Here is a 41,239-nt window from a genome sequence, read left to right as displayed (position 1 = left end):
GCATCGTTGACGTTGGTCACTGTGATACTGAAGCTTTGCTCGGCTGTTAAGCCGTCCGTGTCGGTGACTTTCAGTGTCACCGCATGACTGCCCACATCGGCATTGCTTGGCGTACCACTTAACACGCCCGTAGCCGCATTGAAGCTCAACCAGCTTGGTTTAGTCACCGCGCTCAATGTCAGTACATCGCCCACATCGGTATCCGCAGCCGCAAAGGTGTAGCTGTACGCCGCATCTTGAGTGGCGGCAATGATAGCTGTTGAACTAATCGTCGGCGCATCGTTGACGTTAGTGACCGTGATGCTGAAGCTTTGCTCTGCCGTTAAGCCGTCCGTGTCGGTGACTTTCAGTGTCACCGCATGACTGCCCACATCGGCATTGCCTGGCGTGCCACTTAACAATCCAGTAGCCGCATTGAAGCTCAACCAGCTTGGTTTAGCCACCGCGCTCAATGTCAGTACATCGCCCACATCGGTATCACTCGCCGCAAAGCTATAGCTGTACGCCGCATCTTGAGTGGCAGCAGTGATGGCCGTTGAACTAATCGTCGGCGCATCGTTGACGTTGGTCACGGTAATGCTGAAGCTTTGCTCTGCCGTTAAGCCGTCCGTATCCGTCACCCGCAGTGTTACTGGGTGTGCACCCACATCGGCATTGCTTGGCGTGCCACTTAACAATCCAGTGGCCGCATTGAAGCTCAACCAACTCGGTTTAGTCACCGCGCTCAATGTCAGTACATCGCCCACATCGGTATCACTCGCCGCAAAGTTGTAGCTGTACGCCGCATCTTGAGTGGCAGCAGTGATGGCCGTTGAACTAATCGTCGGCGCATCGTTGACGTTGGTGACCGTGAGATTGAAAGCGGGCAGGCTCGCACTGAGCACTCCATCACTCACACTGATCACTATTGCCGTCGTCACACCGACATCCGCATTCGTTGGCGTACCGCTTAATTCCCCTGTTGCCGTATTAAAGCTCGCCCATGCAGGTCGATTCGTAATGTCAAAGAGCAGGCTATTACCATCCGCATCTGCACCTGTTGGCACAAAGCTATAAGGTGCACCTTGAGCCACATTCGTCGCGGGTATTCCCAAAATAGTCGGAGCACTATTCACCACAACCTCGAAGGTTTGAGTACTAGTATTACCCGCACCATCTTCGAGCGTAAGGGTGATGGTACTGGTACCCGAGCCAAGCGCAGTCACAGTCACACTTCTGTCGGCATTGCTTCCTGCTAATACAACATCCGCCAGTGGGACCACTGTGGTATCCGAACTCGCTGGCGTCACAAGAATATCCGTCACAGCGGTTACATCATCGGCAATAGTAAACGCGAGCGTAGATGAACTCTCGCCAGGTTGAATGTGTTGATTATCAATTACTGAGGAAGTGGGCGCACTCGTATCAATAGTCACAGATAGAGCGCTCGATGCGACACTGCTATTTCCTGCAATATCAGTAGCAACCGCTGTGATGCTATGGGTGCCCGCACTCACGTTGGTCGCACTAACGCTCCAATCACCACTGCCATCCGCATTGACAGTGCCAAGCTCACCATCAAGTTGGCTGCTAAGGACGACACTGGCACCAGCCTCTGCAGTCCCCGTCAACACGAGTGTTGTATTCTTGGTGATGTTATCCGCGGAACTCGTCCCCGAATCGCTTGCTGCATCCAGATCTGGCGTAGATGGAGCAGCTGGCGCCGTTGAGTCTTGAGTAATAGTGGGGACATTCTGGGGTGCGGAAACATTGCTCGCTGCATCGCTGGCAATCACAACGAAATTATTGTCGCTGTCCGTCGATAATGAGGCACTCAGAGTCCAAGTGCCCGCGACCACTATAGTGTCATCCAACACAGTCGCGTTATCGGCAACACCGTCATTATCCACATCGGCATAGAGGCTGATTGTCACCCCATCGTCAGGGTGCGTTCCGCTGATCAATGTCGTTGCCAGATTGGTACTTATAGTGCCAGCAGGCGCAGTAACAATAGGATCGACGGGAGCCGTCGTATCGACAATCACATCGACACTGCTCCACTGGCTGTAGCTTAAGTCGGCATCATTGCTACCCGCATCCCGCATAGTGTCGCCATTAAGTGCTATGCCATTGGTATCGACAATTAAACCACTCGCCCCCGTGTTATCACCCGCTTGGACTGTATATCTATAGGTCAGCACACCGCCGGTAGCAGACACGAATACCGCTTGACGAGCCACACCATCGATATCGAGCGACAGTGTAGAGAGTGTGCCAGAAACAGTCACATCCTCGGTCAAGGTGACAGTGATATCGATAGTGCTGCCGACACCATAATGCCCATCGCTAACGGCGACGACATCCACTGTAGGCACTGTGGCATCTTTCGATATGGTATCGGTCACGGCGGGGCTAGAAACATTACCCGCCGCATCTGTCAGGGTCAGGCTCACTGTCAAAGTGCCATCCCCTAAGCCACTCACATCTATATTGATGAGCTGTTGTGACGCACTCACGACGGCAATAGTGCCAGTGACAGGCGTGCCTGAACTGCCGGTAATAGTGTAATTTGCGCTGGTTCCCACCTCCGCACTCGCTAAGGTCAGGCTAATCGCATTTTGATTTGCCTGAGTCACCGACGTCTGGTCAAAACTGACGCTCGAAATAGTTGGTGCATCCGTATCGACCGAGTGTGCGGTGCCGGCACTATAGGCACCGAGTGCATTACCCGCATCATCGACAATATCACTCGCTGTGTGGCCGACCTTCAGACTACCCGTACCCGATATGCCATTAACAGTGACGGCAATACCGGTTCCAGAGCTAGCGGAAACGCTCGAAATAGTACCAGATACGGTGCCTGTGCTCACCAGGGCAAAATCATCCGTCGTCAGGCTATTCACCGATTCGCTAAAGGCGAGGTTGAATATCACACTGGCATCCGCCGCGGCACCTCCTGCAGGGGCCGAGCTGGTTATCGAGGGAATTTGTGTATCGAGCGTAAGCGCAAGTGCCGTCGACACCGCGCCAGTATTGCCCGCAACATCGGTCGCAGTGGCCGTAATATTATGCGCTGAATTACTGGTTAATAGCGGCGTGGTAAACGACCAATTTCCAGAACCATCTGCCGTTGTTGTACCCAATACACCATCGATGCTGCTCGTGAGCGTCACAGTACTATTCGCCTCGGCGCTGCCTGTGACTGTCGGGGTGGTATCGCTGGTTAAATTATCTGTACTGATGATCCCGGAATCGGAAGCCGTGGCAAGATCCAGCCCCGAAGGTGCTAAAGGCGCATCGCGATCGACAGTATGACTTGCACCACCGGTATAAGCGGCGGTATAGCCGTTGGTTCCATTACCGTTACCGGAAGCATCTTGGATATTGGAATTCGCCTTGACATCGAGTCTCAGGCTACCCGTGCCGCTCACAGTATTCACAGTCACATCAACACTGTTTCCAGATGCCGCAGAAACGCTGGCAATACTGCCACTGGCCGAGCCTGTTGCCGTGAGCACAAAATCATCGGTAGATAGATTGCTCGCTATCTCATCAAAACTCACAGTGAACACTAGACTAGCCGCATTCGCTGCGGGCGATCCCGTCACGACAATCCCAGTCACCACCGGTGGTGTAACATCGGCAACGGTAAAGTTCCAATCGGTTTTATTGCTAATCCCAGCGTAAAGGTTACCCACCAAGTCGGTAATAGCCCCATTAGCGATTTGAATGTAATAACTGGTGTTTTCAACTAGATTCGCGGTTGGGTTAATAGTCAACATGCCACCAGCTGTACTTAACTGTCCCGCATGTGCAGTCACATCAATGGTCGCTACGGCCAGATCATCGGCGTCGTAGATCACTATATTGCCGGTACCGAGTTGAATATCTTCATTCATAGTCAGCACAAAATTGGCACTAACTGCCACCCCAATATCGCCATCTAGTGGGTTAACACTCTGTACTGTTGGCGTGGCTGTATCTATCGCATAGTTATTGGAATCCGTTGTGCCTGTGCCTGCATTACCAGCCGCATCGGCCACCCCAGTGTTATCCAATGTAATGATGTTGGTTGCATCCGTCACACTGGCGGTTGGCGTCAAAGTCGCCGTCCAGGTAATGCCCCCGTCACCGCTGCTGACCACAGTTAAAGTGCCGTTGGCAATAGTCAGATCCGCATTGGTAAAACCAGTCACTGCCTCATTAAAAGTGAAGGTCACCAGGGACGTTTCACCAACCGCTAATGCAGTGTCCGCGACGACTATTGTGGCCGTTGGGCGTGTTGTATCTATGGCATAGTTGTTGGAATCCGCTGTGCCTGTGCCTGCATTACCAGCCGCATCGGCCACCCCAGTGTTATCCAATGTAATGATGTTGGTTGCATCCGTCACACTGGCGGTTGGCGTCAAAGTCGCCGTCCAGGTAATGCCACCGTCACCGCTGCTGACCGCAGTTAAAGTGCCGTTGGCAATAGTCAGATCCGCATTGGTAAAACCAGTCACAGCTTCACTAAAAGTGAAGGTCACCAGGGACGTTTCACCAACCGCTAATGCAGTGTCCGCGACGACTATTGTGGCCGTTGGGCGTGTTGTATCTATGGCATAGTTGTTGGAATCCGTTGTGCCTGTGCCCGCATTACCAACCGCATCGGCCACTCCAGTGTTATCCAATGTAATGATGTTGGTTGCATCCGTCACACTGGCGGTTGGCGTCAAAGTCGCCGTCCAGGTAATGCCACCATCCGATGAACTCACCGCACTTAATGTTCCATTCGCGATGGTAAGGTCCGCATTGGTAAAGCCAGTCACTGCCTCACTGAAAGTAATGGTGACCAATGACGTTTCACCAGCACCCAAAGCTGTATCAGCAACAACCAGTGACGCGGTTGGCCTTGTACTGTCAATTGCATAATTGTTGGAATCAGTTGTGCCTGTTCCCGCGTTACCTGCTGCATCTGTGATGCCAGTATTATCCAATGTGATGACATTAGTAGCATCGGTAATACTGGCCGTCGGTGTTAAAGTTGCAGTCCAAGTAATACCACCATCACCAGAACTCACCGCGCTCAGTGTTCCATTGGCAATCGTTAAATCTGCGTTAGTAAATCCTGTCACCGCTTCACTGAAAGTAATAGTGACCAACGAGGTTTCACCAATCGCCAGTGCAGTACCGGCAACCACTATTGAGGCTGTGGGGCGAGCAGTATCAATTGCATAGTTATTGGAATCAGTCGTTCCGCTTCCTGTATTACCAGCAGCGTTTTGTACACCGGTATTAGCTAGAGTGATGACATTGCTGGTATCCGTAATACTGGCTGTGGGTGTGAAGGTGGCCGTCCAAGTAATGCCGCCATCACCAGAACTCACCGCACTTAAGCTTCCATTAGCAATGGTTAAATCAGCATTGCTAAATCCAGTCACCGCTTCGCTGAAGGTGATTGTGACTAACGAAGTTTCACCTGCTGCAAGAGCTGTATCAGCAACGACAATTGATGCCGTAGGGCGCACAGTGGATATGGCGTAATTGTTGGAATCAGTAGTACCCGTTCCTGCGTTGCCTGCAGTATCGGTCACACCAGTGTTATCAAGTCTGACCAGGTTAGTGGCATCCGCAATACTGGCTGTCGGCGTCAATGTCGCCGTCCAAGTGATGCCTCCATCGCCAGAACTCACCGCACTCAAAGTACCATTCGCAATCGTTAAATCGGCGTTAGTAAAACCTGTCACCGCTTCACTGAAGGTGATTGTCACCAGAGAGGTTTCACCGGCTAACAAACTTGTATCCGCCACAACCAGCGAAGCCGTTGGACGCAGGCTGTCAATTGCATAATTATTGGAATCAGTAGTTCCGCTTCCTGCGTTACCTGCTGCATCTGTTACACCGGTATTATCCAAAGTGATCAGGTTGGTGGCATCGGTAATACTGGCGGTAGGAGTCAATGTTGCCGTCCAGGTAATGCCGCCATCACCAGAGCTCACCGCACTCAAAGTACCATTGGCAATGGTTAAATCGGCGTTGGTAAAACCAGTCACCGCTTCACTGAATGTGACGGTGACCAATGAAGTTTCATCTACAGCCAGTGCGGTATCAGCAACCACTATTGAAGCAATGGGACGAACCGTATCGATTGCATAATTGTTGGAATTAGTAGTACCTGTTCCTGTATTGCCTGATGCATCGCTTACACCCGTGTTAGCAAGCGTGATGACATTGGTGGCATCAGTAGTACTGACCGTAGGTGTAAAGGTGGCTGTCCAGGTGACACCACCATCACCGGAACTCACCGTACTGAGTGTGCCGTTGGCGATGGTTAAATCTGCGTTAGTAAATCCTGTCACCGCTTCACTGAACGTAATGGTGACCAGCGGGGTTTCACCAATCGACAGCGCTGTATCAGCCACCACAATTGATGCTGTGGGGCGGGCGGTATCTACGGCGTAATTGTTGGAGTCTGTTGTACCCGTTCCAGCATTGCCTGCCGCATCGGTCATGCCAGTGTTGTCCAGTGTGATCAGGTTACTGGCATCAGTAGTACTGGCTGTGGGAGTCAATGTAGCCGTCCAGGTAATGCCTCCATCACCAGAACTCACTGCACTCAAAGTACCATTCGCAATCGTTAAATCCGCATTGGCAAATCCCGTCACCGCTTCACTGAAAGTGATGGTAACCAGCGAGGTTTCCCCAACCATCAAGGCGTTATCGGCAACTACAATTGTTGCTGTTGGTCGCGATGTATCAATAGTGAAATTACCGGAATTGGTGGTGCCGCTTCCTGGTGTTGATGTAGCAACGCTGCTGACGCCAGTCATGTTAACCGTAAATACGTTTGTTGCATCGGTAATACTAGCTGTTGGTGTGAAAGTTGCCGTCCAGGTAGTGCCACCATCACCAGAGCTTACAGCGCTCAGTGAACCATTTGGAATAGTGATATCAGCATTGGTAAAACCGGTAACCGCCGTTGAAAATGTAAAAGTGACTGTGGAGGTTTCGCCTGCTCTCAGTGCTGAATCCGATAAGTTAACGCTGCTGAGTGTTGGGGTAACAGCAGGCGGTGTATTAACAGCGCCTTGGATGGTAAAACTTCTGAACTCAAACTTGGCGACGTCAGCCGCTTGGGTACAGTTTGTACTGCAATCAAAATAGAGCTTAAAACCTGTCAGCTTAACCCCGGAAAATGCGGTTAGTTGCCCCGATTCGAAAGTAAAGGATTCACCGAAAGTACTAGTGCCATTTATTGTAGAAGAGTTGACCGTGCCCCCCCCCCGAACCATACCCACAATCCGCACATTGGTGAAGTTATGGGTATACTCTCCACTACTTAAGCCTGTGAGCTCAAACGCAGTAGTATTGGTTCCGTCTGCCTTTAAATAGAAATAGTGATTACTATTAATATTGGGAGTACCGGTCAAGATATAAGCAATGTCTCCATAAATTCCAACATCCCGTACACTATCATTTCCATCCGTTGCCGTTAATCTGAAATCGGTAGTACTAAGTTCTGTAGTGAGATTTCCTGACCAACCAGAAAATGTTTTTGTACCATTCGAAGCCGCTAATACACCCGAAAAATCCCTTAACGCCTTCTCAGAAAACGCCAACGTAGATTCAACATTTCCGCTTGTAACTTCTAAATCCCAGTCGCCCTGTAATTCGGCATTACCGGTTAAATTATTGGAGGCGGCAACATCCAAACCGGTGTTATTGCTGATGATATCCAACAGCGCTTCACCGGCTTCATTCGCGGCCAGATCGCAACCGTAAAATAATAAATCGCCACCTTCACGCACCGCGCCTTTTAGCGCGGCAAATGCGTGCACTTCATGCTGGATTGTCTCCGGGGTAATACGTGAATTACCGAGCAAAATAGCACCCGCTTGTGCGTGGGAGACCACATGAATAGCGGCGAGATTTTTGTGACCTTCAAGGGCATTAATTAATTGCGGTAATCCAGCGATAGAAGAATCTAACTCCACCAATTGCATGCCCGGTTTAAGGGCGCGACGCAATACCAATTTATCAGCCTCAGTCACTGCGCCATCAACAATCACCAGCTCACGCACCGGATGTGCACTCTGGATATCCAGTTGATCGCCAGATAAATCAATTAGATCCTGTGGTAGAGAGGTGTCTGAACGCAATGATAGATCGGTCGATGCACTTATCGATGCATTCAAATAGGAGCGTTGATAACTCGGCGCCGCGATTGCACCCGCACCATAGAGTCCAAATGGTAATAACAGCGAGGAAAGCCCACTAAGCAGTGTGTGTCTCATGATAAGTGATTCCCTTCATTTTTTGCATTAGGTGCTACAGGTTTTCTTACTTGCCAGATTTTTACTTGCAATAATATTGGCTGCAGTGCCAGTACTATCCAGCCAGAAGTCCATCTCTTGATATTTCATAAATAAGTCAGGCGGTAAAATACTGCGCCGACTTTTGTATTCCACTTTCTGTTTAACGCTGTGCAAACCTTTGACCCCGAGATTGTGGTCAAACTCATTTTCAGCATAGTCGACATGATTAAAATCGTGCTCAAATTGCGGTTCGCCAATAAAACGATAGATTAATTCCAGCGTGCGTGCCGGATGCTGAGTAAGCAGGTCGTAATCCACTAATAGCAAGCGATCAGAAAACTCGCCGTAATAGGCTTCCTTGAGTGCCGTCCATGCACTCCCTACCGAACCACCAGCGTTGATTAATGACTCACAGCGGCTATACACAGTCTGACGCGAGGCCGCGTTAAACATGCGACTATAGTCAAATGGATTTTTACGGTAAATCACTTCAAAACTATCCATAATCCAAGCCGGATTGCGCACACAACAAATCACTTTAAAATCATCAACCAGCTCTACCAATTGGTGCAAACGGGCAGTCCAGTGACGGTTGGTGTCGAAAATCACCGGATGGCTTTTATCTTGGTAATAAGCATCAATTAATGCCCGACAAATGACCTTACGTTTATGTTCATCGAAAAATGAATAGGACTCACTACCCGCCCCCATTTGTTCGAGGGCGCCATTCACAAGCCCTGCCACAGGGCTACTCATAGCCGCATGAAAGCGTGGATTTTGCCGAAGTATACCTGCGAGCAGCGTCGAGCCTGCACGCGGTAAACCTGAAATAAAATGTAATTTGTTTGGCATCAATGTGACTTACTAATTAAAAATATTTATTAAAAAAACTTCCCGACAAACATGCCGGGAATCATTCATCAATTAATTGCGTGCCGGAAATACACCATAAAGGGCAATGCAATAATTCAATGCCAGAAATGGCTGACGGTTTTCATGGGGTAGACCACCACCACTTATACCTAAAGTCTGTGGTGCCATAGCGGTATTTAATGTACCCGGTGCGGTCTGCATATAGTTGACGATACCACTGCCACCACGAATATCCTTGGCCAGATAGGTATTCGCTGCCGGAGAAGGCAAAGTCCCCTGATTATTCAAACCGGTCAGCGTGTGGTTGTGTGCTGGCATTTCAGTGGAGATCAGCGTCACCCCATTTTCGCCAAACTGTTCACCCCAATCCCATATTCTCAGTCCGGGCCCCTGACCTACGCCCGCAACGACCTGCCCCTGCAAATTAGGCAATTGGAACGTGGTTGTACCATTGCCACCATACGTAATTCCGATAATTGAAAACAATGCGGTATTACTTGCGATTGACAATATTTGGCCATTACACAGCGCCCAATTGTGGGGAGCGAAGCTGAATGGCAACAAACGGATTTCACCAATAAATGGATCCATAATTTCGCTCCTTAATTACGCGATGGGAAAATGCCTTCAATACACATGATGTAATTTATCGCTGTGGTAGGCATGATGTTATTGTGTGGTTGTGTTCCCCCGGTGGCTTGCACACTGAGTGCATTCATAACTTGGGGATCGGCACCGCTAGTTGGCAAAGGAGCATAAATATTATCGGTATTGCTGTGGGCAAACACATTACCCGTGGGACTGGGTGATGTGGAGGGACTTGCTGTACTCGCCGAAAAACTGTGGCTGTGTGAAGGTATTTGCGGTGTTAACAAGGTCACGGATTCAACACCAAATTGCTGGCCGATAACACGGGGAGTAAGACCCGCGCCGTTGCCCTGCCCAACCGGAAGCCGGCCGCGCAAATCTGGCAGCTGGAAAGTGGTGACTCCATCGCCGCCGTATGTCGTTCCAATCAGAGCGAAAAGCGTCGTCTGCTCACTAATACTTAATAGCTGACCCGCGCACAACATCCAACCCCTCGGTGCAAAGCTACCCGCAAACAGACGGATATCACCAATATAAGCATCCATAGTGATTCTCCTCTAGTTACGTGAAGGGTAAATGCCTTGAGTGGCAATGCAATAATTCATCACCAGCGAAGGCTGGCAATTCTGATGGGGTTGGTTACCGCCGGTATTGGATACCGTTGCAGGATCCAACGCTTGCAAACTTGCAGCGGGTTCATACAAATTGACAGCGCCTGCGTTGTTCTTGGCAGCGGCAATATTATTGCCTGCAAAAAGCACGGTATCGCCCGCCGTAGAACTGGCCATCACAAGGTGATTGTGGGCTGGCAGGTTGTTGGGTACTAGGGTTACATTTTCTGCACCAGCCTTGCTACCCTGTGGCAAACCCATAGCAGCATTAGGGTGAGCCGGTGCGCGACCACGTAAATCCGGCAATGCAAAGGTATTGACACCGTCTCCACCGTAGGTCGTACCCAATAATGAAAAAAGCGCTTGATTGGAATTGATTGGCAATAATTGCCCGGCACACAAAACCCAATATTTAGGTGCCCATTCGTAGGGGAGAAGCTTAATTTCTCCAAGAAAATTATCAGACATCCATGACTCCTTAATAAAAGCAAACCTGTCCAAACATCATCAGGTTGATTACACACGCTTTCCACTACCCCGAAACAACACTACCTATGGTGATGGCCACGATAGCCACTCTTGGGTAGGTGATATTTCAAAAGGTAAGAAACCCAAGCGGAGATATAACTGTTTCGCACGCATATTTTGTCGATCAACACTCAGACTCACACTCGCCTCTTTTGCTTGGGCATAGGCTTTTACCGAGTCCAAAATGACTGAACCGTAACCATAGCCACGAAATTGCGGCGCGATGACAAAGTCGACGATATGGACACCGTTAGCAGAGGGATTAAGTATGATTTTGCCAATAGAAATTGATTGATATTCAATGATTAGAGTCACAGCTTGAGGGTATTGGGCAGCGTAACCCGCTTGCTGTAAGCGGTATTGTTGTTGCACTAACAGCTCTCGTTGCTGTGGGGAAAGCGGTAATAGAGACAGTTCCGTCCTTGCAGAACAAAATAGTGCAAATACAAAAGCATCGTCATTTTTATACGCGTAACGCAATGAATAGGCTTTAGGTAATACTATGTCTTCTACCATCAAACACATTCCCTGTAATAATTAACTCTGACAGCGCTGTATAGTTCATTAATTCGCCGTGGCAGCTCGGCTCGGGGTTAACGAGCAAAACTCGACAAATCGAATGACAGGTTTAAAGAGTGACTCAGGGGAATGCGTTCGCAGAATAAAACGGCTAACTGCTTGGAGGTACATGATTGCATTTTCCATCCCTAGAATAAAAACGTTAACTTGCTGATATTTTTTAATATAGATAGTTGGCTAAAGCTAGTTCACATCACACAAAAATACAAGATTCATGTTAACTTTTAGTTTCAAAAAGGTGAAGATTAGACCAGTTACAATAACGGTGGATCTGTTCTTTTTGCTTAGCCGAAAAAAAACTTTGTTTAGATTGTGAATCTGCTACAAAGGGCTGCGTGGCTGTTTTAGAGTGTATTAACTGGCATTGTTCGACTTGACTGCACTCTTCTTGAGAGAGATCCAACGAAAACCAGTTTGCGATTTTATTCGCTATCGCGGGTAACAGCTCCTGATAATCCACGACCATCACTTGGCTACACTGACTCATCTCTAAGCCATAATCCAATAACAAGCGCAATACCTTGCATTGATACTCCAGTATCGACTCCTCCTCTGGTACTGATAATTCACGGAATAAAGGTCGAGATGGTTGTCGCACCATATGATATCCAGCAGACTTTTGCTGTGAGGCTAAGATCTCGACGGGGTCTCTAAGTAGCAATAACACAGGAACTTGAGGATAAAGTGATAGGATCAAGGGCCAAAACTGCAAATCCCACGCATTCCATTTAATCAACAAATGCTGTTCAGGATGAAACAACTGACCTTGAGTGTTAATGCAAAATGTTAAAGCCGCACGTCTTTGTGTGTCTGATAGGCTCCCGTCCAGTAACACTTGAGTCAGCAAAGGCGATTCAGATAACACCCTGCATTTAGATAACCCAGCAAAACTGCGCGACACTAAGGTAGAGCCACAGCGGGAGAGGTGAAATATGAATCCGGCAGGCTGCACTTGTTCTACTAGTCCCGAAAGATTTGGCGCAGGTAAGAGAGCGGTTTTAGGTTTGATCAAGACTGACAATAACTGACCCCGCACGGCAGAAATATGCTCCGAGTAGAATGGGTGAATCGGTTTTTCTGCGGCGGACATCCACTCTAATACTCTGCGTTTAGGGTCATAGTCTGCTGGCACCCAAAACTGGCATAAAAGGGAAAAATCTGGAGCTAAGGTTTGCCGATTCCCTGCCCACAAAATCGCCAGCAACGCCTCATCACCATAATCTGGCAAACACCAAAATCGCCGCAAATATTGGCAAAACCCAACCATAGTCGTCGCCTTGCCTAGCTCTCTCAAGGCTGCGGGGTTATGGACTAACGACCAATAGCATTGTTCTGGATTCATAAGGGATACATGTTTATGTACTGCACCATACGCGGTAGTTTAGCCCGATTCGGGCTTGCGCCATGGGGCAAGGCATGGTGCCAAATGATTAAATCACCTGCATTAGCGGCGATTGGTTTAACTGGCCAGCATGACCAATCCTGTTGCTGTAACTCTATACCAGACTTGCTCTGGCTACGCAGCCACTCCTCTATCTTGAGATGAAATCCGGGGACACAACAAAATGCACCTTGCTCGGCACTCGTATCAGTTAAATAAATTAACCCTTGCGTCGCAAACTTAACGGGTAGCTGTAGCGGCATATCCCAATGCATATCGGGCCCAGGAAAACGCCATATCTGTGTTTCAGGAGGATTGAAGCTGACTCTGTCGGTTGTCATGACTAAATCGGTTCGCTGCCATAATTGTTCAAACACTTGACGGATTTTGGGGGCTTGTCGATTCGCGTCCAGTTGCGGATGGCGAAACAGTTGTAGCATTATTTTCTGCATAAACTCATGAGCTTGATACCAAGTGGCGGGATCTTGTTCATTGGCACCTAACTGCTGCCAAATAAAATCTCGAGTTACGGCGCATTGCTCTGCCGTGAGCACATGCGGGATCACTAAGTAGCCTTCACTACGCCAAAAATTGAGTTGTGACTCGCTGAGTACTACAGCCGGATTTGAGTCTTCAACCTCTGCTGAATTGAAGTCTTCGACTTCTGGTACAGTGACCGATGGCGTTAATCCATGGGAAATAGTGCTTAATTGCTGATTAATCGCAGCAATATCCGCAGCTGTCAGCTTGGCTATTTGCTGAATGTAAGCGACAAAAGCTGACAGATGGTCATGTTGATATAAGGCTCTCAAACCCGGCTCTAGCCCTATTCCACAAAGATCCAGCAAGGTTTTATCTAAGTGCCATTCATTAGCCAGTTCAATGAATGACTCCCCCCGTTTGCGTAGCTGTATCTTTTGCCAAAGCCGCTGCAAATGATAAATGCCTAAGCAGCTCAGATCGTCACTCGACACAAGCACAGGTTTTTGCGCTATAACATCAAACACAAAATCGGGATGAGCGCCCTGCTCATACCGAAAACTGAGAGTTGAAAGAGGCTTAAGCCAATGCTCGCGTCGATATCGAGGCAGAGTGAGTTGGGATTGGTTTTCGCTCAGCGTGGAATGACCATAGATTTGAATGGAAGTCGTGAACTTAAGCGTTACCGCACTCGGGCTGAAATCGGGGAGCAGTAAAGTACCAGCCAAGAAGCTACGATCTCCATCTGCAAGTAAGCGCGCAGTTTGCAGGTTGAGTGCAAACAAAGGTCCTAAATAATGCGTCTCCACACAATCCTGCATAGTACGACACTCAAGCCAAGCGTCTAACTCAATATTTTGCGGAATAAGCACGCCATCATCCGCAAGATACGCCTGTAAGTGGCTGAATATCTGGACCTGAGGCTCCTGTTGCAGCAGATGCTTCATGGTTTCAGAGACTATCATATCGAACTTTACTACAGCTTCTGGTTGCCAAACTGTGGCATCGGCGCAGACATACGTTGCCACACGATCTGCTAAATCAAAGTGTTCAATAAGCTTGGTGACTTTATCTAACGAGGCAGGGTGAATGTCGAGCAAGGTGACTTGAATCTGACTTGCAGAAAACAGCGGCAGTAATGGTAATAACAACCAGGCAAAAGGTCCTGTTCCCGCATACAAAATCTGTATTGGCCGTTGCGGATTTAGCGCCAACTTATCCTGTATAGCCTGATAAATGCCCTGAATAAACACTCGCCCACGCTCAGGATCTTCAGCACACTGCGCCGCAGTAGTGAGCGACACAGCCTTACCAAAAGGTGTCATACTCGCCTCGGTATCCAAAAAATACTCGGGGTGAAGCTCAATTTTCGTCATAGCGCATAATTGTGCCAGCATGGGATCGATAAGCCGTTTAGCCTCCCCTGCCGAAGAGGCCTGTAATAGCGCGTTGGCGAAGTGAATTAACGCTTTAATATCTGCACTTTGTCCTGATTCAACCCCTGAACTTTGCGGCATAGACCAACTCCCTTAGCCAAGTATTCACTTCACAATCAATCACTAGGTTGATGCGTGCATCCTGTCCTTTATTCTCGACCCAATGGACTTGATCGGCATTGATATACCAAAGCTCGCCAGCCTGCATGGGTACACGTTTCTCATCCACATAAAAATTTAACGCATCATTCGTTTGCAGTGGTAAATGCAGTCTTGCCTCACCTTGCTCTAGGCAGAGCCCTTGATCTCTATGTGGTTTGATTTCAGCCCCCGCATGTAAGCGCATCAAACGCACAGATTTCACTGGGCAGGTTAGGGATTGCAGAAAACGGCATAATGTAGGGCTCGATTCGAGACGAGGCAGATCATTCCAGTGAGCCTGTGTAGAGATTGAGAAGGCTTGCAAGATAGGATGTGCTGTTTGATACTCGGCGGCGCAGCGCAAAGGCAACACATCCCAACCGCCCTGATCCCCTTGACGATAATCACGCTGATTTACGTGGGGTAGCCAGTCTTGCAGCAGCAAAGCATTCAGCTCTTGCTGTAAACTAAGGGAGTTTGGAACTTGAGCTAATAGGGCAAAAGAACAGATATCCATATCCAACCGCTTAATTTTCAGACTAAAAATAATTAGTCATCCAAGACTAGCACAAAGATATGAGCATACAAGTTGCGTGAATAATCATAATGACAGCCTTTGAAAATCACCCTGCTCACGCGTCAATCGCAGGCGTTGTTCATCATGCAAAGAATAGGAAATACCCAATGTTTAACTGGAAGACTATCGATACGGTTCTGCTCGACATGGACGGCACGCTATTGGATTTGCACTTCGATAATCATTTTTGGCTGAGTTTAGTGCCACTGGAATTAAGCAGGCAACGGGGTTTGAGCACGGACGAAGCGCAGCAGTTAGTTGTAAATGCCTATGAGAAAGTCGTCGGCACACTCGATTGGTACTGCCTCGATTATTGGCAGGAGCAGCTACAACTCGACATTATGGGTTTGCATCGCACTTTGGTCGATCGCATTCAGCTGCGCCAAGACAGTATGCCGTTTTTGGCGGCCTTAGCCGCTGCGGGTAAACAGCGGATTTTGGTGACCAATGCCCACCCTAAGAGTCTCGCCCTAAAGCTTGAACATACCGAACTAGCAACAGGGCTCGATGCCATGATTTCCAGCCACGAGACAGGTTACCCTAAGGAACACCCACAATTTTGGCTCACCATATTTGAAAAGTTTCAACTTGAGCCAAGTCGCTGCCTCTTTATCGACGATAGCGAACCCATACTCAAGGCTGCTAAACTTGCCGGCGTAGGTCATCAGTTGGGGATTGCTAACCCAGACAGTAAAAAGCCAGTCAAAGTCTTTCAAGATTTCCCCGCGATTACCGACTATCACTCGCTACTCAATGATCTAACACGATAAAAAGACAATAAAAAAGGCACCTAAGGTGCCTTCGTTTTCATTCATAATGCAGATCTATCATCGCGCGCTGAAACAGCACTATAGCCCAGGAATACGCCCCTGATATACCACAGGAAAATAACCGTCGCTGCCGCGTTTGCCTAGCATACCCAGTGACTTACGCATATCTTCTGGTTGCTCAGCCGTTTCTTTAATCTTAGCTGCTACTTTGACCATATTGCCTTCGTCTAACTGCAAGGTGCCGACGATACCGAGCTGGTTTTTGGCTTCATCTGTGGCTAATTGCGCTTTGCCATCAACGCAACTCAGGCCGAGTTCGATATTGCCTAGTGGATAATTGCCAAACTGGTTTTTAACATTGGTTTGATTCAAAAACAGCTTACCAGACAATTGCTCGCACCAAGGTTTACCTTGCTCTAACGTCTCAACTAATAGGCTGACTTCACCGGAGATTTCGGTTTTAAAGGGCAGTTTTGCATTGCCGAGTAAAAAGCTATCTGGCGCTTCGAAACGTAAACCCTGCGCACTTAAGCCGCCCATGGACCAAGAGACTAATCCCTTAGCGCTGACAGGTGTGGCGCGGCTGCCCACTTGAAAATCAACTTTCACTTTACCTAACAACAAGGCCCAAGGGCTGAGATCCCAACGCACTTGTTCTAACTGGCGTTGCGGCATACTTAAGGTTTCTATGTTGCCAGACCAAATACTGCCGCTCACACCCGAAACACTAATATTTGCAGGTAATGGCGCTAACGCTATCGCAATCTTAGCGGGAAATAGAACGACTAAAAATACTAAATAAATCAGTACGCCTATGATGACTTTTTTTATCAAACTCACAGCTACACCTTAATTTATTGCGACAGTTGGATACGTCTAACCTTGACATAGCCAGGGGCATCGGCCTCTGCCAAATCAACACTTTCGAGTGATAGTCCTTTTTTCTGCACTAACTCACTCAAATAACCCAACAAGGCATCAAAAGGAACATCGTCCATCCACACTTGGATCTTATCGCCTTGGGGCTGCATACGAGTAATCACTAACCCATAATTGCCCGCAGTTTGGTTAACCACTGAGCTTAAACTACCCGACATAGTCGGCTTAGCGCCGTTTTGCTTCAAACTCGCAATTTTATTCGCCGTTTGTTTTACATAGTTCAACGTCTGTTGCTGTGCAGTGAGGTTACGTAATGCATCGGCTTCGGCAGTGGCGATTGGCGTCCAAACACCCCAATAAAAAATACCAATGACTAAAAATACCGAACAAAAACCGACTAACTGCTGCTCGCGCGATGCGAGCCCTTGCCACCAAGTCCGCAAATTATCCATCTTATTTGCTCCTCAAGGTTAAGGTACTGGTGACTTGATCTTCACCGCTATTCATAGTGCCGCCATCGAGTTGGAAACGACGACCAACGATCTCTTTAAACTTCTCGATTTGCGCGTAGTTTTTCGCACTTACTTGCATGCGGATCTCATTACGCGCGCTTTCGAATCTTAGGCTATTAGGTTTAAGTTCAGGCACTTGCTTAAAAGCATCCTGTAACCCGTCGAGCATAGCAAAAAACTCGGCACCACTGCCCTGTCCCTGCAATGCGCGTAATTGACTTTCCATCTGCGAACGCAGGTTAACAATGCGCGAATTCCCCGGCACCACTTGCTGATAAATGGATTCGCTCTGAGCTTTAAGATCGGCAATCTGACCATTGACTTGATGTATGGTCAGCCCTTTATTCACTAAGGCCAGCACACAAGCGATGGCGATAACGATGGCAGCACTCTTCCACATCATCAACTGCTTGCTGTATTCGCGCTTAGGCGTGTAAACGCCGCCCAGTAAGTTCACTGGCGCATGCAAAATACCGCGGGCTAACACTAACATAGGCAGCTCGAGTGATTGTGGCTTAAGCTCAACACCTTCGAGTTGCATGTCGGTATAACTGGCGACAGACACTTCGCCCTGTGCGGGCCTAAGTTGTTCCAGCGCAATCGGTAACCAAGGCAAAGGTAAACTCTGGCCCGTGGCTAATCCGGTACGCAGTAATAGTTCATTACCAAAATTCATTGCCGCCCATTGGCACTCTTGCAATGGTAAGGCTAAGCAGTCGGGTACGATGCGCTTCACTTTTAAACCCGCCTCGGTCAAACAACTCAGCCAAGTCTGCATTTGCTCATGGGCCACGGCCACCACGCTTAAGGCATCACCATCACGCGGGCCGACGGTAAAATGCATGGCATCGACATCATCAGCTAGAGCTTCTTCGAGCATAAAGGGCAAGGCTTTCAAGGCTTGGCGTTGGCCTTTTTCGGGCAAATGCACGCTAGTGAGTGTCATTGCCGCGGCGGGCACTAACACATCGACGGGACGATTACCCGCACGCTCAGTTAAGGTCGACAAACCTTGGGCATTGGCGAGCTCGCCAGAGGCGATAATTTCCTGTTCTTGCTCAGACCAAACGAGCCAAGAGCATGCTTGCTCTGCTGTTCTGCCTAAGCGAATAAATAGCCGTTCACTCACAGTTTTTCTCCACCAGTCCCAGTCAAGAAAGCGTGACTGAGCTCGTTGCTATTATTTTTGTCCACCAGATTCTGCCGGGTGAGCACTTCCATTATTTTTGGCCACCAAACTGACGGGTGAGCACTTCCATTTTGTTGCCGCCGCCCTTTTTGAGCACGCTTTCCATTCTAAATACGGCGTTATCGACTTTCGCCCCCGAGGCCAACAGAAAATATTGGCTATCGATGACAAAACTCGACTTCATGGCACCTTCCCACTTGATCGAGCCCATAGATGAGCTTTCATAAAAATCTTCGATTTTGTCAAAACCATCGCCGGGACGTTGGTTGATGATACTTTCTGCTTCGCCGACCGAAATCTGATTATCGAGCATGCCTGCTAATAACGCCGCTTGCTCAACTTCTAAGGTATTGACGTTAAGCAATTGCCTGTCATTGCCTGGGATCACACAAACATAGGGCAAGAGTTTCAGATAGATATCTTGGGTGTATCCCATCACAGCGCGTAACTCACTGCGATGATTCATCAGCGTATTGGCCGCACGGTAAGGCACATTACGCGATTCATATTCAGCATCTTCGGCGCCGTAGGGGCTGGCCGTCATGTCTTCGTCGATATAATCCTTTAAGGTCTGAGTCAGGCGATCCGCACTAAAGTCGTCCATCCCTAAACTCACCAATAAAGCCTTATATTGCTTCGCCGCCAAGGGCAGCTTAGGTTGACCGTTTTCCACCTCTTTCGTGGTCGCGGACAAGGCATTTAAGTTGAAACAGGCACGCATATCGGTGATCTTGCCCGCAATTTCACCGTATTCAGCTGGAAACACCACATCGGCCATGGCCCAATATTGTTGCCTGTGGACTCGACCTTCAGAGTCATCTAAATCTTGTTTTAAAATCTTCTTCGCCAGTTCTTCGGCGGAAATTGCATACCAATAAGCTTGATCGTACTGGGCCAAGTTTAAGGTTCGGCGCATAGATAACTGATTACGGCCAGTGATGTTTGTCGCGATGATCACCACCATAGCCACAATCAAGAGCACGACGATCAGTGCAACGCCGCGCTGTTTAGACCGAGATTGGGTTCTCATTCGCGGCCCTCTGCGTCTGGATCGCCGTCTCCGGAATCGCCAGAATCTGGGTCACCGGAACCATTGCCGGTTCCATTGCCGTCGTCATTTTTATCTTTGTTAGCATCGTCCGGATTTTCGTCTTTATTATCATCATCCTTAGACTTTTCAGGTGCTGCAGCACCTAGCGGCAGCAAGAACTTACGTTGGATCTTGCCTAAACCTTCAATCTCAATTTCCATGGCGATCGCTTTAGGCAACTTAGTCGCCTCGACTTTCCGCTCCCACTTGTCATCCATAAAGAAGGAATATTCCACCGACAACACTTTATCTATGACCACTGTCTTAATCGGCTCGGCACCAAATTCAGGCTCAGGATAAGGAAAATACCAACGCTCCAGTCGCCCTTCGTGCACCACATACGCCACAGACTGTAAGCTGCCCCGCGGTAATAAACCGTCGGGATTTAACCAACCTAAACGGTAAAACACTAAGGCTTCTGATTCCGAGTCTAAGATATCATTGCCCGTTTGGAAGACGGTCGAACCTCGACCCCCTTCGAGTAATCTGGGTGTACGCGCCACCATTTGGGCGAGATCCCGCTCAATCGCACCAAAGCCTTGCTGCAGGGCTTTAAGCCGAGTAGAGAAAGTGCGCGTCACTTCATCGTTAGTCAGCACAGTGCTGAGCACGGCATTAGACGCCAAACCTATCATGGCGAAAATCGCGATGGCGATCAGCATTTCTAGCAGGGTAAATCCCCGCTGCGCACTAGTCAGTTTTAAGGACATAACTGCTCACTTGTGCTGCAATACGCTGATAGCGTTCGTCTTCACTCACGCTTATACGGATCATGCGAAAATTATCGTCCGTGGTTTTCACCACTTCTTTACGCCAATACCAATCCTTTCCTGCAAGTTCGACTTGGCCTTCTTTTTTACCGATTTCAGGAAACTGCGGCTCAAGTCTGGCATCGACCATCTGATTATCGGCCACCCACTGTGCCAAAGTACGCGATTCCAAAATTGGCATGTTGGCCATCTGCTCGCCTAAACTTTTAGTGATCGACACGGCCGCAATCGAAAACACGGCAAGGGCCACAATCACTTCGAGTAAGGTCATGCCCTTAACGCGTTTCATCGGGGCGCCCTATGGTTAATCTGCCCAGCGCATCGCCAACCACTAACGCTTCGGCCTGCTGACCTTTGTCAGTTTTCGCGATAAACGTCAGCTCAAAAGCGCTCATTTCACCGCTCGGGAATAGCATGACCTGTGGCTCAGGATGTTTCTTCTTGTCATCGGCAGAAGGCTCAATCAGTGGTTCTTCAAACCAAGAATCGTCTTCTTCATCGTCTTGTACCAAAGGCAACCCATCGAGCACTAAGTTCATCACGACACCCGGCTCCATCTGCTTTTCAGACAAGAGCCTGTCTTTATCCAAAGGTTCCCACTTACCGTCTTTATAAAAAACAAACTGATAACTGGTTTTCTCAATCACAATACCAATAAATTGGCCACTCAAAACGGTCTCATCGAGCACCATTTCAGTGGCAGCGATAAACTGCCGCGCCGTTCTATCTAAGGCCTGTTGTGGGCCTGAATTGCCGATTGACATAGTCACGGCCGCTGCCGTGAGTCCCATCAACAAGATCACTAGCATCACCTCCATTAAGGTGAAACCAGCGTGGCGCAGCTTTAGCATCTTATTGGAAATTCTGTAAATTCCAGTTACCGATGTCATCTTCGGTACCTGGTTGACCATCTGGGCCTGCTGTGAATATATCTAGCTTGCCGTTTTCGCCAGGGCTGAGCAGCAAGTACTTATTGCGCCATGGATCTTCTGGCAGACGTTTTACATAACCATCTTCACGGTAATTACGTGGCTCAGGCGAAATCGTTGGCTTTTGCACTAAGGCTTCTAAGCCTTGTTCGGTCGTTGGGTAGATGCCGTTATCTAACTTGTACATATCTAAGGCATTTTCGAGCGCGACTATGTCAGATACCGCTTTTTGTTGGTCAGCTTTATCTTTGTTACCCATTAAGTTAGGCACCACCATAGAGGCTAAAATCCCTAAAATAACGATAACTACCATCACTTCGAGTAAGGTAAAACCTTGATGTTTCTTGTTCATTTGCATCGACTACTTCTCCTAAAAAATCCTATGCCAATCGACTTGGTCATAATCCATAAATTCAAAAAATTAACCGCTAATCAAGTTATTCAAGGCTAAGATTGGCTGCAGAATCGCCATCACGATAAACAGCACCACACACGCCATACTCACCACCAGCATAGGTTCAAATACCCCTAACGCTATATTGACGTTGCCCTCGAATTCCCTGTCTTGGTTATCGGCGGCGCGTTCTAACATTTGCTCAAGCTGGCCACTCTTTTCGCCCGAGGCAATCATGTATAACATCATTGCCGGAAACAACTTAGTATTAGTCAATGCCGCACCTAAGCTAGTTCCTTCACGCACCCGCGCAGTCGCATCATCCACTGCGGCCCGTACTCGCACATTCTGCAATACTTCACTGGCGATACGCATACCGTCAAGCAAAGGCACAGAGCTTGCGGATAAGATACTTAAGGTCCGTGCAAAACGTGCCGTATTCAAGCCCTTACTCACGCGGCCAACAACTGGCATGCTCAATAAAAAATTGTCGTACTTCATTCGAAACGCAGGCGACTTTAACATGCGCCGAAAGAGCGCGAACAGCATCACTATGGCAATGACCACAAACACACCGTAGTTTTGCACAAAGTCAGAGGCCGAAATCAAGAAGCGGGTCGAAGCGGGTAACTCGGCGCCCATGTGTTCAAACTGCCCAACGACTTTCGGCACCACCGCAGCCAGCAGGATGGAAATCACCCCAATCGCCACTGTGGTCAATACCGCAGGATAAATCATGGCTTGGGTCAGCTTAGATTTAAGCTGTTGGCGTCGCTCGGTATAATCTGCCAGACGATTGAGCACCACTTCTAAGTGACCGGACTTTTCACCCGAGGCCACCATGGCACGGTATAAATCATCGAAAATATGCGGAAATTCGGCCAAGGAATCGGCCAGACTGTAACCTTCAACCACCCGCGAACGTACCGCCATAATCATACTTGCAAGGCGATCTTTTTCGCATTGCTGACCAACGGCCTTGAGGGATTCTTCAATCGGTAAACCCGCGGCCACTAAGGTCGCGATTTGACGGGTGATCAAGGCTAATTCAGCGACCGAGATACCCCGTTTGAAAAACGCAAAGCTGCTGCTTTTGGCTTTGGCTTCTTTTTCAGAAACAGGCAGAATTTCTAAGGGCATCATGCGCTGATCGCGCAACTGGCTGCGGGCGTGTCTGGCGGTATCCGCCTCGATTACGCCCTTAAGCTGCTTTCCCTTGGCATCCAATGCCTTATATTCAAATGCTGGCATAAATTACTCCTCGCGAGTCACACGTAGCACTTCTTCGAGAGTGGTGATGCCCGCGAGCACTTTGCTCATGCCATCGTGACGAATGCTCGGCACAGACTGACGGATATACTTTTCGATAGCTAACTCACCGCGGCCGCCATGGATCAATTCGCGTACATTGTCATCAACCAGCAATAATTCATGAATACCGGTTCGACCACGGTAGCCATTGTTACCACAGGATTTACAACCATTGGCGCGGAAGATACGTCTGTCGTCATCGGCCGCTATGCCCAGTAACTCACGCTCACGTGCATCGGGCACATGCTCAATTTTACATTTTGGACAAAGGGTACGGATCAAACGTTGCGCCAACACACCGAGCAAACTCGATGATACAAGGAATGGCTCAACGCCCATGTCTTGCAAACGCGTAATTGCGCCAGAGGCCGTGTTGGTATGCAGGGTTGAAATCACCATGTGACCAGTCAGTGATGCTTGCACCGCAATTTGCGCGGTTTCGAGGTCACGGATTTCACCTATCATCACCACATCGGGATCTTGACGCAAAATCGCGCGCAGACCTCGAGCGAAAGTCATGTCAGCCTTAATGTTAACTTGAGTCTGGCCTATGCCGTCTAGCTCATATTCGATTGGGTCTTCCACGGTAAGTATGTTGGTGTCTTTAGAGTTAATCTCAGTCAAACCCGCATACAAGGTGGTACTTTTACCCGAGCCCGTTGGGCCAGTCACCAGAATAATACCGTGGGGGCGACGGATAAGATCTTCAAACTTAACCCGAATACTGTCGGTCATCCCCAATTGCTCTAAATCGAGGTTGCCAGTATTTTTATCCAGCAGACGCAGCACGACGCGCTCACCATGGCTCGATGGCATGGTCGATACCCGCACATCCACCGCACGACCAGCAATACGCAGGGAAATACGGCCATCCTGTGGTACACGTTTTTCGGCGATATCGAGGCGCGCCATCACCTTAATCCGCGACACTAACAGCGACGACAGCTTACGGTTTGGCTTAAGCACTTCCTTGAGCACACCATCGATACGGAAACGCACTATGAGCTGTTTCTCGTAGGTTTCGATGTGGATATCCGAGGCTTCTTCTTTAATCGCTTCAGATAACAAGGCATTAATCAGTTTGATGATAGGCGCGTCATCATCACCTTCGAGCAAGTCTTCGGTCTGCGGCAGCTCTTCGGCAAGGGTGAATAAATCCATCTCGTTGCCGATATCTTCCATCAACTGCTGCGCTTCAGACGAGTTAGCCTGATACGCTTGAGTGAGTTTGGCCTCAAACTTAGCGACTTCGAGCTTAACCAAAGGCAAATCAACACCCGAATAACGCCGCGCTTCGAGCATGGCCGTTAACGGTGTTTTGCTGGTATAAAACAAGCTCAACTCGCCCGTTTCACCCGGCGCGAGCACCACATCGTGGCGATGGGCGAAGGCAAAAGGTAAGCGCTCTTTACTGCTCGAACGAAACACCTCATCACCTTCAGCTTCCAGACCTAGCTCATTGGAGACTTGGCTGAGGTCATCGACTTGGGATAATTGTATTTCACTCATTGGTTTTATCTTTATTCTTGTTTTCTTCCAGTGACTTTAAGGTCGGATCCGTTTGGCGCATCTGGGCATCTAAACCTTTGCCTTCTTTATAACGCTCTAAAATGGCGTTAACTTCTGGCGGTAAATACTCTGATTGATTCCATTCTTCCAACACAGGCACTTTCGTATTTGGCATTAAGTTGACGCCACGTTCTTGCTGCTCAAGTTGTAATGCTCTGAAATAGTTATATTTACGCCCAGCAATCCCTTCCATTGTGATGCCATCACGGATAATGGTTGGCTTGATGAAGATCATCAGGTTTTTCTTGGTCTTTTTGCTCGAAGAAGATTTAAATAAGTGGCCAATGATAGGGATATCACCCAAGAACGGTACTTTTTGTATGCTTTCTTGTACTTCTTCGTTGATCAAGCCACCCAGAACCACGATTTGACCTGAGTCAGCCATAACTGTGGTCGTTAAACGGCGAGTAGCAAAGGAAATATCCACACCTGTGTTACCGTTAACCCCTGACACTTCCTGTTCAATCGTCAGCTTAACCGCATTACCTTCGTTGATCTGCGGCACCACTTTCAGCTTAACCCCAACCTCTTTACGTTCAACGGTTTGGAATGGATTACTGTTGCTCGAACTGGCGGTAGAGCCCGTCAGAATAGGCACTTCATCACCGACGATGAAAGACGCTTCTTGGTTATCTAAGGTGGTAATTGACGGTGTCGCCAGTACGTTTGAGTTAGTGTCACTCGACACGGCTTGGATCAGCGCGCCAAAGTCACCCATGGCCACGCCCCAAGCCATACCGTTCACTTTGCCTAATGCTTGGGCGAGTAGCGTCACATCTCCGCGCTTGTCTGGGTTTTTAGTCTCAATTTTCTGACCCGTATTTGGGTCTGTGGTAATGACAGTATTTCCTTTTTCCCCCTGTGCCTGCCATACACCAGCGCCAATCTCACCTATGGTTGGGCCTAAGTTATTAAACTGAGTGCCGCCGCCCGCTTTAGCCGCCCATTGCACCCCGAAGCCAACGTTATCGCCCTCAGCCACTTCCACGATAATCGCTTCAACTAACACTTGAGCACGGCGAATATCGAGCTGATTAATCACGCTCTCGATAGTGCGCATTTGATCGGGCTCAGCGCTGATCACTAAGGCATTGGTTTCAGTATGCGCCATGATATTGATTTCATTACGGCGTTTACCACCAGCAGCCTGAGCGCTTGGGTCTTTATCACCCTCTAATTTTTGGGCAAACCCTGTCAGCACTTCAACTAAATCTTCGGCCTTGGCATAACGTAAGTAACGCACCTTAGTGTTGCCGGTGCTGGCTTGCTCGGCATCGAGACGATGAATAAGCTCGACCACACGTTGGCGACTCTTTTCATCACCGCTAACAACCACAGCGTTGATGCGTTCGTCGGCAACCACTTTTGGCGCTTGGCCTGGCAATTGAGCTTGGTTAGCCGTGGCACGGTAAAGGGTATCGATAATTCGTACCATTTCACCGGCGGAGGCGAACTCTAACGGCACCACTTGTACTGAGGTATCGCCCTGTTTATCTACGCGGCGGACAATTTCAACTAACTTGTTCACCACAGCAGCGCGACCAGACAACATCAAGACGTTGGAGGGATCGTAGTTCACTACGTTACCGCCACCCGCGTTATCATTTAATTGGCGTAACAGCGGAGCTAATTGCTTGGCCTCAGTGTTATACAGCGCCACGATACGCGTGACCATCTCATCGCCTATCCCAGGTTCGGCATCATTAGCCACTCGGATTGCTGCAGTTTTGGCGTCTTTGTCTTTGATGACTTTGATGACGTTATTTTCCATCTCGACGATGGCATAACCGTAGACTTGTAAGACGTTGAGGAAGAACTGGTAATACTGTTCATCGTTCAGCAGATCATAACTGCGAACGTTGATTTTACCGCGGATCGTCGGGTCGACTATGATGGTCTTGTTCAAGTTTTTACCAACTATGTTGATAAACTCTTGAATATCCGTGCCCTTAAAGTTGGCCGCATACTGTTCAGACCAAGCGAATTGGGAGGAGAACATGGCTGCACCCGCAACAATCCCTGCAATCAGCTTGCGTCGAATCCTTTTGTTATTCATTCTTTTTCTTTCCTCTAACGCGTGTTATTGCGGCAAACTAAACATGATTTCAACCAATTGTCCTTCCCGTTCAACCATAATTGATACTTCGGTTAACTCGGATAATTGGCTCATCATTTCTAACGCCTGACTCATTACGGTCAAGTCGTATCCATTAATCGATTTGGCTAAATCATTGGCTTTAAAACCCGCCTGCTTAAACAAATTGGCGTCTTTCCCTGGATTCAAACGATAACCCGCCACAGAATCACCTTGTCTCACGGGTGAAATGGCAATGTAATCGGTGATCTTACTGGGGTCGGCTAACAATTCGGTGCGAGATTCGGCGAGTTCTTGGGAGATTTCGGCATTTTTACGTTGATCGACACGGCTCACTGCCGAGTCCGCCTTATTGCTTTTAGCTTGTTGTAATTGCTGATTAGCAGGGCTTTGGCTGGTATAGACTAAGCCATCGAGCATTAAGGTCTCGTAACGGCCAGCGTTAGTGATGATGATGCGGTCGGCATAAACTTCTTTGAGTGATGCAGAAGTGCCCTTGATCTTATCACCTAAACTGTAGGTTTCTTGGCTGCCACTAGATTCAATAATCGCTAAGCCTTTTTGGTCGGCCGTCGATGCGACAACCCCAGTCAGCTGAATTGAAAGTGTAGTCTTAGGTGCGTCGGTCACAGTCTCAACGACTTCGACTTTAGGTTTATCAGATGTCGCATCCGCCTTACCAAAGAGTCCAAGCTGCTGCAGACCTGCGAGATCAACCTGACCGGCACCTTTGCCATTCACGCTTACGGGCGTTGGGGACCAAGCACTGGCTGATGAGCTAGTAGGCACTAATTTCCATGTAATTTGCGCAGCTAACAACATGATCACAATAAAGCCCAACCAGAAGACAATCCGGCTTAGGAGTTTATGGGGCATGCTAATGGCTTTTGCGATAACTTTATCTAATAAATCCATATTTTATGTGGACCCTCGATACAGGTCTCTGTTCTGATTATAATAATTAGGCAATAACCGCCTCATGCTAACCTAGGCTGCATTTGGCAACAAGCCCATAACAGCATTCAAATTGGCGAAAATAGGCCAATTATGCTAACTTTGCCCGCCACAAAAGGGTGTGAAGCACGCCACCCTTTAACATAATAGAAATGCACTTCACGCATTTTCTTACTCGGCATGTGAACTCATCGATCTTTTAGCTGGAGACACTATGACGCAAAGTCAAAGCGACAAAACAGACATTCGACTCGATAAGTGGCTTTGGGCTGCACGTTTCTATAAAACCCGTGCCATCGCCAAAGAAATGATTAACGGCGGCAAAGTACATTACAACGGCCAGCGCGCCAAATCTAGTAGGAATGCCGAGATAGGCGCCGTCCTTAAGATACGCCAAGGATATGACGATAAAGAGATCGTCATAAAAAAATTATCGCAATTACGCCAAAGTGGTGCGATTGCACAAGAATTGTACGAAGAAACCGCGACAAGTCTGGCTAAACGGGCCATTAATGCTGAGCAACGACGTCTCAACATGCTCAATAACCCGATACCCGATCAGAAACCAGATAAAAAGCAACGACGTCAGCTCATGCGCTTTAAAGACCTTTAACAGTGAGATACACGATGAACCAAGATACTTTACACCGCTACTTGTTCGACAATGCCGATGTGCGTGGTGAACTGGTGCAGTTACAAGACAGCTATCAACAAGTGATCAGCGCCCAAGAATATCCAGCCGTACTGCAAGTGCTGTTGGGTGAATTAATGGCGGCCACCTCGCTATTAACCGCGACATTAAAATTTAGCGGCGATATCAGCGTGCAGTTACAAGGCAACGGCCCTGTTTCTTTAGCAGTGATCAACGGTAACAATCTACAAGAGTTACGCGGTGTGGCTCGCTGGAATGCTGAACTTGCCGATGATGCTAGCCTTACCGATCTGTTCGGTCAGGGCTATATGGTCATCACCTTAACACCCGATGAAGGTGAGCGCTACCAAGGTGTGGTCGCACTGGACAAGCCAACACTTGCGGCCTGTGTTGAAGAATACTTCAATCAATCTGAACAGTTACCAACAGGCATTTGGTTATTTGCCGACGGCAAACAAGCGGCGGGCATGTTCCTACAAATTCTGCCAAGCCAGCAAGATCACAACGCCGACTTCGAACACTTGAGCCAACTAACGTCGACCATCAAGGCCGAAGAGTTATTCACTCTTGATGCAGAAAGCGTATTACATCGCCTCTATCATCAGGAAGAAGTGCGCCTATTCGATCCTATCGATGTGAGCTTTAAATGCACCTGTTCCCATGAACGCAGTGCCGGCGCAATCAAAACCTTAGATCAAGCAGAAATCGAAGCCATTCTCGCCGAAGACGGCAAGATCGAAATGGGCTGCGAATATTGCCACGCAAAATACATTTTTGATGCCATAGACGTAGCGGCATTATTTGCGAACGGTCAGACGTCAACGACCCAGCAATAATCGGTTAACCGGATCATCAAAGTTAAACAATATGGGCGCCCGATTCGGCGCCCATTTTTTATTCATACCCACAATCCCCTCACACATTGCACTCGGCTTAGGCTACAATCGCCTCACTTTGTTACCTAGCAAAGCTTAGGTAATAAATAAAATAAAATCGGCAGACGATCGATAACAAAAAATAACCTTACAAATCAAATGGAGACCTCACTATGGCGGATGGATTAAACCGCGTTCACTTTAACCCCTCAACAGCACAACTTGTCGAATTTGCCCTGCTACGCGGCGAAGGTGAATTGACAGCCAATGGCGCATTAGTCGCTAAAACAGGCGCTCGCAGTGGTCGCTCACCCGGCGATCGTTTTATCGTAAGAGAACCCAGTTCAGAAGCAGACATTGAATGGGGCCCAGTCAATCAAGCTTTCGACCCAGGTGCTTTTGAAGGTTTATGGGCACGGGTTGAAGCTTACCTAGCCGATAAAGAACTGTTTGTATCTGATCTCGAAGTCGGTGCCGATACTGAACATTACCAACCAGTACGTGTCACCACGCAATACGCTTGGCACCAACTGTTCGCCCGCAACCTTTTTATCATCCCAGAAGAATTTAACCGTAAAGACAAACCAGTGTGGCAGATCATCAATGCCCCTGACTTTGTTTGCGATCCAGAACGTGATGGCACTAACTCAGATGCAGCCGTGATTTTAAACTTCGCCGAACGTAAAGTGCTGCTCGCTGGCCTGAAATACGCTGGCGAAATGAAAAAGTCTATGTTTTCTGTACAAAACTTCCTGCTGCCAGCCCAAGGCGTGCTGCCTATGCACTGCTCGGCTAACGTGGGTAAAGATGGCGACACTACGCTATTCTTCGGTCTGTCAGGCACAGGTAAAACCACACTCTCTGCCGATCCAAAACGCTTCCTGATTGGTGACGATGAACACGGCTGGGCACCCGGCGGCGTATTCAATATTGAAGGCGGTTGCTACGCCAAATGTATCGACCTGAGCCAGAAGAATGAGCCTGTTATTTGGGATGCGATTCGTTTCGGTACTGTGCTCGAAAACGTCGTAATGGACGAACACCGCGTACCCAACTACAAAGACAGCAGCCTGACGGAAAACACCCGCGCGGCGTATCCGCTGGAGCACATCGCCCAACGTAAAGAAGACAACTGCGGCGCCGAGCCACATGCGGTTGTGTTCTTAACTTGCGACGTGTCTGGCGTATTACCACCGGTTTCTATCCTGACCAAAGAACAAGCGGCATACCACTTCTTGTCTGGCTACACCGCTAAAGTGGGTTCGACTGAAATCGGCTCAACCTCAGCGATCCAATCGACCTTCTCAACCTGCTTCGGTGCACCTTTCTTCCCACGCCCTGCAGGCGTGTACGCAGAACTGTTAATGAAGCGCATTGAGTCATTCGGTAGCCAAGTGTACTTAGTCAACACCGGCTGGACTGGCGGTCCACACGGTGTGGGTAAACGTTTTGACATCCCCACCACTCGCGCCATCGTCGATGCGATTGTCAGCGGTGAATTGAAAGATGTTGAAACCGTCCACTTAGACACCTTGAACCTCGCCGTTCCTGTGGCAGTCACTGGCGTAGACAGCAACTTACTCAACCCAATCAACACTTGGGGCGATAAAGCGCTATACACCGAGTATGCCCAGAAGCTAGCCGAAGCTTTCACTAAAAACTTCGCTAAATATCAAGTGTCAGACGCTATCCGCAACGCTGGTCCAAAGGCATAAGCGCTTAAGCATTAAGCCATAGCCTTACTTGTAAAAAAGCGCCGACCCAGCAATGAGTCGGCGCTTTTATTTAAATATCAGTAACACTTGCATGAATCTAACGACTACGCATTACAGGCACATAAACGCATCTCGCTCATAATAGAAAATAATGGCTTCAAGTAATTCTTCATCTGTTGGGTTATCTTTTTGCATTTGGTAATTATCGATAACGTCTTCAATTTGATCCATATTGAGCAGATAGCAATAACCATTGTTTATCAGACTATCTTCAAACTCATCGATTTCTTCATTAGACCAATCCCTCATATCATCGACAATTGGAAGTAGCAGTGTGGCCAGTTGGAGAACTTCATTTTCCACAGTATCTTGATAAACAAGCCAATACTGTAAGCCTCGCTGAGCAATACACTTATTGATCCAGTTTTTTAACGGCTCTGATTCGCCAAGGAATGATCCTATATCCACAAATGCCTCCTTCATATTAACGTCAGATTGACATGTTAACTTGCTTAAAAAACATAAGTCTATGGCTTTAGAATGAGAGGGTTAATCCGCCCCTTGCAATAACTTGCAGTCAATTCATCCATAGATAGTGGAAAAAACTTGTTGTATGCCACAAAAAAACTACGCCAAGGTTAAAATTGATACCTTCAACAGTCGTTATACCTACCCAACGCGACTCTGCAACCAAACGAAAAATCACAATTCATCAATCTGGCAGCTAAAATCGCACCATTAAATAAACTTTATTCATTTTTAAGCCGATAAAATTAAGCATTATTCATTTAATGTTGGCGTGATTTAGACTTTGGTTATTTTGAAACCAAGGTTGGTGATGTTTCACAATCCCCTGCTATGCAATTGTGGTACTTTAGCCGGACAAAAAAAGTGTCGGGCATTGGCTTTTAGCCTAGAGTAGGCCTTAATCTCTAAGGTTTACGGCGTCTAGATTCAAATCGCCTACATGACACAAAATGCTGCGGCAACTGGGGAGTTTCGCAAGAATGAAGAGCAAGAGTTTATTAGGCAATATTGGTGTGCAAGTGGTTATTGCCATGATTATCGGCGCGCTAGTCGGTTTTATCATGGGCGAAAGTGCAAGCGTGTTTGCACCACTCGGAACCATTTTTATCCATTTAATCAAAATGCTAGTGATACCACTGGTGTTAGTTTCTATCATCAGCGGCGCGGCAAGCTTAGGCGATAGCCCATCGGCAGGTAAGATCGGCATTGGCACTTTTGGCTTCTTTATCGTGACATCAGGCATCGCCGTAGTACTGGCGTTGGTGATGGGCAATCTGTTCCAACCGGGCGCGGGGATTGATTTCACTGCCCATAGCAGCCCAGATTTGATGGAAGTGACTAAGGAACACGGCGCATTGCCAGGGGTAATGGATACCTTTATCGGCATGATCCCAACCAATGTGTTCGAATCGCTGAACGGCGGTAACATCTTACAAATCTTAGTCTTTAGTATCTTCTTCGGTATCGCGCTGACTAAGGTTAAAGGCGATGGCGCTAAGCCAATCTTAGCCGCACTCAACACTGTTGTTGACGCCTTTGTATGGATGATCAACTGCGTGATGATCATTGCGCCTATCGGTGTATTTGGTTTGATGGCCGATTCTGTCGGCACCTTCGGTTTCGATGCCTTAGAAGTCGTATTTAAGTTATTCGCCGTGTTTGTGGCCGCGATTCTGATTTACGGTTTTATCTTCTTCCCATTGGTGGTGCAGCTCTTCTCGAGAGTCTCGGCACGCCAGTTTATTTCGGCAATGAAGAAACCACAGGTGATGGCGTTATCGACCGCCTCGTCAATGGCGACACTGCCAGTGAATATGGAAACCTGCGAAGAAGATCTTAAAGTCTCTAAGGCAACCACGGCCTTTGTGCTGCCGTTAGGCGCCACCATTAATATGAGCGGCAACGCGATTTACTATGGTTTAGTCGCCATGTTCTTCGCCCAAATGTATAACGTCGATTTGTCGATGACAGCCTATGCAGCCATCATCTTCACCTCAACCTTAGGCGCAATTGGCCAAGCGGGTGTGCCCGGTCCATCTTTCTTAGTGGTGGCTGTGTTGTTAGCGGCTGGCATCCCTATCGATGGCTTACCTTTGCTGTTTGCCTTAGACAGAGTGTTTGACATGGTCCGCACCGCACTTAATATTACTGGCGATGCGGCTTGTGCCTTGATCATGGATAAATACACAGAAGTTGACGTTAAAGCGGATAGCGAGCGCAGCTTAAGCTAGCGAAACAGTCACTCAAGGCTTCAAATACCGGCTTGAATAGGCAACCCTTATTCAAGCCTTTTTTATGCCCGCTGTTAGATATACCGAACTCTATCCTACTGATTTATTATCACTTAATTGAAATTAATGTGATCTTGGCGGCGCCTTGGACTAAGCTCAAACGGCGCAGCCTCGCAATTCGTATTTCTTTATCTGCCAAGCCACACGGGCGCGACGTCTTTCTGCGATAATGGCTTGGCTATCATCAGCCCAAAGGAGTGTTGCATTATGTCCGTATTTGCCCCTGCAAGCCCTTTTGCCGACTTTATCTATCGCCATTTCCGCGCCATTCATGCCCTTAAACTTGGCCTCGCCTTGCTGATTGCCGTCACCATTAATGCCATTTGGTCGCCGCCACATTTTATTTGGAGCATGGTGACGATCGTGATCATTATGATGAGCCTGCCACAGGTGGGTGGTGCGATTGAAAAGTCCCTGCAACGGGCGGTAGGCACTTGTTTAGGTTCTGCTTATGGCGTGATGTTAGTCGCCACTATCGACAGTTATTGGCTGATTATGGGGCTACTGATCTTAGCCGTCAGCTTGATTTGTTTTATCTCGGCGGGACGCTACAGCTACGCCTATCTCGTGGCAGGATTTACCATCATCATAGTGGTCGGCGATGCTAACCATGATACTTCTGAGGCGCTGTGGCGCACAGCCAACATACTCTCAGGCTGCGTGATTGCTATTTTAGTCTCGCTATTTATTTTCCCAATCAAGGCCAAACAAGACTGGCGCAGCCAGCTCGCCAATGCCATCGACAATATGGCAAAGGTGCTCACCCAACATTTACACGCCCCCGCTAACCATGATTTAGATTTTCGCGCCGAACTCGAAGCGGCCATGAAAGCGGTATTAACCCAAAAGAAGCTGTTTTTCTCCCTCGAGTGGGAAAGCCAAACCTTAAAAAAGCATAAAATACTGCTGGCGGAATTGGTCAATAAACAGGTTCGGCTGATCACCCTACTCGAATTGTTGCCTTTGAGTCGCTGGCAGGAAGCCGACAAAGAGGCTTACCACCAAATCAATCGCGTCGCCGCCGAGCTTACTGCCCATCTTCAAAGGCTGAGTGAATTTGTCGCAGGTAAAACCGCATCTTTACCCACGCTGCCCACCGCCCTAGGGCAAGAGTTGCAACTCAGATTACAACTCAGCTTGGCCGCTCAGACGCCGAATTCAGCCCCTTTGACAAATGAAGTCGCGCAGGGATTTGCCCTCACGGGATACGGCTGGCTTATCTATCAACTCGCCATCGCCGTCGAAGCCCTCTACGCCGATATCGAGATTATCGAAATCGCTTATCGCGGACAAACCGTGTTACACAAAACTGCCAAGCGTTCATAAGCCGTTACCACGGGGAATCACAGCTAAAAATCACTCTCGCGAACCAAGATAACCCCTTGACCGCCCTTGCGTTAACGGGGCGTTTAATGAAAAGATACCGTCCTATTAAAAATTCGATATATGGACTCTTTTCATGCGCTTATTTTCCCTCTCCGTTATCGCCATTGCCTGCCTTTCTGCGGGCAGTCTCTACACTGTCGATGCTGTTGCCAACGATGCAAAAACCTTAGATCAAGCATCTACAGATTTGCCAACCTCAACGCCAGTCGCTGCGGCGCAAACCGTCACCGACAAAACGCCAGTTGAAAACCCAGTAGCAACAGCGCCACAGGATGTGAATCCGGCTGCGAATACCCAAGCAACCGAACCCGCTGCGACTGTCGCAACCGATGCCACTGCTGTAGCGCCAGAGGCTCAGCACGCGCCGATCCCTGAGCGAGCCAACACCTTTGTCAACGATGCCATTTTACCGCCGAGCATCACTTGGCATGGCGCCAGCGAATCGCTCATGTTGAGTGTCGATAACGAGTGGGCGACGCCCTTTGAACAAAGTAGTGGTATTGAAAGTCCGAGCTACGATGCCACTATCGCTTGGCTCGACAAGCTTGCGGGCGAGACCGATAAATTACAAAAGGTGAGCCTAGGTAAGAGTCCACAGGGGCGCGATATTTGGATGTATATCGCCAGCAGTGAAGGCATTAATGAGTCGGCACGCCTCAAGCAAAACACTAAACCAACAGTTTTAGTGCAAGCGGGGATTCATGCCGGAGAAATCGACGGTAAAGATGCCGGCATGATGCTGCTACGCGACATCATTAAGGGCAATAAAAGCGCCCTGCTGGATAAAGCCAACCTCTTGTTTGTGCCTATGTTTAGTGTCGATGCCCATGAGCGCAGCGGCGAATTTAATCGCGTGAATCAACGTGGCCCTGTGAATATGGGCTGGCGCACTACAGCAAATAATCTCAACCTTAACCGCGATTATGCCAAGGCCGATACCTTAGAAATGCAGCACATGCTGCGCGCAATCAACGTGTGGCAGCCAGATTTATATATCGACGTGCATGTCACCGACGGCATCGATTACCAATACGATGTCACCTTTGGCTATAACCTCGCCCAAGGGTTAAGCCCAGCCAGTTACCGCTGGCTCGAAAACAGCTACAGACCCGCGGTTGAAGCCGCGTTAACCGAGCAAGGCCATATTCCCGGCCCGCTAATTTTTGCCGTGGATAATGCCGATATCACCAAAGGCATGTCGCTGTGGAATCCAAGTCCGCGCTTCTCTAACGGTTATGGTGATGCGCGCCATTTACCGACTATTTTGATTGAAAACCACAGCTTAAAACCCTTTAAACAAAGAGTGCTCGGCACTTATGTGATGTTAGAGCAAACCCTCAAAACCGTGGGCGAACAGGCGACAAAACTGAAGAGTGCGATTCAAGAAGATAAATATCGCGCCTCACCGCTGATCACCCTCACGTGGAAATCGGCACCACTGGCAAAAGGTTGGGACTTTAAGGGTATAGATTACAAGCTGGAGCAGAGTCCGATTAGCGGCACTGAGGTGGTGCGTTGGAACGGTCAACCTAAGCTGTACCCAAATCTGCCTGTGCTCGCTGAGAATGTGCCAGATATTAAAGTTACTCGTCCGAGTGCTTACTATATTCCGGCGCAATGGACGCAAGTGATTGATCGCCTGAACATACACGGCATTCGCATGACACGCCTGACCAAACCGACAGAGCTTAAATTACAGCAATACAAACTCAGTAACCCCGTGTTTAACACTAAGGATTTTGAGGGCCATCAAACGGTCAAAGCCGAGTCAGAGTTGACGAAAGTCAGCACCACTCTGCCCGCTGGCACCATTAAAATCAGCACAGATCAACCGCTGGGCGATCTGGCGATTTTACTGCTGGAGCCGCAATCACCAGATTCCTTGCTGCAATGGGGTTTCTTTAATCCTATCTTCACCCGCACTGAATACATTGAAGATTATGCGGTTGAGCCGCTGGCGGCCAAGATGCTAAAAGATGATCCTAAGCTGCAGGCTGAGTTCGACAAGGCACTGACCAACGCCGAATTTGCCGCCGATCCCGAGGCGCGCCTACGCTGGTTCTATGAACGCAGCCCTTACTACGATAACCATTACCTTAAGTATCCGGTTTACCGTAGTCGTTAATCCTCGCCATCACAAACGGCTAGCATTACGCGGGCTTACGAGCGCTGATGCTACACACCAAGGGCACATTCTGCCCTTGGTGTGTTAACACATAACGACCATCGGTTTGCGCTTCGAGCCCTTCGAAACAGTTGTACGGGCTGAAATCAAATTCGTGGAAGAACTCCAACACTAAGCCCGCCTGCAGTAACGCATTGATCACTTCCGATAAACTGTGTGACCAACACATTAAGGTTTGCTGATCATCACCGGCATTTTCGGTATAAGTGCCTTCCTGCTCTATATCTGGCTCACCCCGATTAAAATAGCTATAACCATCGAATAACTGCTGCGCCGGATGAAACTCGGCCATGTAAAACTGTCCGCCGGGTTTTAAACAGTCAGCAACCGTCTGCGCCCACAGGGTTAAATCTGGCAGCCACACAATGGCACCATAGGACGTAAACACAATATCTTGCGGCTCAACCTTGCTCGCCACACTGTAAACATCGCTACAAATAAACTCGGCGGACAATTGTGTCTGCTGCGCCAGCTTTTGTGCTTCATCAATCGCCACCTCAGACAAATCAACGCCCAGTACTTTAGCGCCCATGCGCGCCCACGACAGGGTATCTAAGCCAAAATGGCATTGCAGATGCAGCAAGCTTTTCCCTGCCACATCCAGCTCGCTAAGCTCGATTTCCCGTAATGAGCTATTTCCACGCAGAAAGCCCGCCACATCGTAAAAATCCGAAGTTAAATGTACCCGAGTGCGCGCATCCCAAGCCGTCTTGTTCGTCGTTAAATAATCCATCTGCATCCCTTCTTATGTTTTTTGTATTTTTTGTATTTTTTGTATTTTTTGTATTTTTTGTATTTTTTATATTGTCTGTATGTTTGCCCAGCCAGACCTATGAGGCTCAAGCTAACTTAATAAATGAGCAATTTCACTAATCTGTGAGTAAATCCCTCATTCGGCGGACATGTCCACACAGCCAAGCGCGGACACTTTTATTTTAAATCATTGATTATAAATGAGACTTAAAATTGGCATGGGCTGTGCTATGTCTTATCCATCGCCAGACTACTCAGCACTCACCCGAAAAACGAGTGCTAGATAAACAAGGAAGCTAACATGTCACTACGTCCATTTATATTCACCCTCGCTTTTATATTGGTGTTTACCGCAGGGGTAGCGCTCACTGGCTGCATTCTTAATGTGAACGCAGCAGGCATGCCAGACTTAGACCACCAGCAACGCGAACTCACACTCGATAGCCAAGACTTACAAGGCCTAATTGCAGAAACTGGCGCAGGCAGCTTGGAAATTATCGGTGTCGAAGGCCTCAGCCAAATTAAACTCGTCGCCGACATCTATAGCAATAAGGACGGCAACGACGACAGCAAAGTCATTCTCACCCTAGAGAAAAAGGCCAACAAGGCCAAGCTCAAAGCCGATTTTGAACAAAGCGGTTTTAATAATTACTCACCCTATATCGACCTAAAACTGCAAGTGCCTGCGAATTTAGCACTGGATATCGATGACGGCTCAGGCGCCATTTTGATCAACAAGATGACAGCAGATATCAATGTCAAAGACGGTTCAGGTGAACTCATTATCAACGGCGGTAACAATGTCAGCATTGATGATGGCTCAGGGGACATTGAAGTCAGTCAAATCAACGGCAACCTCACGATTGACGATGGCTCTGGCGCAATCAAGATAACTGATATTCGCGGCAATATCGCCATCGATGATGGTTCAGGCAACATCGAAGTCGCCAATGTGCAAAGTGCTGTGACCATCACAGATGGCTCAGGCAACATTAATGTCTTTAATACTAAGGGATTAACGATTCTTGCGGCAGGTTCAGGGGATGTGAGCTTCGATAAAATCGACGGCCCAGTAAGCATGTAATAACGCGCTATTTTGCCACCCTACACCCAAAGGTTTTACCTACTTCCCGGCGTAGAGACTGATGTTGCAAAGGTTCCCAGCCAAGATGTCAGTCTTCTACCCACCCTTTTAAGCGTATGCCCGACTTATGCATTTATGCCACTAACCCCTTGTAGTGGCATTTTTTTATACCGAAATTGAGCTTGAGTTTGCAGAAATGACGTTGATTTTATTCAGACCGTTACGCTTTAACCTAGTGGATTTGCTAAGATTGTCAGCCTTCCCACTTCAATAGTCGAAAAGTCACACTGTATTGCCAGTAAGGTCGAGAATATGGATCAGTTTTCGGAATACCAAAAAGAAATTGAATCGCTTTCCCTATCGGATAACCCTAGACAGATAATGGAAGGACTAGGGGATATTTGTTTTGATGGCGAATCTTTTTATCGCAACGGCAATAAAGCCCTAGCCAAACACATTTTCAAGCATATCTACGCCTTAGATGCGCACTCAGACTATTTCTCACACGCCAGAACTGTCGCAAAAGCCTTTCTTATATCCTTGGGAGAAATTCAACCTATCTCCCTAGAAGAGGTTATTTTACAGATAAAGCATGAGCATGCCTCATTAGCCGCACATCAATTAAATCAGCTGATTGCAAAGCGTATTTTTAGGGAATTTAGTCACCATCAAGACGCTATCCACATCACTATGCAATATCTCACCAAAGCCGAGGCACTTACCCCTCTGAGCAAGAGTGACCTTCGCTTTAAAGCTTTAGTCAGCTCAAATAAGAGTGAGCAAAGGGATAGCGTGACAGAATAAATCATCAGAATTTAGAGCCGCTTCTCAAAAGAAATGCAAAAATATACCGGAAGAGATCAACGTTCTGAATTCGACAACCCAATTTTAATTAAGTGATAATATGGACATTTCATCTTTTAAGAAATATATAAAGTTAGCACCAGAAAATGTTTCAGAATGGCAGAGATGGGAAAATTCATTGCCTACCTTCGATTCTATATTACCAATATTGGATTATGTATATAACGCTGAGTGGCAGCGAGATGATTGGAAAGCCATAATGGCATTCATTCGGAAAGGTTATGTTGAGCAAAATGAATCATCTGAATTGGTTGACGGGATTAAGCATGTAAATATATTCAACTCCAAAGTTATTAATCTAAAAATTGATGTCGCAATTTCATTAAACTGCTCCGTTGTTCGTTCATTAGAGTCAATTAATTTATGCTCAGACTCAGTGGAATCATTAAGTGTGTCCCATGCAAGCAAACTCTCTGAAATTACCGGAAACACCCATAATTTAAGCTACTTATCTTTGAATAAATGTCAAAAGTTAGATTTTGGTTCTATCATTTCAACGCTTGACAGCGTAAAAATTTTAGACCTCAGTGGAAACTCACAGTTGTCCAGTATTGACGAGTTGCGTGGAAATAAAAATATTTTTGCGTTGTATCTTGTTGAAACAAATGTAATCAAGACTAAAGAGACAGTAGAAATCTTGGCTTCGATACCAAACTTGAAAAAACTTTGGATTAAAGCAAACAAAAAGGAGTTGGAACTTTTAAGAGAAGCCCTACCTGGGATTGTAAATTAAGCATAGAAAAAGGCCGGACATGTAGTTCGAGAGCGTGAAAAGATCTGTGTAAGTGGCATTTTTTAATCTGTTGAATGGAGTTCAGAATACCAATAGCAGACAAACTTATCGCTCAGCAGAAGAAAAAATCGACTCACCCCGATGCAGACCAGTCTTTGGTGACGATAAAAATCTTAACCACTTGATTTATTATGGAAATTAATCGTTAAGCTATTAAGCACTGCCATTCTAGTAACTCGCCGCCCTTTCGTTTAACAAGAAGTGTCCCTATAGGCTCAACGGCGACATCTGCTGCATACAGAAGTGCAAATGCCGCGAGCCAAATCGTATTCTGTTAGCCTGAAACTGCGCCCAAGTGTTACGCCAAGGCCGAGCTTACCATCTCAGCAAACATTTCTCTTTAAGCAAGTTCAACAGTAAAGAATTTGCCTATTCTCTTTATTTTCGTAGCAAAATTTAACAATGGGTATCTAAATAAATTTTTATTGGTAGCACTTTTTTGCGCCAGCCATGCCTTGATACTGACTGGCTCTTCCGTTGCTTTAGTCGGCAATTTCCAACGAGCCGATCATCTGGTTCATCTCGCCATAACTCAAATGACTCACGGCGGGCTGCAAATAACCGGTTTGCTGAAATATGTGCATCTGAGCCAACACATGGCTATATGCGGATTCTGCCATAAAGGACCCTGCGCTATAACGCTTGACTCCCGTGGAGAAGATTTCGTTGGCGCTCGGCGCACCCG

Annotated in this window: 34 protein-coding genes (1 of these 34 only partly in view); 10 read left to right on the top strand and 24 right to left on the bottom strand. The window is 47.9% G+C overall.

Annotated elements, in window-relative coordinates:
- The 9 genes from Q4Q49_RS09130 to Q4Q49_RS09090 all read right to left on the bottom strand — a co-directional run.
- Nucleotides 1-8,252 (bottom strand): Ig-like domain-containing protein (locus tag Q4Q49_RS09130; RefSeq protein WP_311999190.1); only part of this gene is annotated, 8,252 nt, incomplete at its 3' end.
- 27 nt (nt 8,253-8,279) lie between these two features.
- Nucleotides 8,280-9,125 (bottom strand): sulfotransferase, encoded by an 846-nt coding sequence (locus Q4Q49_RS09125; protein ID WP_311991427.1) that lies wholly within the window; start codon nt 9,123-9,125, stop codon nt 8,280-8,282.
- A 72-nt stretch (nt 9,126-9,197) separates the two neighbouring features.
- Nucleotides 9,198-9,737: a phage tail protein gene (locus tag Q4Q49_RS09120; RefSeq protein WP_107946247.1), complete on the bottom strand. Its 540-nt coding sequence runs from the start codon at nt 9,735-9,737 to the stop codon at nt 9,198-9,200.
- Between the two features lie 11 nt (nt 9,738-9,748).
- A complete protein-coding gene (locus tag Q4Q49_RS09115; RefSeq protein ID WP_311890582.1) occupies nt 9,749-10,279 on the bottom strand; it encodes a tail fiber protein in 531 nt (176 codons plus the stop codon).
- 12 nt (nt 10,280-10,291) lie between these two features.
- The gene (locus Q4Q49_RS09110) at nt 10,292-10,813 is read right to left on the bottom strand and encodes a tail fiber protein (RefSeq protein WP_311999189.1); all 522 of its coding nucleotides are present in this window, start codon (nt 10,811-10,813) and stop codon (nt 10,292-10,294) included.
- A gap of 84 nt (nt 10,814-10,897) precedes the next feature.
- On the bottom strand, nt 10,898-11,389 hold the full coding sequence (locus tag Q4Q49_RS09105) for a GNAT family N-acetyltransferase (protein ID WP_311890580.1): 492 nt from the start codon (nt 11,387-11,389) through the stop codon (nt 10,898-10,900).
- Nucleotides 11,390-11,669: 280 nt separating this feature from the next.
- Complete coding sequence (locus Q4Q49_RS09100; RefSeq protein WP_311899481.1) at nt 11,670-12,794, bottom strand: sulfotransferase family protein; 1,125 nt, start codon at nt 12,792-12,794, stop codon at nt 11,670-11,672.
- A complete protein-coding gene (locus Q4Q49_RS09095) occupies nt 12,791-14,830 on the bottom strand; it encodes a phytanoyl-CoA dioxygenase family protein (protein WP_311999188.1) in 2,040 nt (679 codons plus the stop codon). The genes Q4Q49_RS09100 and Q4Q49_RS09095 overlap by 4 nt, the downstream gene beginning before the upstream one ends.
- Entirely contained in the window at nt 14,808-15,407 is a 600-nt protein-coding gene (locus Q4Q49_RS09090; RefSeq protein WP_172481226.1) for an aspartyl/asparaginyl beta-hydroxylase domain-containing protein, read from the bottom strand. The genes Q4Q49_RS09095 and Q4Q49_RS09090 overlap by 23 nt, the downstream gene beginning before the upstream one ends.
- A 167-nt stretch (nt 15,408-15,574) precedes the next feature.
- Here Q4Q49_RS09090 and yrfG point away from each other — a divergent pair, with 167 nt between their 5' ends.
- A complete protein-coding gene (gene yrfG / locus Q4Q49_RS09085; protein WP_311999187.1) occupies nt 15,575-16,237 on the top strand; it encodes a GMP/IMP nucleotidase in 663 nt (220 codons plus the stop codon).
- Nucleotides 16,238-16,315: 78 nt separating this feature from the next.
- On the opposite strand, the gene Q4Q49_RS09080 is transcribed toward yrfG, so the two are convergent.
- The 12 genes from Q4Q49_RS09080 to gspC form a co-directional block, all read right to left on the bottom strand.
- Nucleotides 16,316-17,077, bottom strand: coding sequence for a type II secretion system protein N (locus Q4Q49_RS09080; protein ID WP_006084937.1), 762 nt, complete (start codon nt 17,075-17,077; stop codon nt 16,316-16,318).
- Between the two features lie 14 nt (nt 17,078-17,091).
- A complete protein-coding gene (locus Q4Q49_RS09075) occupies nt 17,092-17,568 on the bottom strand; it encodes a type II secretion system protein M (RefSeq protein WP_311999186.1) in 477 nt (158 codons plus the stop codon).
- 1 nt (nt 17,569) lies between these two features.
- Nucleotides 17,570-18,757, bottom strand: coding sequence for a type II secretion system protein GspL (gene gspL / locus Q4Q49_RS09070; protein WP_311999185.1), 1,188 nt, complete (start codon nt 18,755-18,757; stop codon nt 17,570-17,572).
- 91 nt (nt 18,758-18,848) lie between these two features.
- Nucleotides 18,849-19,847 carry a type II secretion system minor pseudopilin GspK gene (gene gspK / locus Q4Q49_RS09065; protein ID WP_259513009.1) on the bottom strand — a complete coding sequence of 333 codons (999 nt, stop codon included), beginning with the start codon at nt 19,845-19,847 and terminating at the stop codon, nt 18,849-18,851.
- Nucleotides 19,844-20,617 carry a type II secretion system minor pseudopilin GspJ gene (gene gspJ / locus Q4Q49_RS09060; protein WP_115335982.1) on the bottom strand — a complete coding sequence of 258 codons (774 nt, stop codon included), beginning with the start codon at nt 20,615-20,617 and terminating at the stop codon, nt 19,844-19,846. The genes gspK and gspJ overlap by 4 nt, the downstream gene beginning before the upstream one ends.
- Nucleotides 20,598-20,966 (bottom strand): type II secretion system minor pseudopilin GspI, encoded by a 369-nt coding sequence (gspI, locus tag Q4Q49_RS09055; RefSeq protein ID WP_011982092.1) that lies wholly within the window; start codon nt 20,964-20,966, stop codon nt 20,598-20,600. Before gspI ends, gspJ begins: the two co-directional genes overlap by 20 nt.
- Nucleotides 20,953-21,528: a type II secretion system minor pseudopilin GspH gene (gspH, locus tag Q4Q49_RS09050; protein WP_011848173.1), complete on the bottom strand. Its 576-nt coding sequence runs from the start codon at nt 21,526-21,528 to the stop codon at nt 20,953-20,955. Before gspH ends, gspI begins: the two co-directional genes overlap by 14 nt.
- Before the next feature lies 1 nt (nt 21,529).
- Nucleotides 21,530-21,964 (bottom strand): type II secretion system major pseudopilin GspG, encoded by a 435-nt coding sequence (gspG, locus tag Q4Q49_RS09045; protein WP_006083645.1) that lies wholly within the window; start codon nt 21,962-21,964, stop codon nt 21,530-21,532.
- A 63-nt stretch (nt 21,965-22,027) separates the two neighbouring features.
- Complete coding sequence (gspF, locus tag Q4Q49_RS09040; RefSeq protein WP_311999184.1) at nt 22,028-23,251, bottom strand: type II secretion system inner membrane protein GspF; 1,224 nt, start codon at nt 23,249-23,251, stop codon at nt 22,028-22,030.
- 3 nt (nt 23,252-23,254) lie between these two features.
- Complete coding sequence (gspE, locus tag Q4Q49_RS09035) at nt 23,255-24,820, bottom strand: type II secretion system ATPase GspE (RefSeq protein WP_115335979.1); 1,566 nt, start codon at nt 24,818-24,820, stop codon at nt 23,255-23,257.
- Nucleotides 24,813-26,936 (bottom strand): type II secretion system secretin GspD, encoded by a 2,124-nt coding sequence (gene gspD, locus Q4Q49_RS09030; RefSeq protein ID WP_311999183.1) that lies wholly within the window; start codon nt 26,934-26,936, stop codon nt 24,813-24,815. Before gspD ends, gspE begins: the two co-directional genes overlap by 8 nt.
- A gap of 24 nt (nt 26,937-26,960) precedes the next feature.
- Nucleotides 26,961-27,890: a type II secretion system protein GspC gene (gspC, locus tag Q4Q49_RS09025; protein ID WP_311999182.1), complete on the bottom strand. Its 930-nt coding sequence runs from the start codon at nt 27,888-27,890 to the stop codon at nt 26,961-26,963.
- Nucleotides 27,891-28,143: 253 nt separating this feature from the next.
- On the opposite strand from gspC, the gene hslR reads away from it, so the two are divergent.
- From hslR to Q4Q49_RS09010, 3 genes are all read left to right on the top strand, one after another.
- Nucleotides 28,144-28,542 (top strand): ribosome-associated heat shock protein Hsp15, encoded by a 399-nt coding sequence (gene hslR, locus Q4Q49_RS09020; protein ID WP_259483934.1) that lies wholly within the window; start codon nt 28,144-28,146, stop codon nt 28,540-28,542.
- 14 nt (nt 28,543-28,556) lie between these two features.
- Nucleotides 28,557-29,417 (top strand): Hsp33 family molecular chaperone HslO, encoded by an 861-nt coding sequence (hslO, locus tag Q4Q49_RS09015; protein WP_115335977.1) that lies wholly within the window; start codon nt 28,557-28,559, stop codon nt 29,415-29,417.
- 212 nt (nt 29,418-29,629) lie between these two features.
- A complete protein-coding gene (locus Q4Q49_RS09010) occupies nt 29,630-31,171 on the top strand; it encodes a phosphoenolpyruvate carboxykinase (protein ID WP_311999181.1) in 1,542 nt (513 codons plus the stop codon).
- Between the two features lie 111 nt (nt 31,172-31,282).
- Here the strand turns inward: Q4Q49_RS09010 and Q4Q49_RS09005 are convergent, their stop codons facing one another.
- Nucleotides 31,283-31,639 (bottom strand): hypothetical protein, encoded by a 357-nt coding sequence (locus tag Q4Q49_RS09005; RefSeq protein ID WP_063881969.1) that lies wholly within the window; start codon nt 31,637-31,639, stop codon nt 31,283-31,285.
- A gap of 539 nt (nt 31,640-32,178) precedes the next feature.
- Here Q4Q49_RS09005 and Q4Q49_RS09000 point away from each other — a divergent pair.
- The 3 genes from Q4Q49_RS09000 (at nt 32,179) to Q4Q49_RS08990 (ending at nt 37,000) form a co-directional block, all read left to right on the top strand.
- A complete protein-coding gene (locus Q4Q49_RS09000) occupies nt 32,179-33,429 on the top strand; it encodes a dicarboxylate/amino acid:cation symporter (RefSeq protein ID WP_311999180.1) in 1,251 nt (416 codons plus the stop codon).
- A gap of 267 nt (nt 33,430-33,696) precedes the next feature.
- Entirely contained in the window at nt 33,697-34,815 is a 1,119-nt protein-coding gene (locus Q4Q49_RS08995; protein WP_261271960.1) for an FUSC family protein, read from the top strand.
- 133 nt (nt 34,816-34,948) lie between these two features.
- On the top strand, nt 34,949-37,000 hold the full coding sequence (locus tag Q4Q49_RS08990; RefSeq protein WP_311999179.1) for a M14 family metallopeptidase: 2,052 nt from the start codon (nt 34,949-34,951) through the stop codon (nt 36,998-37,000).
- 25 nt (nt 37,001-37,025) lie between these two features.
- Here the strand turns inward: Q4Q49_RS08990 and Q4Q49_RS08985 are convergent, their stop codons facing one another.
- Nucleotides 37,026-37,793: a class I SAM-dependent methyltransferase gene (locus Q4Q49_RS08985; RefSeq protein ID WP_311999178.1), complete on the bottom strand. Its 768-nt coding sequence runs from the start codon at nt 37,791-37,793 to the stop codon at nt 37,026-37,028.
- A 321-nt stretch (nt 37,794-38,114) separates the two neighbouring features.
- Here Q4Q49_RS08985 and Q4Q49_RS08980 point away from each other — a divergent pair, with 321 nt between their 5' ends.
- The 3 genes from Q4Q49_RS08980 to Q4Q49_RS08970 all read left to right on the top strand — a co-directional run bounded on the left by Q4Q49_RS08980 (nt 38,115) and on the right by Q4Q49_RS08970 (nt 40,494).
- Nucleotides 38,115-38,897 carry a hypothetical protein gene (locus Q4Q49_RS08980; RefSeq protein WP_311999177.1) on the top strand — a complete coding sequence of 261 codons (783 nt, stop codon included), beginning with the start codon at nt 38,115-38,117 and terminating at the stop codon, nt 38,895-38,897.
- Nucleotides 38,898-39,209: 312 nt separating this feature from the next.
- Nucleotides 39,210-39,701, top strand: a complete 492-nt coding sequence (locus Q4Q49_RS08975) for a hypothetical protein (protein ID WP_311999176.1) — start codon at nt 39,210-39,212, stop codon at nt 39,699-39,701.
- 100 nt (nt 39,702-39,801) lie between these two features.
- A complete protein-coding gene (locus Q4Q49_RS08970) occupies nt 39,802-40,494 on the top strand; it encodes a hypothetical protein (RefSeq protein WP_311999175.1) in 693 nt (230 codons plus the stop codon).
- A 542-nt stretch (nt 40,495-41,036) separates the two neighbouring features.
- Here the strand turns inward: Q4Q49_RS08970 and Q4Q49_RS08965 are convergent.
- Nucleotides 41,037-41,239, bottom strand: partial view of an isocitrate lyase/phosphoenolpyruvate mutase family protein gene (locus Q4Q49_RS08965; RefSeq protein ID WP_311999174.1) — the 3' end only. 628 nt of this gene lie beyond the right edge of the window; only the last 203 of its 831 coding nucleotides appear in the window; the start codon falls outside the window, past its right edge; its stop codon occupies nt 41,037-41,039.

Origin of the sequence: Shewanella sp. SP1S1-7 (assembly GCF_031932105.1) — a bacterium.
Classification (GTDB): Bacteria; Pseudomonadota; Gammaproteobacteria; order Enterobacterales; family Shewanellaceae; genus Shewanella; species Shewanella baltica.
The sequence above is the reverse complement of the archived record's forward strand: the minus strand, read 5'-3'. Positions and strand labels throughout refer to the sequence as shown.

Coding starts and splice junctions, on each gene's coding strand:
- Q4Q49_RS09125 (WP_311991427.1), bottom strand. CDS start 9,125: ATGCCAAACAAATTACATTTTATTTCAGGTTTACCGCGTGCAGGCTCG.
- Q4Q49_RS09120 (WP_107946247.1), bottom strand. CDS start 9,737: ATGGATCCATTTATTGGTGAAATCCGTTTGTTGCCATTCAGCTTCGCT.
- Q4Q49_RS09115 (WP_311890582.1), bottom strand. CDS start 10,279: ATGGATGCTTATATTGGTGATATCCGTCTGTTTGCGGGTAGCTTTGCA.
- Q4Q49_RS09110 (WP_311999189.1), bottom strand. CDS start 10,813: ATGTCTGATAATTTTCTTGGAGAAATTAAGCTTCTCCCCTACGAATGG.
- Q4Q49_RS09105 (WP_311890580.1), bottom strand. CDS start 11,389: ATGGTAGAAGACATAGTATTACCTAAAGCCTATTCATTGCGTTACGCG.
- Q4Q49_RS09100 (WP_311899481.1), bottom strand. CDS start 12,794: ATGAATCCAGAACAATGCTATTGGTCGTTAGTCCATAACCCCGCAGCC.
- Q4Q49_RS09095 (WP_311999188.1), bottom strand. CDS start 14,830: ATGCCGCAAAGTTCAGGGGTTGAATCAGGACAAAGTGCAGATATTAAA.
- Q4Q49_RS09090 (WP_172481226.1), bottom strand. CDS start 15,407: ATGGATATCTGTTCTTTTGCCCTATTAGCTCAAGTTCCAAACTCCCTT.
- yrfG (WP_311999187.1), top strand. CDS start 15,575: ATGTTTAACTGGAAGACTATCGATACGGTTCTGCTCGACATGGACGGC.
- Q4Q49_RS09075 (WP_311999186.1), bottom strand. CDS start 17,568: ATGGATAATTTGCGGACTTGGTGGCAAGGGCTCGCATCGCGCGAGCAG.
- gspK (WP_259513009.1), bottom strand. CDS start 19,847: ATGAGAACCCAATCTCGGTCTAAACAGCGCGGCGTTGCACTGATCGTC.
- gspJ (WP_115335982.1), bottom strand. CDS start 20,617: ATGTCCTTAAAACTGACTAGTGCGCAGCGGGGATTTACCCTGCTAGAA.
- gspI (WP_011982092.1), bottom strand. CDS start 20,966: ATGAAACGCGTTAAGGGCATGACCTTACTCGAAGTGATTGTGGCCCTT.
- gspH (WP_011848173.1), bottom strand. CDS start 21,528: ATGCTAAAGCTGCGCCACGCTGGTTTCACCTTAATGGAGGTGATGCTA.
- gspG (WP_006083645.1), bottom strand. CDS start 21,964: ATGCAAATGAACAAGAAACATCAAGGTTTTACCTTACTCGAAGTGATG.
- gspF (WP_311999184.1), bottom strand. CDS start 23,251: ATGCCAGCATTTGAATATAAGGCATTGGATGCCAAGGGAAAGCAGCTT.
- gspE (WP_115335979.1), bottom strand. CDS start 24,820: ATGAGTGAAATACAATTATCCCAAGTCGATGACCTCAGCCAAGTCTCC.
- gspD (WP_311999183.1), bottom strand. CDS start 26,936: ATGAATAACAAAAGGATTCGACGCAAGCTGATTGCAGGGATTGTTGCG.
- gspC (WP_311999182.1), bottom strand. CDS start 27,890: ATGGATTTATTAGATAAAGTTATCGCAAAAGCCATTAGCATGCCCCAT.
- hslR (WP_259483934.1), top strand. CDS start 28,144: ATGACGCAAAGTCAAAGCGACAAAACAGACATTCGACTCGATAAGTGG.
- hslO (WP_115335977.1), top strand. CDS start 28,557: ATGAACCAAGATACTTTACACCGCTACTTGTTCGACAATGCCGATGTG.
- Q4Q49_RS09010 (WP_311999181.1), top strand. CDS start 29,630: ATGGCGGATGGATTAAACCGCGTTCACTTTAACCCCTCAACAGCACAA.
- Q4Q49_RS09000 (WP_311999180.1), top strand. CDS start 32,179: ATGAAGAGCAAGAGTTTATTAGGCAATATTGGTGTGCAAGTGGTTATT.
- Q4Q49_RS08995 (WP_261271960.1), top strand. CDS start 33,697: ATGTCCGTATTTGCCCCTGCAAGCCCTTTTGCCGACTTTATCTATCGC.
- Q4Q49_RS08990 (WP_311999179.1), top strand. CDS start 34,949: ATGCGCTTATTTTCCCTCTCCGTTATCGCCATTGCCTGCCTTTCTGCG.
- Q4Q49_RS08985 (WP_311999178.1), bottom strand. CDS start 37,793: ATGGATTATTTAACGACGAACAAGACGGCTTGGGATGCGCGCACTCGG.
- Q4Q49_RS08980 (WP_311999177.1), top strand. CDS start 38,115: ATGTCACTACGTCCATTTATATTCACCCTCGCTTTTATATTGGTGTTT.
- Q4Q49_RS08975 (WP_311999176.1), top strand. CDS start 39,210: ATGGATCAGTTTTCGGAATACCAAAAAGAAATTGAATCGCTTTCCCTA.
- Q4Q49_RS08970 (WP_311999175.1), top strand. CDS start 39,802: ATGGACATTTCATCTTTTAAGAAATATATAAAGTTAGCACCAGAAAAT.